Source organism: Streptomyces tatrensis, assembly GCF_049310065.1.
In the GTDB taxonomy this organism is placed as follows: domain Bacteria; phylum Actinomycetota; class Actinomycetes; order Streptomycetales; family Streptomycetaceae; genus Streptomyces.
The window spans coordinates 512,371-569,388 of record NZ_JBMDLB010000007.1 but is presented as its reverse complement, the minus strand read 5'-3'; the positions used below and the strand labels follow the sequence as shown (position 1 = coordinate 569,388).

46 protein-coding genes and 5 pseudogenes (2 of these 51 cut by a window edge) are annotated in these 57,018 nt (G+C 72.3%); 14 read left to right on the top strand and 37 right to left on the bottom strand.

The features are described from left to right. Together ACODT5_RS06270 and ACODT5_RS06265 are read right to left on the bottom strand one after the other, a co-directional pair. Positions 1-1,753: the 5' portion of an ATP-binding cassette domain-containing protein gene (locus ACODT5_RS06270; protein WP_422518188.1), read on the bottom strand. The gene continues 176 nt to the left of window position 1, outside the view; only the first 1,753 of its 1,929 coding nucleotides appear in the window; the start codon lies at positions 1,751-1,753; its stop codon lies beyond the left edge, outside the window. Positions 1,754-2,162: 409 nt separating this feature from the next. After that, positions 2,163-3,425, bottom strand: a complete 1,263-nt coding sequence (locus ACODT5_RS06265; protein WP_422518187.1) for a peptidoglycan-binding protein — start codon at positions 3,423-3,425, stop codon at positions 2,163-2,165. 371 nt (positions 3,426-3,796) lie between these two features. On the opposite strand from ACODT5_RS06265, the gene ACODT5_RS06260 reads away from it, so the two are divergent. Further along, complete coding sequence (locus tag ACODT5_RS06260; RefSeq protein WP_422518186.1) at positions 3,797-4,255, top strand: GNAT family N-acetyltransferase; 459 nt, start codon at positions 3,797-3,799, stop codon at positions 4,253-4,255. 185 nt (positions 4,256-4,440) lie between these two features. Here ACODT5_RS06260 and ACODT5_RS06255 read toward each other — a convergent pair whose 3' ends face one another. The 4 genes from ACODT5_RS06255 to ACODT5_RS06240 all read right to left on the bottom strand — a co-directional run bounded on the left by ACODT5_RS06255 (position 4,441) and on the right by ACODT5_RS06240 (position 11,147). Next, entirely contained in the window at positions 4,441-4,854 is a 414-nt protein-coding gene (locus ACODT5_RS06255; RefSeq protein WP_422518185.1) for a rodlin, read from the bottom strand. Positions 4,855-4,941: 87 nt separating this feature from the next. Continuing rightward, positions 4,942-6,150, bottom strand: a complete 1,209-nt coding sequence (locus ACODT5_RS06250; protein WP_422518184.1) for a phosphotransferase family protein — start codon at positions 6,148-6,150, stop codon at positions 4,942-4,944. A gap of 243 nt (positions 6,151-6,393) precedes the next feature. Next, positions 6,394-8,181: a S8 family serine peptidase gene (locus tag ACODT5_RS06245; RefSeq protein WP_422518183.1), complete on the bottom strand. Its 1,788-nt coding sequence runs from the start codon at positions 8,179-8,181 to the stop codon at positions 6,394-6,396. Between the two features lie 179 nt (positions 8,182-8,360). After that, positions 8,361-11,147 (bottom strand): ATP-binding protein, encoded by a 2,787-nt coding sequence (locus tag ACODT5_RS06240; RefSeq protein ID WP_422518182.1) that lies wholly within the window; start codon positions 11,145-11,147, stop codon positions 8,361-8,363. 124 nt (positions 11,148-11,271) lie between these two features. Between ACODT5_RS06240 and ACODT5_RS06235 the strand changes: the two genes are divergently transcribed. Beyond that, positions 11,272-11,907: a hypothetical protein gene (locus tag ACODT5_RS06235; RefSeq protein ID WP_422518181.1), complete on the top strand. Its 636-nt coding sequence runs from the start codon at positions 11,272-11,274 to the stop codon at positions 11,905-11,907. 69 nt (positions 11,908-11,976) lie between these two features. On the opposite strand, the gene thpD is transcribed toward ACODT5_RS06235, so the two are convergent. The 6 genes from thpD to ACODT5_RS06205 form a co-directional block, all read right to left on the bottom strand. Beyond that, a complete protein-coding gene (gene thpD, locus ACODT5_RS06230) occupies positions 11,977-12,879 on the bottom strand; it encodes an ectoine hydroxylase (protein WP_422518180.1) in 903 nt (300 codons plus the stop codon). Positions 12,880-12,936: 57 nt separating this feature from the next. Next, positions 12,937-13,377, bottom strand: a complete 441-nt coding sequence (locus ACODT5_RS06225; protein ID WP_422518179.1) for an ectoine synthase — start codon at positions 13,375-13,377, stop codon at positions 12,937-12,939. A gap of 35 nt (positions 13,378-13,412) precedes the next feature. Beyond that, positions 13,413-14,681 (bottom strand): diaminobutyrate--2-oxoglutarate transaminase, encoded by a 1,269-nt coding sequence (gene ectB, locus ACODT5_RS06220; RefSeq protein WP_422518178.1) that lies wholly within the window; start codon positions 14,679-14,681, stop codon positions 13,413-13,415. A gap of 137 nt (positions 14,682-14,818) precedes the next feature. Then, positions 14,819-15,388 carry a diaminobutyrate acetyltransferase gene (gene ectA / locus ACODT5_RS06215; RefSeq protein WP_422518177.1) on the bottom strand — a complete coding sequence of 190 codons (570 nt, stop codon included), beginning with the start codon at positions 15,386-15,388 and terminating at the stop codon, positions 14,819-14,821. A 284-nt stretch (positions 15,389-15,672) separates the two neighbouring features. Further along, positions 15,673-17,151 (bottom strand): ABC transporter substrate-binding protein, encoded by a 1,479-nt coding sequence (locus ACODT5_RS06210; RefSeq protein ID WP_422518176.1) that lies wholly within the window; start codon positions 17,149-17,151, stop codon positions 15,673-15,675. A 4-nt stretch (positions 17,152-17,155) separates the two neighbouring features. Continuing rightward, a complete protein-coding gene (locus ACODT5_RS06205; protein WP_422518175.1) occupies positions 17,156-19,156 on the bottom strand; it encodes a hypothetical protein in 2,001 nt (666 codons plus the stop codon). A gap of 244 nt (positions 19,157-19,400) precedes the next feature. On the opposite strand from ACODT5_RS06205, the gene ACODT5_RS06200 reads away from it, so the two are divergent. Further along, positions 19,401-20,033, top strand: a complete 633-nt coding sequence (locus ACODT5_RS06200) for a pyridoxamine 5'-phosphate oxidase family protein (protein WP_422518174.1) — start codon at positions 19,401-19,403, stop codon at positions 20,031-20,033. 49 nt (positions 20,034-20,082) lie between these two features. Here the strand turns inward: ACODT5_RS06200 and ACODT5_RS06195 are convergent, their stop codons facing one another. Then, a complete protein-coding gene (locus ACODT5_RS06195; RefSeq protein ID WP_422518173.1) occupies positions 20,083-21,750 on the bottom strand; it encodes a lipase family protein in 1,668 nt (555 codons plus the stop codon). A 256-nt stretch (positions 21,751-22,006) separates the two neighbouring features. Here ACODT5_RS06195 and ACODT5_RS06190 point away from each other — a divergent pair, with 256 nt between their 5' ends. Further along, complete coding sequence (locus ACODT5_RS06190) at positions 22,007-22,177, top strand: hypothetical protein (protein ID WP_422518172.1); 171 nt, start codon at positions 22,007-22,009, stop codon at positions 22,175-22,177. Positions 22,178-22,253: 76 nt separating this feature from the next. Here ACODT5_RS06190 and ACODT5_RS06185 read toward each other — a convergent pair whose 3' ends face one another. The 3 genes from ACODT5_RS06185 to ACODT5_RS06175 form a co-directional block, all read right to left on the bottom strand. Further along, positions 22,254-22,784: a DoxX family protein gene (locus ACODT5_RS06185; protein WP_422518171.1), complete on the bottom strand. Its 531-nt coding sequence runs from the start codon at positions 22,782-22,784 to the stop codon at positions 22,254-22,256. A gap of 119 nt (positions 22,785-22,903) precedes the next feature. After that, positions 22,904-23,275: a low affinity iron permease family protein gene (locus tag ACODT5_RS06180; protein WP_422518170.1), complete on the bottom strand. Its 372-nt coding sequence runs from the start codon at positions 23,273-23,275 to the stop codon at positions 22,904-22,906. A gap of 123 nt (positions 23,276-23,398) precedes the next feature. Beyond that, positions 23,399-25,012, bottom strand: a complete 1,614-nt coding sequence (locus ACODT5_RS06175; RefSeq protein ID WP_422518169.1) for a phospholipase D family protein — start codon at positions 25,010-25,012, stop codon at positions 23,399-23,401. Between the two features lie 221 nt (positions 25,013-25,233). Between ACODT5_RS06175 and ACODT5_RS06170 the strand changes: the two are divergent. The 4 genes and pseudogenes from ACODT5_RS06170 to ACODT5_RS06155 form a co-directional block, all read left to right on the top strand. After that, positions 25,234-25,912 (top strand): annotated as a pseudogene (locus ACODT5_RS06170) (AI-2E family transporter); the annotation flags it as partial. Positions 25,913-26,089: 177 nt separating this feature from the next. After that, the gene (locus tag ACODT5_RS06165) at positions 26,090-27,199 is read left to right on the top strand and encodes a tyrosine-type recombinase/integrase (RefSeq protein WP_422518168.1); all 1,110 of its coding nucleotides are present in this window, start codon (positions 26,090-26,092) and stop codon (positions 27,197-27,199) included. A 485-nt stretch (positions 27,200-27,684) separates the two neighbouring features. After that, on the top strand, positions 27,685-29,775 hold the full coding sequence (locus ACODT5_RS06160; protein ID WP_422518167.1) for a tyrosine-type recombinase/integrase: 2,091 nt from the start codon (positions 27,685-27,687) through the stop codon (positions 29,773-29,775). Continuing rightward, positions 29,772-29,942 (top strand): annotated as a pseudogene (locus tag ACODT5_RS06155) (DUF6262 family protein); the annotation flags it as partial. The gene ACODT5_RS06160 and the pseudogene ACODT5_RS06155, both read left to right, overlap by 4 nt. A 465-nt stretch (positions 29,943-30,407) precedes the next feature. Here ACODT5_RS06155 and ACODT5_RS06150 read toward each other — a convergent pair. Both ACODT5_RS06150 and ACODT5_RS06145 read right to left on the bottom strand, forming a co-directional pair. Further along, on the bottom strand, positions 30,408-31,097 hold the full coding sequence (locus tag ACODT5_RS06150; RefSeq protein ID WP_422518166.1) for a hypothetical protein: 690 nt from the start codon (positions 31,095-31,097) through the stop codon (positions 30,408-30,410). Positions 31,098-31,141: 44 nt separating this feature from the next. Then, a complete protein-coding gene (locus ACODT5_RS06145) occupies positions 31,142-31,699 on the bottom strand; it encodes a hypothetical protein (RefSeq protein ID WP_422518165.1) in 558 nt (185 codons plus the stop codon). A gap of 214 nt (positions 31,700-31,913) precedes the next feature. Between ACODT5_RS06145 and ACODT5_RS06140 the strand changes: the two are divergent. Continuing rightward, positions 31,914-32,537 (top strand): annotated as a pseudogene (locus ACODT5_RS06140) (AI-2E family transporter); the annotation flags it as partial. Between the two features lie 72 nt (positions 32,538-32,609). On the opposite strand, the gene ACODT5_RS06135 reads toward ACODT5_RS06140, so the two are convergent. Continuing rightward, positions 32,610-32,885 (bottom strand): isoamylase early set domain-containing protein, encoded by a 276-nt coding sequence (locus ACODT5_RS06135; RefSeq protein WP_422518164.1) that lies wholly within the window; start codon positions 32,883-32,885, stop codon positions 32,610-32,612. A gap of 440 nt (positions 32,886-33,325) precedes the next feature. On the opposite strand from ACODT5_RS06135, the gene ACODT5_RS06130 reads away from it, so the two are divergent. The 4 genes from ACODT5_RS06130 (at position 33,326) to ACODT5_RS06115 (ending at position 36,219) form a co-directional block, all read left to right on the top strand. Beyond that, the gene (locus ACODT5_RS06130; RefSeq protein ID WP_422518163.1) at positions 33,326-34,294 is read left to right on the top strand and encodes a D-alanyl-D-alanine carboxypeptidase family protein; all 969 of its coding nucleotides are present in this window, start codon (positions 33,326-33,328) and stop codon (positions 34,292-34,294) included. A 38-nt stretch (positions 34,295-34,332) separates the two neighbouring features. After that, positions 34,333-34,581 (top strand): hypothetical protein, encoded by a 249-nt coding sequence (locus tag ACODT5_RS06125; RefSeq protein WP_422518162.1) that lies wholly within the window; start codon positions 34,333-34,335, stop codon positions 34,579-34,581. A 202-nt stretch (positions 34,582-34,783) separates the two neighbouring features. After that, positions 34,784-35,188 (top strand): ATP-binding protein, encoded by a 405-nt coding sequence (locus ACODT5_RS06120; protein ID WP_422518161.1) that lies wholly within the window; start codon positions 34,784-34,786, stop codon positions 35,186-35,188. Positions 35,189-35,715: 527 nt separating this feature from the next. Beyond that, on the top strand, positions 35,716-36,219 hold the full coding sequence (locus ACODT5_RS06115) for a DUF6328 family protein (protein WP_422518160.1): 504 nt from the start codon (positions 35,716-35,718) through the stop codon (positions 36,217-36,219). A gap of 182 nt (positions 36,220-36,401) precedes the next feature. On the opposite strand, the gene ACODT5_RS06110 is transcribed toward ACODT5_RS06115, so the two are convergent. The 18 genes and pseudogenes from ACODT5_RS06110 to ACODT5_RS06025 form a co-directional block, all read right to left on the bottom strand. Next, positions 36,402-36,920 (bottom strand): DUF5133 domain-containing protein, encoded by a 519-nt coding sequence (locus ACODT5_RS06110; RefSeq protein WP_422518159.1) that lies wholly within the window; start codon positions 36,918-36,920, stop codon positions 36,402-36,404. Positions 36,921-37,169: 249 nt separating this feature from the next. Next, positions 37,170-38,336 (bottom strand): carboxylate-amine ligase, encoded by a 1,167-nt coding sequence (locus tag ACODT5_RS06105; protein ID WP_422518158.1) that lies wholly within the window; start codon positions 38,334-38,336, stop codon positions 37,170-37,172. A 103-nt stretch (positions 38,337-38,439) separates the two neighbouring features. Continuing rightward, positions 38,440-39,288 (bottom strand): class II glutamine amidotransferase, encoded by an 849-nt coding sequence (locus tag ACODT5_RS06100; RefSeq protein WP_422518157.1) that lies wholly within the window; start codon positions 39,286-39,288, stop codon positions 38,440-38,442. A gap of 140 nt (positions 39,289-39,428) precedes the next feature. Further along, entirely contained in the window at positions 39,429-40,493 is a 1,065-nt protein-coding gene (hypE, locus tag ACODT5_RS06095; protein ID WP_422518156.1) for a hydrogenase expression/formation protein HypE, read from the bottom strand. Beyond that, a complete protein-coding gene (gene hypD, locus ACODT5_RS06090; protein ID WP_422518155.1) occupies positions 40,486-41,628 on the bottom strand; it encodes a hydrogenase formation protein HypD in 1,143 nt (380 codons plus the stop codon). Before hypD ends, hypE begins: the two co-directional genes overlap by 8 nt. 34 nt (positions 41,629-41,662) lie before the next feature. After that, a pseudogene (locus ACODT5_RS06085) lies at positions 41,663-41,926 on the bottom strand (HypC/HybG/HupF family hydrogenase formation chaperone); the annotation flags it as partial. Continuing rightward, positions 41,895-44,300, bottom strand: a complete 2,406-nt coding sequence (gene hypF, locus ACODT5_RS06080) for a carbamoyltransferase HypF (RefSeq protein WP_422518154.1) — start codon at positions 44,298-44,300, stop codon at positions 41,895-41,897. The gene hypF and the pseudogene ACODT5_RS06085, both read right to left, overlap by 32 nt. Continuing rightward, a complete protein-coding gene (gene hypB / locus ACODT5_RS06075) occupies positions 44,300-45,178 on the bottom strand; it encodes a hydrogenase nickel incorporation protein HypB (protein WP_422519568.1) in 879 nt (292 codons plus the stop codon). Before hypB ends, hypF begins: the two co-directional genes overlap by 1 nt. A 9-nt stretch (positions 45,179-45,187) precedes the next feature. Then, positions 45,188-45,613, bottom strand: a pseudogene (locus tag ACODT5_RS06070) (hydrogenase maturation nickel metallochaperone HypA/HybF); the annotation flags it as partial. Positions 45,614-45,730: 117 nt separating this feature from the next. Beyond that, positions 45,731-45,835: a DUF6893 family small protein gene (locus ACODT5_RS06065; protein ID WP_422518153.1), complete on the bottom strand. Its 105-nt coding sequence runs from the start codon at positions 45,833-45,835 to the stop codon at positions 45,731-45,733. Next, complete coding sequence (locus tag ACODT5_RS06060) at positions 45,832-46,386, bottom strand: hydrogenase maturation protease (RefSeq protein ID WP_422518152.1); 555 nt, start codon at positions 46,384-46,386, stop codon at positions 45,832-45,834. Before ACODT5_RS06060 ends, ACODT5_RS06065 begins: the two co-directional genes overlap by 4 nt. After that, the gene (locus ACODT5_RS06055; protein ID WP_422518151.1) at positions 46,383-47,795 is read right to left on the bottom strand and encodes a hypothetical protein; all 1,413 of its coding nucleotides are present in this window, start codon (positions 47,793-47,795) and stop codon (positions 46,383-46,385) included. The genes ACODT5_RS06060 and ACODT5_RS06055 overlap by 4 nt, the downstream gene beginning before the upstream one ends. Continuing rightward, positions 47,792-48,484: a DUF6084 family protein gene (locus tag ACODT5_RS06050; protein WP_422518150.1), complete on the bottom strand. Its 693-nt coding sequence runs from the start codon at positions 48,482-48,484 to the stop codon at positions 47,792-47,794. The genes ACODT5_RS06055 and ACODT5_RS06050 overlap by 4 nt, the downstream gene beginning before the upstream one ends. Then, positions 48,481-49,149, bottom strand: coding sequence for a DUF5947 family protein (locus ACODT5_RS06045; RefSeq protein ID WP_422518149.1), 669 nt, complete (start codon positions 49,147-49,149; stop codon positions 48,481-48,483). Before ACODT5_RS06045 ends, ACODT5_RS06050 begins: the two co-directional genes overlap by 4 nt. After that, positions 49,146-49,706, bottom strand: coding sequence for a hypothetical protein (locus ACODT5_RS06040; protein WP_422518148.1), 561 nt, complete (start codon positions 49,704-49,706; stop codon positions 49,146-49,148). Before ACODT5_RS06040 ends, ACODT5_RS06045 begins: the two co-directional genes overlap by 4 nt. Next, on the bottom strand, positions 49,703-51,487 hold the full coding sequence (locus tag ACODT5_RS06035; protein ID WP_422518147.1) for a nickel-dependent hydrogenase large subunit: 1,785 nt from the start codon (positions 51,485-51,487) through the stop codon (positions 49,703-49,705). Before ACODT5_RS06035 ends, ACODT5_RS06040 begins: the two co-directional genes overlap by 4 nt. 80 nt (positions 51,488-51,567) lie before the next feature. Next, positions 51,568-52,587 carry an NADH-quinone oxidoreductase subunit B family protein gene (locus tag ACODT5_RS06030; protein ID WP_422519567.1) on the bottom strand — a complete coding sequence of 340 codons (1,020 nt, stop codon included), beginning with the start codon at positions 52,585-52,587 and terminating at the stop codon, positions 51,568-51,570. A gap of 60 nt (positions 52,588-52,647) precedes the next feature. Beyond that, positions 52,648-54,453 carry a hydrogenase maturation protein gene (locus tag ACODT5_RS06025; protein WP_422518146.1) on the bottom strand — a complete coding sequence of 602 codons (1,806 nt, stop codon included), beginning with the start codon at positions 54,451-54,453 and terminating at the stop codon, positions 52,648-52,650. Positions 54,454-55,482: 1,029 nt separating this feature from the next. On the opposite strand from ACODT5_RS06025, the gene ACODT5_RS06020 reads away from it, so the two are divergent. Beyond that, positions 55,483-57,018: the 5' portion of a SpoIIE family protein phosphatase gene (locus ACODT5_RS06020; RefSeq protein ID WP_422518145.1), read on the top strand. 912 nt of this gene lie beyond the right edge of the window; the window shows 1,536 of its 2,448 coding nt (coding positions 1-1,536); it begins with the start codon at positions 55,483-55,485; its stop codon lies off the right edge, out of view.

The following is a 57,018-nucleotide window of genomic DNA, read 5'->3' as shown; positions in this document are numbered from 1 at the left end:
CCTTGATCCGCTCGAAGACCAGGTGCTCTCCGCGCGGGTCCATCTGAGACGTCGGCTCGTCCAGGATCAGCAACTCGGGCTTGCGGTACAGGGCCCGCGCGCACGCTTCGCGCTGCCACTGCCCGCCGGAGAACTCGACGCCTCCCCAGATGTCGCGCGCCTGGAGGCTGTCCAGACCCATGGGGAGGTCCTCGACGGCTTCGCGCAGGCCGACCGCGTCGACCGCCTCCCACACGGGCCCGTCGTCGTGGGTGCGGGGCTGGCCGAGCGTGATGTTCTCGCGCACCCGCAGCGGCCATTTGGCGAACTCCTGCGGCACCAGGCCGGTGAGGCGCCAGACGGTGCCCGGATCGGTGTCGGCGAGATCGCTTCCGTTCCAGGTGACCTTGCCCTTGTCGCAGAGGTAGATCCCGGTGATCAGCCGCGTCAGGGTCGACTTCCCGGAGCCGTTCGCTCCGACGATCGCGAGGATCTGCCCGCGCTCCAGGGTGAGGGAGACGCCGTCCACCGCGGGTTTGTCCTTGCCCGGGTACTGGTAGACGACCTCGTCGAGCCGGATCCGCTCGACCGGGCCGGTGATCTCGTGTGGTCCGCGCCGGGGAGCACGGGCGGCGGCCTCGTCGAGGAAGGACTGCATGTCGGTGAGGTACAGGCTGGTGTGGAAGACCGCGGCGCCGTTGATGATGACCTGCGACAGGGCGGCGAGCGCGGTCTGGACGGCGATGACGGCCGTGGCGGCGATGGCGGGTTCGATCCGGCCGGTCACGGCGAGCCAGGCGAGCGCTCCCCAGGTCGCGAGGAGGAAGACGCCGCCGGCCAGCGCGGAGAGCAGGGAGATCCGCAGAGTACGGGGCGCGGCCGCCAGGTTCCGCCGGTCACACCGGTCGGACAGGGCCCGGTACCAGTAGACGAGGTAGTCGGTCATCGAGTTGGCGCGGACCTCGTCGCCGTACTGGGAGGCCGTGGCCCACCAGCGCATCATCCCCCGCACGTTGCGGTCGCTGATGTTTGCGTAGTGGATCTCGTAGTCGACGCGGGCGGTCAGGACAGCGCCGATGCCGGCGGGCAGCACGGCGAGGAGCAGCAGTGGCAACAGCATCACGTTCAGCAGGGACAGGACGCTGCCGGCGGTGACCAGGCGGATCAGTGAGGACATGAAGCGCTGGGCGTCGGTGACCATCACGTGGGTGCGGACCACCCCCATCTCGGCCGCCTCCTGCCGGTCGGAGAAGCCGTCCCCCGCGTAGGCCGCGGCCTCGACCCGGCAGACCGCCTCGACCAGGGTGCTGTCGGTCTCCGAGGTCAGCAGGGGGGTGATCCGGCGCTCGGCGTACGTGGCCACGGCACCCGCGACGCGGTTCATCGCGGCGGCGAGCGCGACCACGAGCAGTGCGGGCAGGGCCCCTTGGAGGCGGTCGGCAGCGCTTCCGGCGCCGAGTACGGGCCCCATCGCGCGGGCGGTGGCGGCCAGCAGTACCGCGGCGGACACGCCCGTGACGACCTGGCACCCGATCAGGAGCCGGACGGCCCGCCGGTCGGTCCGCCACGACAGGCGGCCGATCCGGGCCAGGACGGACGGGAGCGTGGCGCACATCTTCCGGAAGGAGACCTCGGCGAGCGGATTGACGGAGTACTGCCCGCTGTACGTGATCTCCGCAGGCGGCGGGGGTGGGGGCGGGGACGGAGGAGGGGAAAGGGGCGGCGGAGGAGGCGGAGCGCCGGTCGGCTTGCCGTGTACTTCGGATGCGCTCATCAGGTCCCCCTGGTCGCCGTTCGGACGCTGTCGTGAGCTCAACGACCGCCCCGGCTTTTCGAACACACGTCTTTCGGTCGGCCCGGGAACCCCGGAACGGCGCGGGCGGGGGATCGTGGGAGCTACACCGATCCGCCTCCCGCAACGGCACTGCCACCAAAGGATGTTGGCCGAATCGCCGAGGTTCCCAAGCGCCGCACGGCGGCGGGTGCGTTGGCGCGCATCACGCCGGGCCCGCTTGTAGAGTGCGGGTTTTCTCGTACGCTGTGGACCCCTGAGGAGCCGGATCGGTACGGACGGTGGGGGCGGTCCCTCTCCCCTTCCCCCGCGCCGTGGGCGTCGCGGGGGAAGGGGAGAGGGAGATCGGAGGAGGAAGGCGGAGGAGGGGCAGGGAGGGGGACGGGCGGGGTCAGCGGCCGGTGGTGGCGAAGAGGCGGCGCCAGGTTTCCGGGCCCGGGTAGCCGTCCGCCTCCGCACCGCGCCAGCCCTGCGCCCGCTGGAAGGCCTCCACATTGCGCCGGTCGCTCTCGGACCAACGGGGGCCGGGCCCCTCGGAGTAGTGCTTTCCGTAGCCGCGCTCCACGAGACGGCGGCCCAGTCGGGCCACGTGCTCGTTGGCCTGACCGGGGCGGAAGTGCTGCGCGCCGGGGAACGCGGCATCGGTGGTCGATCCGCCGCCTGCGGAGGGGATGTTCCGCCCCTTGCCGCCGGTGAGCAGGGCCCAGGTGGCCGGACCCGGGGTCCCGTCGGCCTCGGCGCCGCGCCAGCCCTGCGCCTCCTGGAAGGCCTTGGTGGCGGCCCGGTCCGCGGGGCCCCACACGGGTCCCGGGCCTGAGGTGTAGAAGCGGCCCCCACCGCGCGCCACGAGCATCTCGCCGAGCCGGGTGACGTGGGCGTTGTTCGCCCCGGGGCCGAAGGCGCGTGCCCCGGGGAACGCGCCGGCGTCCTCTCCGCCGCCGCCACCGCCTTCGCGCAGGTCCGTGTAGCGGTAGGCCACGTAGCGCGAGGAGTTGTTCCAGTACGCGTACGGGTTCGTGCGCTTCAGGGTGTGCGGGCGGGTCTGCTCGTAGGCGGTGTAGCGGGACATGGACGCATCGGTCCAGCCGCCGAAGAGCACCACATGGGATCCCGCGCCCGGATCCGACGGGTTGTGGAACAGCAGCATGTCGCCGGGCCGCAGCTCGGACTTGGATATGCGCTGCCCGTACTGGTCCAGGCTGCCGGTCCACTGGTTGGAGCCGAGGCCCCAGGCCATCGACACGAAGCCGGAGCAGTCCGTCCGGTAGCCGTTCCGGTAGGCGTTCATGCTGTACGGGACCCGCGCGTCGACCCACTGCTGAGCCCGGCGCATGATGTCCGCCCGGGTGGTGGAGGCCGCCCCCGGCGCGCTCAGGCGCTTCGTCGAGGCCTGCTCCAGCGGGCCGGCCGGCCCCTGCGGAGTGGACTGCGTGCCGTCGGGGAAGGGGGTGCGGCCGGTCTCGACGGCCTGTGCGGCTGCGGCGATCCCCGGTGTGACGGCCAGGCCGCAGGCTCCGGCGACGGTGGCCACGGCCAGGGCCCGGGCCCGCCTGCGCGGCGTGTGCCGGGCGGCGGTGGAGCGGCGCTCGGAACGGCACCCCGGGCAGGGGCAGTCCGCCGCCGGACGTATCTCGGTGAAGGCGATCAGGGGCATGAGTGGCAAATCCCTCCGTACAGGGGCATAAGCGCCCAAGTCGATCATGCTCCATCACGGGCCGGGAGGGGCTCAAGTGCTTCGGGGCGGTGTCCGGCATGTCGGAAGGGCCGCCGGGCGCCGTGCTTCGCTGTCAGCGCGATGGAGGCCGACACGGCGCGCACGTGCGGCAGGCAGCCCCCGGCGCGGTGGGTCCTGGAACGTGGTGGGTCCTGGAACGCGGTGGGTCCTGGAAATGGACGCCGCGTCCCCGGCTGGGCGCGGGCTTCGACATTCGGGCGATGCCGGGGATCGGGCGGGCAGGGCATGATCCTTGGTCGAAGACCCTTCCCGACGGGTCGAAGACCCTCCCGACGACGAAAGTGCGCATCATGTCGACCACCATCACCGTCCGCGCAGTCCGCGACGCGGACTTCCCGCAGTGGCGCGCCCTGTACCGCGGTTACGCGGACTTCTACCGGGTCGAGCAGACCGAGGAGGCCGCCGCACGCGTGTGGACGTGGGTGAACGACCCCGCTCACGAGGTGAGCGCACTCGTCGCCGAGGACGGGGACGGCCGGCTGATCGGCCTGGCCCACTACCGCCCGTTCGCCCGTCCGCTCTCGGCCACCACCGGCGGGTACCTGGACGACCTGTTCGTCGACCCCGCCCACCGTGGCTCCGGCGCCGCCGATCAGCTGCTCGCGGCGTTGAGGGAGATCGCTGCCGAACGCGGCTGGAGCGTGGTCCGCTGGATCACGGCCGACGACAACCACCGCGCCCGGGCCAAGTACGACCAACTGGCCACTCGTACGATGTGGGTCACCTACGACATGACTCCGGCCGGCTGACCGAAGCGACAGCGCTCGGGATCGGTCGGCCGGGAGATCGGAAGGCCGGGACATCGGAAGGCTGACGGCCCGGACGGCCGACGGCCCGGCCGCGGAGCGCTCGTGCGGCGTCCGCGGCCGGGCCGGCCGGTCTGGGGCGGTGGGTCAGGGGCAGTGGGTCTGGAGCAGTTGGTCCGGGAGGGCCGTCAGCTTCCGGACGACAGGTTGCCCGACAGGACCGGGATGTTGTCCAGGATGTGGGAGAGCGGCTCGTCTCCCTTGGCCTGGGTGGAGTTCTCGGTGCACTGCTGGTTCTGCGGGTTGGCGAGGACGTTGACGTCCTGGACGCCGACGTTCACGAGGATGGCGACGAGCGACTGCGCGTTGGCCTTGACCGGCAGGCCGATGCAGGGCTTGTTCAGCGTGCCCTGGACCGCGGCGAGCTGCGGGCTCATCGGGCCGTGGGTCTTCTGGTTGCCGTACGCCTGGACGGCACCGTTGCCGTTGACGGTGTTGATCCCGTTGTCATTGCCGATGGCCATGGCCGGAGCGGCCATGGCGCCGCCGGCGCCGATCGCGGCGGCAGTGGTGACTGCGGTGACCATCATCTTCTTCAGCATTGCCTGGAAATCCTTCGTTGGAGCGGGGCGGTACCCGTCGGTTGTTCCGCCCTGGCAACGCCTGCGACCGGCACATGTGGCGGTAGTTCACCCGTTTGCAGGCCGGGCGGAGGGCTGGCGGCGGTCGGGCGGAGCCTGTCGCAGGAGGTCTAGGGGGTGTTTCCCGGATCTCCGCGGGAGAAGGAGCGTGCGTGCCAGAGCCCGCGACGCCGCGGAGATCCGGGAAACACCCCCTAGGGCCGACGCCAGGTCGGCGGCGGCCAGGTCGGTGAGGGGCGCCCGCGCCTGCGGGTCGTAGCCGCGGGGGACGCCTTCGACCAGGACGATCAGGGCCAGGTAGGCGCGGTACATCGCGATGCGCAGGCGTTCGTCGGCGGTGAGCGGTCCTGGTCCTGGTCCTGGTCCTGGTCCTGGTCCGGGGCGGTAGCCGGACAGGAAGGCCGGGTCCCGGGTGATGTCGTCGAAGAGCGCGGTGGACGCCAGGTCGGCGAGCGGGTCTCCCCAGAAGGACCGTTCGCCGTCGATGATTCCGCTGATCTCCAGGCGGCTGTCCCGCTCGGCGAGCAGAATGTTGCCCTCCCACAGGTCGAAGTGGACCAGCGAGGGGGCCGTCACTTGGTCGAGGAGCCGGCCCCGCTCCCGGACGAGGCCGAGGACGAGGTCGGGGTCGACGGGCAGCGGGGCGCCGAACCGGCGGGCGTCCGCGCAGACATCGGCGAGCATGCCCTGGAAGGCGCTCCGCCAGCTCGCGCCCGCTCCGGCGCCCGCCGGCGGATTCCCGTACGGATAGCCGAACGAGGAACCCCGTACGCGGTGGAGCCCGCGGACGAGGCGGCCCAGGTCGGTGCGCAGCCTGGCCTGGTCCTCGGCCCCGATCCCGGGGCGGAGCCGGTTCCAGGGTTCGCCCTCCAGGTGCGTCATCAGGAGGTAGTCGGCGCCGATCGCACTCCGGTCGAAGCCGGTCGCCACGACTCCGGGCACCGGCAGGCCGGGCACGGCCGAGGCGCGCCGGTAGAACTCGGCTTCCGTGCGCATCAGTTCGCCCTCGTAGGTCATGAGCGGTGTGCCGGCGGGCGGTGCGACCTTGAGTACGACCGGCCGCTCTCCCGGGACCGGGTCCCCGTCCCGGTCCGGATCCCGGTCCCGCAGTCCGACGGGCCGTGTGGCCAAGGTGAGCAGGTGGACCGAGTTGAACGTGCCGCCGGCCAGCTCCCGGCTGCGCAGGACCCGGGCGCCGGGGCCCTGGGCGTGGGTGACCGCGCGCGCGATCTGTTCGTCGGTCAGGGTCTGCTGCATCGCGGGTGTCCTCCGCTCCGGAGCGTCTGGCGGCTCGGCGGCTCGGCGGCTCGGCGGCTCGGCGGTTCGACAGGCCGACGAAGGCTGAGGGAGAGCGCTCTCCCTCAGTGTGAACCTAACGCGCCTTCTGGACCGGGGTCAAGGAACCGGCACCACCCGACGGGCATGCGCGAGACCCGCCCCTCCCCGGGGAGGGGGAGGAACGGGTCGCCGTGCAGGGTTCGGAAGGGCTGTCGGGAAGGGTCAGGAGACGAAGCAGAGGGACTGGCCGGTGCCGAAGCCGTAGCAGTCGATGCGGCGCGAAGCGGTCGCCGACAGACCGGAGTTGTCGGTCACCGTCAGCTCGGCGGTGTAGCTGCGCTGCCCGGCCGGGTAGCGGTGGGCGATGGTGGCGCCGGTGCCCGTGGCGGAGTCGCCGAACTTCCACTTGTACGAGGCGATCGAGCCGTCGGAGTCCTTGGAGGTTGAGGCGTCGAAGGAGCAGTCCTGGTACCAGCAGGACACCGAGAACGCGGCGGTCGGCGGGGTGCCCGTCGGAGGCTGCGTGGTCCCGGCGGTGACGGGCTTGGTGACGGTGGCGGTGCGGCCGGAGTTGTCGGTGACGGTCAGCTTGACCGAGTAGGTCCCGGCGGCGGAGTACTCGTGGGACGGCTTGACGCCCTCACCCTTCGCACCGTCGCCGAACTCCCAGGCGTACGAGGCGATCGAGCCGTCCGGGTCCTTGGACGCCGAGGCGTCGAAGGCGCAGGAAGCGGCCGACGTCGAGCACTGGGCGGCGAAGTCCGCGACCGGCTCACCGGGCTGGGTGGGAGCGCCGAGCTTCGTCACGTTCAGGAACTTGTTGGGGGAGCCCGAACCGGCCCCGGTCACCACGCCCGACTGGGCGTTGTCCACCAGCGCGTCGCGCACCTGCTGCGGGGTGGCGTCGGGGTGCGCCGAGAGGTAGATCGCCGCCGCTCCCGCCGTGTGCGGGGTGGCCATCGAGGTGCCGCTCATCGTCTGCGTGCCCCCGCCCATCTTGGTGGAGACGATGGAGCCGCCGGGGGCGAACAGGTCCAGGCAGGAACCGTAGTTGGAGAAGCTGGAACGGGCGTCGTTGCTGTCGGTGGAGCCGAGGGTGATGGCCGCGGGCAGGCGCGCCGGGCTGGTGTTGCACGCGTCCTTGCTGTCGTTGCCCGCGGCGACGGCCACCGGTACGCCCGCGTTGATGACCCCGGCCACGGCGTCGTCGAGCGCGCGGTCGGCGCTGCCGCCCAGGGACATGTTCACGACGGCCGGCTTCTTGGCGTTCCTCGCGATCCAGTCCATCCCGGCCGCGATCTGCTCCGTGGAACCGGAACCCTGGCAGTCGAGCACCCGCACCCCGACCAGCTTGACGTTCTTCGCGACGCCGTACGCGCCGCCGCCCACGGTCCCCGCGACGTGCGTGCCGTGTCCGTGGCAGTCGGCCGAGTCCGCGTCGTTGTCGATGAAGTCGTAGCCCGCGGAGGCGCGGGAGCCGAAGTCCGAGTGCTGGCGGTACAGGCCCGTGTCCGCGATGTACGCGGTCACCCCGCTGCCGTCGTTCGGGTAGGCGTAGGAGCTGTCCTTCGCCCCGTCGACGCGGTCGATGCCCCAGGACGGCGGGTTGGGCTGGGTCCTGGAGACGCGGAAGACGGTGTCGGCCTGGACGTAGCGCACGCCCGGCGCGGCGGCGAGGCGCCGGGCCTGCTCCGGGGTCGCCTTCACGGAGAAGCCCTTGAGGGCGGCCGTGTACAGCTGACGGACCGCCCCTCCGTGGCGGTCCGTCAGCGTCTTCGCCTCCCCGGCGGTCTCGGAGGTGGCGGCGGCGCGCAGGGAGGGCGCGCCGTCGAGGACGACGAGGTACCGGCCGCTCACCGTGTCCGCCGCGCCCTCGCCGAGGACCCGGCCTTCCGCGGGTCCGGCGTGGGCCTGGGTGGCGGCGCCGAACAGGCCGAGGACGGTCGCGGTGGCGGCACCGAGACATATGGCCCCGAGCCGGGTGCTTCTTGCCGCACGCTGTGCACGCATCCAACTGCTCCTACTGATCGGGTTCCTGGATGCCCCGGCGTGGGGGCCGGGGCACGGGGATCACCCTCGTGACACCCGGGGGGCACGGCAATCCGTATCCGGGTCCGTAGGAGTACCTATTCGCAGGGGGGAGCAGGGGGAGTACCTATGTGCCGCCGTCACCCGCGGCCCGGCCGCCGCTACGGAGTACGTACCTCCGTGCGGCTGCTGACCTTCAGCTTCCGCAGCACCTTCGCCACGTGCTGCTCCACCGTGCGCGGCGAGAGGAACAGCAGCTCGGCGATCTCCCGGTTGGTCCGGCCCGAGGCCACCAGCCGGGCCACGTCCGCCTCCCGCGGCGACAGCCCCTCGCCGTACCCGCCCCGGCCACGCCGGGCCGCCGCCACGTGCCCGCTCCCGCGCAGCGCACGCCGGCACCGGGCCGCCTCCCGTACGGCCCCGATGCGCTCGAACTCGGCCGCGAGGAGCGCCAGTTCGCTGGCATCCGGTACGCATTCCAGGGCGGCCTCCACGGCCTGGGCCGCGCTGTGCGGCCGGCGCAGCGCCGTGAACTCCGCCGCCGCCCGGCGGTAGTGCGCCGACGCCTCCTGAGGCTGTCCGGCCGACCGGGCCAGAGCCGCCCGGCACAGCGGCAGCGCCGCCAGGGCCAGGGGGTGGTCGCGTCCCGCGATGGCCTCGGCGTACTCGCCGGTCAGCCGCCCCGCGTCGGCGACCCGGCCCGCCCGGACGTACGCGTCCACGCCGGCGGCCGCCAGATCGGCGGCCCAGCCCCAGAGCCCCTTGTGCCGGACGCGCGCGAGCCCCCGGTCGGCCTCGGCGCAGGCCGCGCCCGCCTGACCCCGCGCGAGGTGGATGCGTACGGACGCTGCGCCCGCGGCGGCCAGGACGGGCGAGGCGGCGTTCTCCGGATCGCCCAGGGCCGCCGCCGAGAGGTGCTCCCCGGCCTCCTCCCACTCCCCGTGCGCGGCGCCCAGGAGCCCCAGCACGAGGCGCGCCTCCGACTCGATCCCGGAAGCGCCCTGGGCCGCCTCCCACACCTGCCGGGCCCGCTCGCCGAGCCCCTCCCAGTGCCCCTGGGTCCACTCCAGGCGCAGCACGGTCGCATCGATGATCCCGCGCAGGTACGGGGCCCCGCAGGCGGCGGCGATGCGATCGCCCTCCCGGCGGAACAGCTCGGCCTCCGGCTCCTTGCCCAGCCAGGCCGAGACGTCCGCGAGGTTCCCGCACATCCGCGCCAGCTCCAGGCGCCCCGCCCGGTCCGCGGCGCCCGCGGCGAGCAGGGCCTCCGCCTCGCCGCGGACCACCCCCTCGCCGAGGCTCATCCGCAGCACGAGGTGGTTGCCGCGCACCGCGAGCCGCAGCGCCTCGTCCCCGTGCGAGGCGGCGAGCCGCTCGGCGCGCCCGATCCACTCCTGGTAGACGGGGTACGGATCCCCGCCCCAGGTCGGCATGGCGAGCCCGGCCATGCCCCGGGCGGCGCGGGCCGGCCGTTCGTGGAGCTCGGCCACGGCGCGTGCGGTGTCGAGCCGGCCCTGGAGGTGGTCGCCCGCCTGGTTGTTCAGCAGCAGCCCGAGGTTGAGCCGGATGTCCCCGCGCACCGCGTCGGGCAGCGCTCCGCCGTCGTCGACCACCCGGCGCAGCAGCCGGGCCGTGCGCCGGTGGGTGAGCCCGATCGTGGCCGCGCGGCTGAGCCGCAGGGCGAGGCGGGCGCAGTCCTCGGCAGGCAGCCCGGGATCGTCGAGGAGCCCTTCGAGGAGTTCCACGGCGAGCGCCGTGTCGCCGATCTCCCGGGCGTGCTCGGCGGCGTCCTCCGCGTAGCGGCGCCAGGCCTCCACGGCCCCGGCCTGCCGGGCGTGGAAGGCGAGCCGTACGAGCGGAGGCGCCGGCAGCGAGGCCAGCGCCGTGACGGCACGCAGGTGCAGGCGTCGGCGCTCGGGTCCCAGCAGGGCCTCGTACACTGCCTGTTGGGCCAGTCCATGCCGGAACCCGTACCGGTCCTCGCCCCAGTCGTGGAGCACCCCGGCCCGCAGCGCGGCCTCCACCGCCCCGGCCCCGGCCTCCTCGTCGAGCCCCGCAACGGCGGTGACCAGCGCCTCCTGCGCCGGATCGCGCAGCACCGCGGCCGCGTGGACGACGGCCAGGGCCGGCGCGTCCAGCCCGGCGGTCCGGTCGGCCATCGCCTCCTGGAGCAGGGCGGGCACGGCGGTGGGGGCGCCGGGCCCGCGTACGAACTCCTCGAGCACGAAGGGGATGCCGGCGGTGCGCTCGTGCAACTCGCCCGCCAGCCGGGCGGATACGGGGCCGCCCGTGAGCGCGGCGGCCAGGGTCCGCACCTCGCCCGCGTCGAGGGCCTCGAGCCGCATCAGGAGGGACTCGTGACCGGCAGCGCGCCGATAGGCGCGCCCCAACGGCAACCCGGGCGCGGGCAGGTCCTCCCGACGGTACGTCAGCACGACGGCGAGCCCCGGCGGCGGATCCTCGATCAGGAACCGGATCAGGTCACGGGTGCCGTCGTCGGCCCAGTGGAGGTCCTCGACGACGAGCACGGCCGGACACACGGCGGCCAGCAGCGCTCCCACCGCACGGAAGATCCGGTGCGTGGCGGCTGCCGGGTCGTGCAACGGCTCGCAGGGCGCGGGCAGTCGCTCGGCGAGCTCGGGCAAGTACGGGCGCAGCGCCCCGCACACCGGACTGAGTCCGGCCGGGACGGCGTGGGCGAGGGTGCGCAGCACGTCGAACAGCGGCCCGTACGGGAAGGGTTCGCGCAGCGGCGGACAGCTCCCCGACAGCACCCGCGCCGCGCCGTCGGGCCGCCGCGCGAGCACCTCGCGCACGAGCCGCGTCTTGCCGATCCCGGCCTCGCCCTCGATCAGCACCACGGCGGGCGGCCGGTCCAGCGCGGAACGCATCGCCCGAATCTCCGCATCCCGTCCGACCAGCACCGATGCGCCCATCCCCGCAGTCATGCGGGTGGAGTCTACGCAGCACCGCAGACCCCCGGTAGGGGTCCCGGCAGCTCCGCGCCGCCCGCGACGAACTGTCGACAACATCCGCGCAGGGCTTGGACCGACCGGGCTAAGGTGGCGCCTCATGAGCGACCACACCAGCCGGACCGGATCAACGGCCGTCCCCGTTCCCCTGCGCGTGGCCGGGGGCCTGCTGGCGTGCTCGGTGTTCCTGCTGGGCGGCTGCACGGTCGGTGACGGCCAGTCGGACAAGCCGGTGGCGGCACCGGACGCGTCGGCGTCCGCCTCCGCCACGCCGTCACCCTCGCCCTCGCCGTCGAAGACGTGGAGCACTCCTGCGTTCCCCGGCCCCGGGGCCGACGCGATGATGGCCGAGATCGCCGGACGGTGGGGCATGGAGGTCCACCGGCAGGGCCGCTACGGTCAGGGGCCGTTGGAGGCGAAGCGGGTCCTCCCGGAGGGGTTCACGCTCTGGGTGCGGACGAGCAGGGATGAGGACGGCAGAGCGCGCCGCGTCGAGTGCATGGCCCTGAACTCGACGTCGGAGAAGGTCGCGACCACCCTGGCGGAGTGCGCGGACATCGCCCTGGACGGGAAGACGACCACGCGGCAGAAGGAGTGGATCTCCGCTCAACTCGCCATCGTCGACGCGTCGGACGGCCCGGACGAGTCCATCGACACCCTCACCGACAACGGCTTCGCGATGCGCCTCGTCGCGCGGATCACAGGGAACATCCTGACCATCACCCCCACCGCGTAGCCGCACGCGGCCCGGCCCGCCCGGCCGGGCAGGTGCCGGGCCGGGCAGGCCAGGGAGGCCGTACGAGAGTCAGCGCAGCGGGGTGAAGTCCCGCGAGGCGATGTATCCGGGGCGGCGCACCGGGGCGGCGAAGGGCTTCGACGGGCGGTTCTCGACGCTGTTGAAGACGAGGAACACGTTGCTGCGCGGGTAGGGCGTGATGTTGTCGCCCGAGCCGTGCATCGCGTTGCAGTCGAACCAGGTGGCCGAGCCGGCCTTGCCGGTGAAGACCTTGATGCCACAGGCCGAGGCGAACTTGGTCAGCGCCTCGTCCGACGGGGTGCCCGCATCCTGCATCTGGAGGGACTTCTTGTAGTTGTCCTCCGGCGTCGCACCGGCACAGCCCAGGAAGCTCCGGTGGGAGCCGGGCATGATCATCAGGCCGCCGTTGGTGGTGTAGTTCGGCGTCAGGGCGATGGACACCGACACGGTGCGCATGTTCGGCAGGCCGTCCTCGGCGTGCCAGGTCTCGAAGTCGGAGTGCCAGTAGAAGCCACTGGCCCCGAACCCGGGCTTGACGTTGATCCGGGACTGGTGCACGTACACCTCGGAGCCCAGGATCTGCCGTGCGCGCCCCACGACGCGCGGATCGGCGGCGAGGGCCGCGAACACCTCGCTGATCCGGTGGACTTCGAAGACGGAGCGCACCTCCCGGGACTTCGGCTCCACGATGGACCGCTCGTCCGCCAGCGTCGAGGGGTCGCGGAGCAGCCGGTCCATCTCGGCCCGGTAGACGTCCGTCTCTTCGGGGATGATGAGTTCCTCGACGGACAGGAACCCGTCGCGCTCGTAGCTCTCCAACTCGTGGGCCCATATCGGTCCGGGCGTGCCGGGCTCGGACCAGACGACGGGGTCCGCGCGGCCGGTCAGCACCTCCTCGGAGCCCCGGGTCGGATACAGGTCGGTCACCGTGCGTGTGGATACGGAGGTCATGGCGGTGCCTGCCTCTCCTCTCTGGATCTACTCTGGTCCGTTGTGTTCTTGCCTACGTCAGCCGTGGTCGGGTCGGGGCTCGGACTCGGGTTCGGGTTCGGGTTCGGGTTCGGTGAGCAGCGGGTACACGCCGTTCTCGTCGTGGTCCTCCCGGCCGGTCACGGGCGGGTTGAAGACGCACAGGCAGCGGAACTCGTACTTGACGCGCAGGGTGTGCCGCTCGTGGCCGTCGAGGAGGTACATGGTTCCCGGCGTGATCGTGTACGTCAGGCCCGTCTCGTCGTCCGTGAGCTCGGCCTCGCCCTGCGTGCAGACCACGGCCTCCACGTGGTTCGCGTACCACATGGACGTCTCGGTGCCCGCGTACAGGACGGTCTCGTGCAGGGAGAAGCCGACGCGTTCCCTGGCCAGGACGATGCGCTTGCTCTCCCAGGTGCCGGATGCCGCCTTGACGTGGCGGTCGGTTCCCTCGATGTCCCGGAACGAGCGGACGATCATGGTGGTGCCCTTCGTGGTGTGCGGCGGGGTGCTGGTCAGGCGGTTTCGCGGACGGAGCGGGCGAGGATGTCGAGGCCCTCGTCGAGTTCGTCGCCGGTGACGGTCAGCGGCGGGAGCAGCTTCACGACCTCACCCTCCGGGCCCGAGGTCTCGACGAGGAGACCGTGCTCGAAAGCCCTCCGGGACACCGCTGCCGCGCGCTCCTTGTGGGCGAACTCGATGCCCCAGACCAGCCCGCGGCCCCGGTACGTCGCACCCAGACGGGCGTGTTCGGCGCAGAGCTCGCGCAGCGCGCCCTCGACGCGCGCGCCCTGGACGAGGGTCCGCTCGCGCAGGACGCCGTCGCCCCAGTACGTCTCCAGGGCGGCCGTGGCGGTGACGAAGGCAGGATTGTTGCCGCGGAAGGTGCCGTTGTGCTCGCCCGGCTCCCACAGGTCCAGCTCGGGCTTGAACAGGCACAGGGACATGGGGAGTCCGTAGCCGCTGATGGACTTCGACAGCGTGACGATGTCGGGCGTGATGCCCGCCTCCTCGAAGGAGAAGAACTCCCCGGTCCGGCCGCAGCCCATCTGGATGTCGTCGACGATCAGCAGCATGTCGCGGCGCCGGCACAGGTCGGCGAGGGCGCGGAGCCATTCCGCGCGGGCCACGTTGATGCCGCCCTCGCCCTGGATCGTCTCGACGATGACCGCGGCCGGGTGGTTGAGGCCGGAGCCCTGGTCCTCCAGCAGCCGCTCGAACCAGAGGAAGTCGGGGACCCTGCCGCCGAGGTAGTTGTCGAAGGGCATCGGGGTGCCGTGGACCAGGGGGACGCCCGCGCCGGCCCGTTTGAAGGCGTTCCCCGTGACGGCGAGGGAGCCGAGCGACATGCCGTGGAAGGCGTTGGTGAAGGACACGACCGACTCGCGGCCCTTGACCTTCCGCGCCAGCTTCAGCGCCGCCTCGACGGCGTTGGTCCCGGTGGGCCCCGGGAACATCACCTTGTAGTTCAGTGCGCGGGGTTCCAGGACGTGGGACCGGAAGGTCTCGAGGAAGGCACGCTTGGCGGTCGTCGCCATGTCGAGCCCGTGCGTGATGCCGTCCCGCTCCAGGTAGTCGAGCAGGGCCCGCTTCAGGACGGGGTTGTTGTGGCCGTAGTTCAAGGACCCGGCGCCGGCGAAGAAGTCGAGGTAGCCGGAGCCGTGTTCGTCGTACAGCCGGCTTCCCGTGGCGCGCTCGAAGACGACGGGCCAGGCGCGGCAGTAGCTGCGCACCTCGGACTCCAGGGTCTCGAAGACGGACAGGACCGGCTCGGTCATGGTCAAGGGAACTCTCCAATGAGCGTGGGGTGTTGTGTGCAAGATGTGCGGCGGGAGGGGCTCCGCGCGAAGGGTTCGGCGCGAACGGCCCCGGACCGGGATCAGAGGACCGGTATCAGAGGACCGGGATCAGAGGACCGGGATCAGAAGGGGAGCGGCCCGATGCGGTGCAGGACCTCCGGGGCGTAGCCGCGGTCCGGGAACTCCTCCGGGGCGAACAGCACTTCGCGCGTGAGGGTGGCGCCGTGCCGGGCGGCGTACGAGGCGAAGAGCCGCTCCGACGCGAGGTTGCCGGGGGAGATGGTGGTCTCCAGGAAGCTCAGTCCGTGTTCCGACGCCACACGGGCGGAGAGGCCGTCGAGCAGGGCCCCGGCGATGCCCAGGCCGTGGACGGATTCGTCGACGGCGATCTGCCAGACGAGCAGCGTTCCGGGGCTGTCGGGCCGCAGGTATCCGCTGACGAATCCGACGGGGCGCCCGGACGAGTCGCGGGCCACCGCGGACGTGCCGGCGAAGTCACGGCACCAGAGGAGATAGCTGTAGGCCGAGTTGAGGTCCAGCGTCTTGGAATCGCGGGCGAGGCGCCACAGCTGGCGACCGTCACTGGGGCGTGGGCGGTCGATGCGGGTGGTCGAGATGGTCGATGTGGTCGGATCGGACGGAGCGGACGGCAGGGTCTTCCGGTAATGGGCCAGTTCTGCATGAGCAGTCATGCGGGCCGAAGCTACCGAGGGATGGAGCAGATTGCACGGGCCCAAGGGGTTACGGGAATGGTGCTGCTCGTGATAGGTGGAGATTCCTTCCCGGGAGCGTGAAAGCGCCGGGAATGCGGTGGATGTTTGACGAGATATGCCGACATCTCCACCCCACCCTCGGTTTTATAACGAGCTGATAACGTCTTTGCTCTGTCTCATGTTTTCCACTTGAATGTGATGTCCTCGTCGGCCGGTCGGGGGTTTCGTTCGCAGCTGCGCGGATAGAGGCGCCAGGGGGCCCGTTACTGTCCCTGTGGGGGTTTGCCCTCCGCCGCGGAGACCTCGACGAGCTCCACCTGGCCCTTGGCGTTGAGGCGCAGGATCGGGACGGCCTTGTTGCGCGGGTTGCCGTTGTTCTGGAAGGAGACGAAACCGCTGGCCCCTGCCACCTGCTGGGTGCCGTCCATCTGGTGGAACATCCGGGCCACCGCGTCGCCGGCCACCTCGCCCTGCCAGCGGGCGGCCATCTGGATGCCGTGGGCCGCGGCGAGGACCGCGTCGTGGCCCATCAGGGCCCCGCCGTCCTCACGGGGGTCGTTCGGGAACCACTGGTCCATCAGCCCGCCCGGCTGGAAGTTCTTCGCGGAGGGCGCGGAGACCGCCTGCGGCGCCGCGCGGTACATGTCGGGGTGGGCGAGGCCGGTGTACAACACCTCGATGCCCGTCTCGGCGGCGCGGGTGAGCTGTGCGGGGCTCAGGTTGGTGGTGTCGTCCCCGGTGAACACGGTGAACCGCTGCTCGGTGCAGCTGCGGTTGGCGAGCGCGTCGAGGAACCGGGTCAGGTGCAGGCCGCGGCCGGCGAAATAGACGAGTTGCGGACGCTGCTGGCACAACTGGCCCGGCATGTAGCGCAGCTCGTTCTGCCAGGCGCTGCTGACGGAGGAATCGTAGGTCATCCTCTCGGCGACGAGCTTGTGCGCGCCGCCGTCGTGGAACGCCTTGGTGAAGGCGTCGCCGAGGGTGGAGGAGTAGAGGTCTCCCCCCGCCACGTCCTGGATGACGACGCCGGTGGCCACCCCGCGCCGTTCGAGGTACGCGGCGCCCGCGTACGCCTGGTCCTCGTTGGTGGGGGCGATCCGGACGAAGCCGTTGATGTCCTTGATGTCCGAGGCGGTCATGGTGGCGCCGACCATGGCGATCCCGTTCTCGGAGAAGCGCTTTATGGCCGAGAGGTTCTCGTTGGTGCTGGGGCCGAGTCCGGCCACCGCGACGAGCCGGTCCGGGGAGTCCTTGCGGGCGATCAGCGCGTCGACGGTGTGCTTCCACTGCGTGGACTTGCTTCCCGGATTGGCTATGAGCAGCCGGATCTTGGGCGTGGCGGCCAAGTCGCCCTGGTTGTGCCGGTACTGGGCCAGGTACGCGCCCTGGAGTTCGTGCCGGACGCCCTCGGCGGAGTTGCTGTCCGCGGCGGTGGTGGTGAACGAGGTGAAGTAGGCGACGCTGACGTACGGCTCCTTGTCCGCGTTGGCGAGGACCCTGCGGTTCTCCACCTCGATCTTCGCGCTGACGGCGTCGAGGTGCGGAGCGAAGACGTAGGAGCCGTCGCTCACGCCGACGCACTCGTCGTCCGGCCCCCGTTCCACGACCCCGTCGGCGCACCTGGCCTGCCGCTCCTGGAGCCAGCCCGCGCCCAGCCAGAGCGCCCCCACGAGAGTGATGACCGCGGCGGTGGCCAGCGCGACGCGGCGTACGACGTGCAGGGGCCATTCGAGTCTGGGCACGCGCTCAGCCCTCCCAGCCCGCGGTCTGGGGATCGCGCCAATGCCGGTACCGCTCGGCCTCGTTGAACAGGGCCACGATGTCGTTCCTCCGCAGTTGGGACAGCTGGGTGCAGCCGTCGGCGATCAGGTTCCCCAGCCGCATGGCGGGGTCGGCCAGCGGATCGCTCCACACCCAGCGGGTGGTCACCAGGGTGTGGATCACGGACTCGGTGTCCATCACCCGCCCGGGCCGGCGCGGGACGAGCCCGGAGAGGAGCTCCAGCGGCCCGCCGTCGGAGGGGAGCCGGTTCGGAGCGGAGGTGATCGCGTCGAACTCGGAGATCCACTGCGCGGCCGGTACGGCGGTGAACCGCCGGGTCAGGTGGGCGGTGACCTCCTCGGTACGGCCGCGGGCGAGCTGGTGGTACATCTCCTGCACCGGCTTGCCCTCGCCGCGGTAGTACTCGGCGAGGAGCTCGTGCACGGCGTCCCACGCCTCGGGGCGTGCGGCCAGCTGCCACAGGAGCAGCCGGCGCAGCCACGGATGCAGTACGGGGACCACGGCGACGGGTCCGGTCAGCAGCCAGCGCGCCCGGATGTCGCCGAACAGGGAGTCGTCGGGGCTGAGCAGCCGCGTGGCCACGGAGAAGTCGCGGGCGGCGGAGCATTCGGCCAGGGCCGCGCGCTGGGTCCCGTCGAAATCGCGCAGGAGATGACCGAGGGCGGTGTCGGCGAGGGGGGCGGAGTTCTCCCCGGTGCGCAGGGGCCGGTCGGGCAGGGTGCGCAGCCAGCGGTCCTGCTGGGGGCCCGAGTCCGGGAGCGGCCCGGCCTGGCGCAATACGTCGAGCACCTGGTGGACGGCGCGCGGCAGCCCTCCGGTGAGCCGGTGCACGAAGGGGGTGAGGCGGGTCAGCGGGGCCAGGTCGCTGTTCCCGCCGAGCTGGAGCTCTATCCGGATCCGCACCTCGTCCAGATTGAGGTCGCGCAGGCGCAGCGGGTACCACCAGCTGTCCTCGCTGTCGCGGGGCGGCCGGTGGGCGTGCCAGTCGGCCAGCGAAGCCCGGTCGGGGCCGCGCAGCTGCCAGGGCCAGGAGTCCCCGGTGGCCGAACCCCAGCGGGGCAGCCAGCGGTTCGAGCTGGCGACGACGGTCAGCGGGTCACTGGCGTGCCCGGCCACGACGGTCTGGTCGTGCCGGGAGCGCAGTAACAGGTCCAGGAAGTGGCGGCCGTACTCCGTGTGGGAGTTGTCCAGGAGCAGCAGGTAGGAGCGGGGCATGAAATTGCGGGCGGTGTTGCGCCGGAGGTCCTCCAGGAAGGCCGAGAAGAGGACGAGGTCGAGGCGCTCCTGTTCGTTCTCGTCGCCCTCGTGGCGCCACAGGTTGAGCTCGACGAGGGCTTCCATGGGGTCGGCGCTGCGGGTCATGGGGTGGCGTCCGTACCAGTGGGCCCCGGCCGTGAGCCGGTTGCCCAGCCGGCCGCCGAGCAGGCCGGGCACGGTGCGGCGGCCGCGCCGCAGGGCGTCCTGGAAGAGGGCGAGCGCGGCGCTCGAGGCGCCCTCGGGCATGCCGACCGCGCCCATGCCCACTTCGAAGAAGGCGGCCAGGTAGTCGCCGTGCCGGGCCTCGTTCTCCTCCTGGAACCGGTCGAGCTGGCGCTGCACCGCGCGCCGGCCCTCCGCGAGGCTGCGCATGCGCAGCTCCTGGTCGGAGGCGAGCAGGCCGAGGCTGAGCAGCGGGAAGTGGGAGCGGCCGTAGCGGGGCAGCTTGCGTTCGAGCTGGCGCGCCAGCAGACCGAGGGCGTAGCGCGGCAGCAGGGACTGGGCCCCGCCGAAGTTGACGAACGCGAAGGGGTAGTCGGGCCCGAAGCGCTCCATGAGCGCGCTGTGCGCCTCGCTGGCCCCGCTGCCGGCCGGGCCGAGGAGCATGGTCAGGGGCCGCTCGGCCGCCGGGTCCTCCTTCAGGCACGCGTCGACCAGCGACAGGATGCCGCTGCGGCCCCGCAGGCCCATGCCCGTACCCGGCTCCATGACGTGTCATCCCCCCCCAGGACTGCGCTCCGAGGAGTAGAGCCTGCCATCCGGAGGCGGAGTCAGACAGGGGTTTCCGCTCCTTGATTCCGTTCAGGTCGGCCGGACCGGGCATGAGGGCGGCGGCGGGCCGGTGACGGTAGCCGGTCATCCGGCCGGTGGGACGGCCGTCTGCCGCAGACGTCCGTGGCATAGTCGCGGCACGGGGCGGCGCACCGGCCGTCCGAGAAGACGGGGGCGGGCAGTGGACACAGGGGCGTTCGAGGAGATCGGCACCGAGGGGGAACTGCGCGAGCTGCTCGGCGAACCCACCGCCGTGGCCGTCGAAAAGGAACGGCGGACCCTCCACGACCACCACCGGCAGTGGCTCGCCCACTCACCGCTCTGCCTGATCTCCACCTCCGCCGCCAACGGCACCTGCGACGTATCGCCCAAGGGTGACCCGCCCGGTTTCGCCAAGGTCCTCGACGACACCACCCTCGTGATCCCGGACCGCCCCGGAAACCGCCGGGCCGACGGCTACCGCAACGTCCTCACCAACCCCCACGTCGGTCTGCTCTTCCTCATCCCGGGCCGCGGCGATTCCCTGCGCATCAACGGCCGGGCCCGGCTGCTCCGCGACGCGCCCTTCTTCGACGACCTGACCGTCAAGGGCCACCGACCCGCGCTCGCCCTCCTCGTGGAGGTCGAACAGGTCTACTTCCACTGCTCCCGGGCCTTCGTACGCTCCGCCCTGTGGAAGCCGGAGACCTGGAACCCCGAGGCGGCCCCCTCCAGGGCCAGGATCTCGAAGAGCCTGGAGCGCACGCAGGAGTCCCTGGAATCGCTGGAGCGCTACTACGGGCCCTCGTACGAGGAGAAGAACATGTACATCTGAGGGAGCGGCCCCGCCGGGCCGCGGACGCGGCACATGGCATGGCCGCCGCTCAGAACACGCAGCTCGGGGCCATCGGCGCGCCGGTCCGCCGGGCGTCCATCCAGGCGATGGCATCGTCCAGCGGGCCGTCGCTGATGGTGTGGCCCTGGTCGGCGTAGTACTTGAACTCCACGCTCACGCCCTTGTCGCACAGCTCCCGGGCGAGCGTCTGGTTGAGATTGCTGAGCACGTCGTTGCCGCCCTGAGGCAACAGCACCGGGACCTTGACGGCGACCTCGCCGGTGGCGCTGGCCTTGAGGGCGGCGTTGAGGGGTGCCAGATCGGCGCCGGGCCGGAGGATGTCGGCGGCGGGCGGGAGATCCGAGTCGCCGGCCATGCAGGGTTGTGTCCACATGCGGTGCGCGGCGGCCAGGCCCGCGGGGGTGAGGAGTTCGGCGGGCTTGACCGCCGGGTCGGCGGCCGAGGCCCCGTTGAGGAGCGTCAGCAGGATCCCGGTGTAGGGGGTGGCGGTCTCGTTCTGCGCGGCGAACAGGGCGGGCATCCACTCGAATCCGACCGCCGGCGCGTTGGCGACCACACCCTTGAGGTCGATGTCGGGGGCGTACCCGGCGGCGTGGTGCGCGCTCCACAGTGCTGCGTGCCCGCCTTGGGATCCCCCGTAGAGGAGGGTGGTCGTCCCCGACCCCGGATCGATCCCGCGAGCGGCGCGGAGCATGTCGAGGGTGGCGTAGGCGGCGGACTTGCCGTTGAGGTACGGATGTCTGATCCCGGTCACCCCCAGCCCGATGTAGTCGGGCTGGACGACGACGAATCCGCGCGCCAGGAGCTTCCCGACCGGACTGGCGTCCTGCAGCCCGGCGAAGGCCGGGATGCGGGACGGGGCGCACGCCGAACCGATGCCCATGGTCCCGTGGTTCACCGCGGCGACGGGTCGTCCGCCGGAGGGTGCGGGCCCGTCGGGAACGGTCACCAGCCCGCTCGCGGCCACCGGTTGGCCGTCCGTTCCGGTACTCAGGTACATCACCAGAAAGGTGCGCGACGGCAGCGTCAGCTCCATCTCCGGTGGCGCGTAAGGGCGTTGGCGGATCACCGTGCCCGGTTTGCCCGGGGGCAGCGGGTCCGGCGGGTCGTAGAAGGCATCGCCCTCGGGCACGGGTGCCGACGCGGTCGGTCGCCCAGGGCCCTGGTGCTCGCCGTTGGAGGTGCAGCCCGACAGCGTCAGGGCCGCGGCGATCGCACCGACGGCGGCCCAGCGGATCGCCCGGACCAACCTCTTGGCGCGGCTGTCTAGTTCGCCCTGCGGCCCCGACTGCCCACCCGCCGGGAGGGCGGCCGTCGGCAAGCCTCCGGGGAGGTCGCTCTGCCCGTGCGTCAAGGACGGTCTCCTTTGCGTACGCGGCCGCCGCTCGGCGCCGCCGGATGGAGGCTCTCGTACGGGGTTGCGGCGCTGCTCCTCAGGGGGGAGGCTGGCGATCCTGCCGCGCTCGGCCAGGGCCCTGATCAACAAGCCCTCGCGCGAGCCGAAGTAGCGCAGGACGCCGGCCTGGGACATGCCCACGGGGTCGGCGATCTCCTTGGTCAGCGCGCCCTTCTCGCCGATCATCGCGAAGACCTCCAGCGCCACCGCCAGGATCTCGTCGCGGCGCACGGCCCTTTTCGCGTAACGGCCGCGCGGTGTATGGGAGTTCGCGCGCCGTTCGGCGCGCTCCGGGTCCATCCGCGAAACGCTAGGCCAGTTCACTTTTGACGTCTACGCTTCCCGCAGCTCGACCAGTTCCAGCGCTCGCCCGCACGGATCGGCGAACGGCCGCCCCCGGGTCAGGCGACGACATACGGAGTCCGCGTGCGCAGCCTGCGCACGAGCCTGATCGGCTTGGCCGCCGGCCCCGCCGTCGTGTTCGGCACGACCTCCGCTGCCGCGGACAGTGGCGCCTACGTCTCCCACGGATCCGGCACCTGCTCAACCCACCGGCGTGCACTACACACTGGAGTCGCTGGTCCCGCACGCCGTGCAATCAGGGCCGCTCCGGGGCCTGCTGCTGCCCGCCGTGCAGATGGCGGAGCTCAAGACCACCGACCCCCATCCCGAGTACCCCCGGAACGGGATCGGGCTGGGCGCCACGCAGGCCCATCTCCCCGCCTGAGGGCAGGGCCGGCCCGGCCCTGCCCTGTCCGCCGCGGCCCTGCCACGCCGGCCGCATCTGCCGCGGGCGGGCCGGATCAGTCCTCGTCGCCTCCGGCCTGGGACTCCATCGCGGCGACGCGCCGGTTGACGACCACGGTGGCCGCGACCGCGCTGAGGGCGAACGCCACCACGATGACGGCGGGACGGTCGAGCCGGTGCCGGCTGACGTGGTCGAGGGAGATGCGCCCCGGCCCGGTGACGCCGAGACAGGCCGCGACCGTACCCAGCAGGGCCGGGTACTCGAAGCCGCCTCCCTGGGCGAAGAAGCCGGCGGGAGCGTGGACCGCTACGGCCCCCGCCATGGCGCCGGCCGCGGCGGCGCCCGCCGCAGGCGTGGCGAGACCCAGCGCGAGCAGGGCGCCGCCACCCGCCTCCCCGAGCCCGGCGGCGAGGGCGCTCTGCCTGCCCGGCGTGAAGCCCATGTGCTCCATCGCCCGGGCCGTGCCCTCGATGCCGCCACCGCCGAACCAGCCGAAGAGCTTCTGCGTGCCGTGTGCCATCAGGACGCCGCCTGCCGCGAGGCGCAGGGAAAGCAGTCCGAGGTCCTTGCGGAGGGTGAAGTGCATGGGGTGGCCTTTCGACAGGAGGGATCGGCGGAATGTGTTCCACGCCGTCCGCACCGCCACACCGCATCCGGGCTTCCGGCTCCATCGAGGGGCGACCCCTCGGGTACGCGGTACGCGGACTACTCCTGCTCCTCGATCCCGATGACCTCCTTCAGCTCCTGGTGAGCCCTGCCTCCCGACCCTTCCTGCTGCTCCAGCAGGGCGCGGGCGATGGCGTCCAGCTTGCGCTGGATCGCGTGCTCGGCGCGGCGTTCGGAGTTCTTGAGCAGGGCGAGCAGCAGCAGGGACACCGCGGCCATGGCGTCGCCGGCGAGGTGCTGCCATTCCATCGGCAGGTGCAGGAGGTGCACGATGATGAAGGCCGCCACGAGGAGGACGCACAGGAAGGAGAAGAGGGGTGAACTCGTGAAATTGGATGCGAGTTCCGCCAGCTTCTCGAAGCGGCCGAGCCGCCCCGTTTTACCCTTTTCGGCCGGATGTTCCAACGTCATGCCCGGCGTCTGCCCGGCCACGGCCGGCGCAACCGTCAACCGTCTGTCCGGCGACGATCGACCGATGGCGTTCGTGCCCGTTCTAGACCTGGGCGGGGTGGTCCCTCGCCGCGGAACCCGGAGTCAGAATCCGCCGCGCAGCCGCATGCCGAGGGGGCGGCCGTCGGGGTCGACCAGGGCGTGGTGCAGCGGGGTCGCGAGCAGGCGCCGGACGGTCGGCAGCCGCGGAGCGACGTAGCGGCGCAGGCGGCCCGCAGGACGCGGGCCACGGCGCCCGGCCGCGTGCCAGGCGTCCAGCGCCGCGGCGGCCTCGCGGAACCGGTCGAACGCGATGGACGGATCGCACAGCGCTCGCGCCGACGCCGGATCCCCCTCAGCCGCGTCGAGATGCTCGCGCATCAGCTCCAGCCGCAGCTCCCGGGCGAAGCGGCGGGCCCCGTCTCCGAGCCCGCCCGGGTCGTGCGGGTGCCTCGGATCGGCGGCCCGGTCGAGGACGGCGCAGGTCAGCTCGGAGTCGTGCGTCCACGAACGCAGGTTGACGTTGTCGGATCCCACGGCGGCCCACACGTCGTCGATCACGCACACCTTCGCGTGCACGTAGACGGGGGTCCCGGCATGGTTCTCCAGGCCGTACACCGCGATCCGGTCTCCTCCGGCGCGACGCAGTTCCTCCAGGGCGGTGATCCGCCCGATCAGGTTCATGGGCCCGGTGAGCAGGCCGTCCTGCTCCGGAACGGTGGGGATGACGGCGACGAGCCGCAGCCGCGGGCTGGCGCGCAGGGCCCGGGCGAAGCAGTCCACGACGCGCGGGGACCACAGGTACTGGTCCTCCACGTAGATCAGCGTCCGGGCCCGCGGCAGCGCCTTGAGGTAGCCCCGGGCGATGCTCCGCTCGCCGTCGCGGGCGAAGGGATAGCCGCGCAGCAGACGGTTCGGATACGTACGCAGCACTTGGACGGCGTGCGTGCCGCACGGCGGGGGATCGGGTGCCTGCTGCGGAAGCTCGCCCGCGCTGGTGTCCTCGCGCGCCAGCAGTTCCCGCAGACGCATCAGCGGACTGCGGCTGAGCGGCGCGGGATCCTCCCAGCGCTCGCGGAACACGGCTTCGACGTCGCCGACCACCGGCCCGCTCAGGGCGAGCTGGACGTCGTGCCACGGGGGGTGCGGACCGTACTGCGGAGCCAGGGGCAGCGATTGGCGGTCGCCGCGGTGGTCGGCGTCGTCGTTGCGGTTGTGGCAGAGGTCGATCCCGCCGACGTACGCGACGTCGAGCTCCGGGCGGCCGGTATGCCGCAGCACCACCATCTTCTGGTGGTGCGAACCACCGGGCCGCACGCGCAGGTCGAGCAGGCACTCGCCGCCCGCCGCTTCGAGGTCCTCGCTGAAGGAGCGGTTCTCCTCCTCGCTGAACCGGAAGCCGTCCAGGTGGGAGCGCCACAGCAGGCCCTTGACGACGACACCGCGCTCGGCTGCCGCGCCCAGTACGGACGCGACCTCCGTACCGGGTCCGCGGAGCCGCTCGTCGGGATCGCCGCGCCAGTCCGTGAACAGGAGCAGATCGCCGGAGCGCATCGCCCGGACCCGCGCGAGGAGCTCGGCGAAGTACGTGGCCCCGTGGACGAGCGGCCGGGCCTCGTTGCCCTCGGACCAAGCCGCCCCGCCCGCCCGGCGGTGTTCCAGCCGGGTGGCGTCATTTCCGCGTTCTCCAGGTGCCAGGAGCCAGTCCGAGGTGGGCAAGGCAACGCCTCCACTCACACGCGTACCCGCTTCCCACCCTTCCACTCGGGACGTGGGGCAGCCCCCCCGGAATGGCTGTCACCCGGCCCGAGCCGTACCGCGCGGGCCGATTCGCCCGCCTGCCCGGGTCCCGGGTGCCGGTGGGGCCCGCACGGTCCAGCCTGGAGGGACTTCTCCTACGCGACGACCCGACCCGGAGGAACTCCACCGTGGACCGACCCCTGTCCCGAGTGCACGCATGGCTCGGGCGCGTGAAGAAGGGCGCGGCGGGGCTCGGCGAGCGCCGGGCCCGGCTCCACGCCCAGCGCGAGGCGGAGGCCGCGGGAGCCTGGGAGGAAACGGCTGCGCCGGAGCCGCCGCTCGGGCCCGGCGGGGTGACGCGGGAGCCCGCGTCCGCGGTGCCCTGGGGGGGTACGGGTGGCCGCGGAGGCCGGCTGGCGGTTCCTGGTGCTCGCCGCCACCGTCTGGGTGCTGATGCGGGTCATCGGGGCGGTACGGCTTGTCGCCCTCGCCTTCGTCGTCGCGCTCCTGGTCACCGCGCTGCTCCAGCCGACGGTCGCACGGCTGCACCGGAGCGGCCTGTCACGGGGTGCGGCGACGGCCCTGACGGCGACCTGCGGATTCGTGATGCTCGGACTCGTCGGATGGTTCGTGGTCTGGCAGGTGCTCGACAACCTCGACAACCTCTCGGACCGGGTTCAGGAGGGCATCGGAGAACTCAAACAGTGGCTGATCGACAGCCCGCTGCACGTCACGGAAGAACAGATCAACGCGATCGCCGACAGGCTGAGCGACAGCATCGGCACCAGTACGAGCGAGATCACCTCCACCGGCCTCCAGGGCGTGACCGTCCTGGTCGAGGTGATCACCGGACTGCTGCTGGCCATGTTCGCCACCATTACCGACCCGTCCCGTGGCTGTTCGTGACGTTCGTTTGGACCGTGTCCTGCATCGTGGCGGAGTCGTTGACGGTCGTGTACGTGACGTGCGCGATGGGTCCAAGAAGTCTCTGTGAGCAGGAGGTTGGTGGTCGGTGACCTGCGGGTGCAGGCGGTGGATTGTGGGGATGGGACCCGCGTGTTCACGATCGTCTGGCCCGATGGCGGGGTGCATGGGCAGGCGGATCGGTTCTTGCGGCTGCGTGAGCCGGGGACCGATCGGACGTACGCGTACCTGTTGGTCGATCACTTGAGGTGGCTGGAGCGGGAGTGTCTGCCGGTGGGGTCGGTGACGCTGGTGGACCTGCAGCGGTACATGGGGGCGGTGGGGGCGAAGACGTCAGGCCCGTACGGGCTGCCGTGGCGGGAGGCGAAGCGCCCGTACGCGCAGTCGACGTTGTCGCTGGCGGCTTCCTGTTTGAAGGCCTTCTACCTGCACCAGGCCGCGCTCGGTGTGAATGAGGAGCTCGGCAGGCAGCTGGATCGCACGCGCCTGCCAAGCCGCGCGGACCGCAATAGGGCTCTGCTGGGGCATGTGAAGACGTCGATGCCGAGCAACCCGCTGTCCCCGAGCCGGGTGCGCCGGCGTCATCCGAAGATGGTGCCGGAGGGAGCCAGGGACATGCTGCTGGTCTCGGTGTCGTCTGCTCGTGACCGGATGGTAGTGACCTGGCTGGCCGACGGCGGCTTCCGCATCGGCGAGCTCTGCGGCTTACACCTGGCGGATCTGCATCTGCGGGAAAGCGCGGGCTGTGGCCAGTGCCGCTCGCCGCACGTGCATGTCTGTCATCGACCGGCGAACCGGAACCGGGCGGCCGCGAAGACCAAGCACGAGTGGTACGTGCAGGACGGCGTTGTTCATGGTGGGCTGATCAAACGGGCCAGCCCCGCGATGATCCACACCTATTTCGAGTACATGACCAGCGAGTACCCCCCTCACTGCGGTCACGGGATGCTGGTGGTCCAGCTGCACGGTGATCGTAGTGGTGAGCCGTGGTCGACGGACGCTGCCCGCGGGATGCTGCGGCGTGCCGGGGAACGGGCCGGGCTCGGGCGGATCAAGCCGCACGAGTTCCGTCATTCGTTTGCCACCTCGGTCCTGGACGCCTCGGGCGGCAATCTGGTCATCACCCGGGATGCGGGCGGCTGGGCCTCTGCAACCACCGTGGATGAGACCTACGGCCACGCCGACGTTCATGATCCCGCGTTTGCGCGGGCGTTGAACAAGGTGTGGGGGGAGGCGCCATGAGCGTGCCCGCTGGTGTCTGCGGTGTGGGTGGCCTGGTTCGTCGCGAGGGCCAGGACCGGCTGGAACTGCTCACCGCATTGATCGACTCCCCGGCATTCGACCCGCTGTTCCGCAGCGATGTCATCAACGTGCCGCCCGACCACCCGGCCTACCCCTGGCACTGCGTCGTTCCCGACTGTCGGCGTCCACGCTGGCAGTATCAAGACTTGTGCTCCGGGCACCAACAGCAGTGGGCGGATGCCAGGGCGCACGGGGCGCGCAAGGCCGCGTTCGTCCAGGCGGCCGTCCCGTTGAGAGCGAGCAGACTGTCCCGGGATGAGCATTGTCGTATCTGCCCTGAGCGGCCCCGGGTCGACCACGGTTTGGGGCTGTGTTTTCGTCACCGCAACCGCTGGAAAGTGATCAAAGACCGTCACGGGCACACCTCGGACCTTGAGGCATGGGTAGCGCAGCAGCAGCCGTATCCCGGCTACGGGAACTGTCGGGTGGTTGGGTGCCTGGAGCTGGCGTCTTCTGCGCTGCTGTTGTGTACGGTCCATGGATACCGCTACCAGGCGGCCGGCCGGCCCGGCGGCGCCCGGCTGCCGAAGTCGTACTACCTCCACGAGTCCACAGATGCCCCCACGCCGGTCCGCTACGACGACGAGTCGGTGTTCCTGCGGTGGTGCGGGGAGGCATGGCCGGTGATGCGGGGCGGTCAGATCACCCTGCTCAGTCTTCGTCCGCTGGTGCGGGCCGAGATCAAGTGGGGCCTGCACACACATGCCCAGGGCGGCCACCGGCGGCGCTGGGAGATCACCTGGATCAAGAACCTCGTCGAGATGTGTCATCGTCTGGACTGCCACTCGCTGCTGGATCTGGACCTGGGTGAGTCTTCCAACAACAACGACCGGGCTGTTGTCCGGGAGATCCGCGCCGAGCTGGAGTTGCTCTACAAGACGCCCGCGGACACCCGTGAGGCCGGTTACATCCAGACCCAACACTTCGGCGTCCGCTTCCCCCACCGTTCTGGGCACTTCTCTCTGGCCGATGTGCCCCAGCGGTGGCTGCGCGACCTGCTGTGGGACTACATCGCCGGGGTACTGCGTTCCCCGCAGTGTCCGCGCAGCACGACATTCATGGACAAGACCCGCCGCGGATGCGTGGAACTCGGAGCGTTCCTGCGGGACCACGCGCCCGCCGGCGGACATGACCCCTCGCAGCTGAGCGCCGGGCACATCGAGGACTACGTCGTCGACATCCGCAACCGGGAACGGATGAAGCTGCCCACCCGCACCCTGATGGCCACCAACCGCAGGAACAACGCGATCGTCACCGGGCAAATGCGTACGCTCCTGTTCGCCGGCGCCCGCACCGTCCTGCGGACTGCGCTGGAGACCGGCACCGGTGAGCGGATCGGCCTGTCCCGGGAGTGCATTGTCGCCATGCCTTCCGGTGGGAGGAACGTCGGCCGTACCCGAGGGCCGTTCCCCGATGCCGCCGCCCGCGCGTTGGCCGACGAGAACAACCTGCACCAGCTCGCCGAACGCCATGATCCTGGCGATCAGGGCCTGCGGGACATGTGGGAGGCGATCATCTGCACAGGACGGCGGGCGAGGGAAATCCTCAACCTCACACTGGAGTGCCTCGGCCGCTACAACGGGCTCCCCATGCTCTGGCACGATCAGACCAAGGTCGGCAACTACGACCAGGCCATCCGGACTCCTGACCCCCTCTACGAGCGCCTTCGTGCACGGCAGGACAAGACTCTGGCACTGTTCGCCGACCAGCACGGAGGGCGTGTGCCCACGACCCGTGAACGTGCCGAGTTGGTCTTGTTCCCCTCCATGCTCCACCGTGGTGGCAACGCGACGAAACCGCTGTCCTACAGCTGGTTCCACACCCGCTTCCGGGCCTGGGTCGAGGAGTTGGAACTCAGTCCAGTTGTCCCCCACCAGGCCCGACACACCCTGGCCACCCAACTCCTGCGGCACGGAGCCACCCTCAGTCACATCCGTCGCTACCTCGGGCACGTCTCCGAACGCATGGCGGAGCACTACGTCCACGTGGCCGTGAGCGAGATCGAAGACGTGCTCCAGCACGTCTGGGTCGCCGGCCCCGGAGCCCCCAACCCCGGGGAGCTGCTCTCCCACACCGTCCGCCCCCTCGATGCGGCCCGGGCACAGGCACTGGCCATCGATCTCTCCCGCCGCAGCACACCCGCCGAGGGCGGCTTCTGCACGTTCCAACCCGTCGTCAATGGCGGCGCCTGCCCCTTCAGCCTTGACTGCACGGGGTGCGACAAGTTCGTGGTATCCGGCGCCGACCTACTCTATTGGCGCCGCAAACGCGAGCAGTGGTACGCCATCGCCGAACGCGCCCCGGACGATGCCACCGCCGACTACCTGCACCAGGTCTTCGCGCCCACCGCGCGAGCCATCGACGGACTGGAGAACGCGCTCGCCGGCCTCGGCCTCCTCGACGACGCCCTCGCGCTGGATCTGCGCCGCCCGCAGGACTACTTCCACCGCATGTGGAGCACTGCCTTCCGGACAGCGGACTTGGTCCGCGCCGACGAGGAGGACATCCCGGCATGAATTCCGCGATCCCCGCGTCACGGACTGCGGCGGCAAACCGCGTCCGCCGCGCGCGGACTCAGAGCAAGATCGAGCAGGTCCGCACCGCTATCAGCGTCCTTAAGCGGCAGCGGACCACGATCACCGTCGCCGCCCTGGTCCGCCAGGCAGGCGTCTCCCGCACCTTCCTCTACGAAAACCCCGAAGCCCGAACCCTCGTCACCGCGAACATCAATCGAGACAGCCACGGTGGCAACCGCGGCGTCCCCGCGCCCAGGGACAGCGACGGATCGCGTGACCGAGCACTCAACGCCGAAGCCGCCCTGAAAGACGCGCACGGCGAGATCCGCACCCAGCGGAACAGAATTGCCCAGCTCATGGGCCACATCCGCGACCTGGAAACCCACCAGCCACAGGACTCAGCCCAGCGCATCTCCGCCGAGAACACGGCTCTCAAGGAGCGCCTGAGCCAGCTGGCCCAGGACAACCGGACACTCGAAGACCGCCTCCAAGCCGCCCGCTCCAACACCCGCTGGCTTCGAGCTGTGAGATTCGCCGATCTAGGACGGACTGCCGAGTCAGATCTGGCCGGCGGCCTTCCGGCCGAGCTGGCCGCTGACCTTCGGTCGGCGAGCCCGCGCACTGCACTGGCGTCAAGCCCCTTGGGGCGACGCGGCCTCGTAGTGGTCCAGATACTCATGCATCTCGGCGTCGAGGGACACATCGCCCACGCCATTCACAGCGCGCCAGAGACGGTTCTCAAGCCAGAAGCGGTAGGCGAAGTACTCGAAGGAGGGAGCACACCAAAGGATCTCGGCCTTCTGAGCGGCAAGATCGTTCAGATCGCTCTCCGGCTCGGAGCCCTCCGAGTCCCGCGCTTCGTACTCGTACTCGTAGTCAAGGTAGGAGTTGACCACGAAGACCTCGCCAGACGGGCGCAAGTAGAGGTACCAAAGAACGCAGTCCTGCTGGTCACGGAAGAAACGGACGAGGAACGCACCCGGCTCAACGGGGCTCGGCAGTGGCTCGGAGAGGCTGCTCCAGCAACCAGTCACCGACACCGAGTCCAAGGACTCTCGCAGGTTCGACGAGACGTGGAAGGTGACGAAGTCCTTCGGCAACGTTAGTCCTTCGGCAGCCAGCCTCTCCTCCAGCTGCCGCACCTTCGCCGCCCGCTCGGCGACGACTTCGCCTGGATCGCCCAGCCACTGGAACACGCCTGTGAGCTGCTTCTTGTCCAGAGGCGGCAGGGTGTCGTAGGGATACCTCTCATACGTATGGCGGCAGGGGCGATGGTCGCCGAGATCTGTCGCACACCAGGCGGCATCAAAGTCGACACCCATCGCCAGCAGCTCCGTTCGTAAAAGGACATGCGATCGACAGCATGTCACCCGGGTCCGACACCACTGCGTGGCAGAGCCGACGCGGCCCGCTTGGTCTTCGCGTGCACACGGTCGCGAAGCTCGGCCTGGTAAAAGATGGCTTTGTCGCCGCCGAGCCCGAAGGACTCACAAATGTCCGCCACTGTTTCGGCGTCTTCCGCAGTACCCGTGAGCCCGATCTGGACAAGCCTCCAGAACCCCTCCTGCACGTGGTGCCTGCACGCCTCGACCAGACCCTCACTTCCCGCGGTCGGTCCGTAGTCGCCGGAACCCGCAGCCACGAAGGACAACGTCTGCAGCAGCACGTCTCGGGCCAGTGTCGAGAGATCGCTGGCCAGCGCGGCCATGATCACGCCGACCGCTGGCGGAGTGCACTCGAAGATGATCGTGCTTTCCTCGACATGACCATCAAGGGTGTATCCGATCATGTCCTGGGGTGTCTCAGCAGTGACGATCGCCTCGATCAGAAGCGGCACATGCTCCGCAGAGTCACCGCAGCCGCACTCCAACGACGCCCAATCGACGCGTCGCAGTTCTGCGCGTACCAGTTCACCGCCCTCCACCGCGGACCCCCTCAAGGCATGCCCGGCTCCCGGGCTCCGGCGCTAGCGATCAAGCATGAGCCAACCATCGGTCCCCCCGCCATCGTGTGCGTCACGAAATATCTGCCACAGCCATTTTCACGGATCCTCATCACGGGCACGTCGCGAACATGTACTCAACTCATTGCCACAGCTCAGAGCTCATCTAGTCACCTTGACGATCGGTAAACCCCACCTCTTCCTGCTGTACGACGGCAAGCGCATCTGGCAGTGGACCCTGCGGCTCGTCCCCGCGGCGGCCCGCCCGGGTGTCGCCGGCGCGGGCCCGCCCGCCTGGCGGACCCTCACCGCCTACGTGCGCGGCACCATGATCGACGCGGTCTTCATCGGCGTGGGCATCTACTTCCTGGGCGTGCCGCTCGCCGTCCCGATCGGCGTGGTGATCTTCCTGTCCTCCTTCGTGCCCCTCGTGGGAGCCGTCGTCTCCGGCGCCCTGGCGGTCGTGGTCGCCCTCGTCACGGATGGGGTCTTCACCGCCCTGATGGCGCTGATGGTCGTCCTCGTGGTGCAGCAGATCGAAGGACACGTGCTCCAGCCGTTCATCCTGGGCAGGGCCGTACGGGTCCACCCGCTGGCCGTGGTCCTGGCCGTCGCCACGGGCGGCACCATCGCGGGAATCGGCGGGGCCGTCGTCGCGGTCCCGCTCGTCGCCGTGGGCAACACGGTGGTCACCCACCTCCGGGCCCACCCCGCCCGCGCCGTCACGAGCGCGGGGCCCCCGGCGCCCGCGTCCGGCGCCCCGCCGGAGGACCGGCCGGCGGGGGCGGGGTCGGGGCCTGAAGACGGCCCCGACCGCTGAACAGGTGTGGGCGCGCCGCGCGCGCGGACGGACAGACAGACGGACGGACGGACCACCCGGCACCAGGTGAGGTCAGGTGCGCAGGCGGCTGTTGCCTTCCTCGTGCCCGTCGGCGGCCGGCTCGTCGAACCAGTAGTCGCCGGCCGCGAGGTAGCGGAAACTGTGGGTGGCTTTGGCGGGGAGGGCCACGGTCACGGCGCGCGTTCCGTCGGTCCGGGGTGCGAGGACGTGCGTGCCGGGAAGCCAGTCGTTGAACGTACCGACGACGCTCACAGGCCCTGGCGGGACGTCCCCGGGGAGTACGAAGGTGACATCGGTCGTGTGCTTCCGGCGCTTGCGCTCCAGCACGGACTGCTCCTTTTCGTAGGGCGGGCGGGCGGTGCCTGCCGATCGGGGTCAGCATGACGACCACCGCCCGTTCCGGCCCACGACTCGCCGTACGGGCGTCCGGATCACCCGTCCGGAGCGGACCCGGTCGCCATGGCGTCCGGTTCCGGCAGGTTTGCCGGACGGACATTCGGACAGACGCGAGGATCCGGTGTGTCGCGCCGCCGCCCGGATCCGGCGGGCCGCGACGTTCCGGGCCGAAGGCCATGCCGCCGAGTCCGGCAACCAGAGCCGCGGAACCGATACACGGTGGAGCACCCGCCGATGGACAGCGGCCGGGGTTCCGATGGGTTGAGCGGCCATGCTCCGGTGTGTGCCCTCGGCCGCCGGGCGGCCCGGGCCCGGACCGTTCCGGGCGCGGCGGGGCACCTGCCCCCACTGGAACCCGACCCGGGAGTGTCATGTCTGTCCACGCGTTCCTCCCACGGTCCGCCGAGCTACCCGGGCGGGGTCGGCTCGCGGCTGCCCGGGCCGGTGACGCCGCCTTCGCCGCCGCCCGTCGCGCGGTGTCGACAGAGGCGCTGCCCTGGCCGCACGAGGGTCAGGCGAGCATGGAGGTGGAGGGGGTCGGCAGCCTCGGCACGGTCGGCGAGCAGGTCCCGGTCCCGATCGCGAGCCTGACCAAGGTGATGACCGCCTACGTGGTCCTGCGCGAGCACCCGCTCGGCCCCGGGGACCCCGGGCCCGTGGTGCGTGTCGACCGGGCCGCCGCCCGCGAGGCAGGCTCCACGATCGAATCCGTGGTGCCCGTCGAGGAAGGACAGGAGTTCCCCCTGCGGCAGCTGCTCGCCTACATGCTGATCCCCTCGGGCAACAATATCGCCAGGCTCCTCGCCCGCCGGATCGCCGGCTGCGAAGCGGCCTTCGTGCGCCGGATGAACGAGGCCGCCGCGGACCTCGGCATGGCCCGTACGGCCTTCACCGGCTCCTGCGGCATGGACACCGGGAACACCAGCACGGCCGCCGACCTGCTCGTCCTCGCCCGTACGGTCATGCGGGACGAGGTGTTCCGGACCATCGTCGCCACCCCCTCGGTCCGCCTCCCGGGCGGCCGGGGCGAGGCGTGCACCACCAACCGGCTGCTCGGCCGGCACGGCGTCATCGGACTGAAGACGGGCACCAGCACCCCGGCCGGGGGCAACGTCCTGTGGGCCGCCTACAAGGACGTCGGCGGCACGCGCAGGCTGGTCCTCGGCGCCGTCCTCGCGCAGCGACGCGACTGTTCCCCGGTGCGCGCCCGCGCGGCGGTCTGGGCCCACAGCCGCCGACTCGTCGAAGCCGTCCAACGCGCCCCGCTCGACGCACTCGCACGGCCCCGGCCGTCCGCGCCGGCGGTGGTCGCACTGTCTGGTCGCGGTCCAGCGGGGTAGGTGAGCAGCAGGGGGCGGAGGCGACGGAGGAGACAGCCATGGGCAAGCACGGACAGGATGCCGCCAGAGAAGACGCCGCCGGGCGTGACGCCGCAGGCAGTGATCCCGCACGCGAGGGACAGGCACGTCCCCACCACCCCCAGGGCGGTCGGCCCGAGCTGCTGCCCGACGAGGGCGCCATGGTCGACGAACACGGGCGCCCGCCCGGAGTTCCGTCCCGGACGGGTACCGGATCCAGCTCGCCACCGTCCGACCCGGAGCGCGTCGAGCGGGCCGCCGCCGGATAGACCGGCCCGGGCGCGCCCCGGCCCGCACCACCTGCTCGACTTCGTGCCCGCGGCCTGGACATCGCCCGGCCGCCGAACGCGGTGAAACCGCGCGGAGCGGGTACGCGCACCGATGTGGACACCATTCATTCCCGGGCGATCGTCACCGTTGAATCCGGCGGTCCGGCCCGGGGAATCGAAACCGGAGGCCGCGGGAACGGGGATGACTCTCCATCTGAGACAGCACAGCGATCTTGACGGCACGGCCGCGGCCGCAACCGCCCGCGACCTCACCCGGCACTTCTTCGCCGACGCCTCGCGCGGCGGCCGCTCCGTGGCCCCCGAGGTCATGGACACGACGTTGCTGCTCGTCAGCGAACTCGTCACCAATGCGATCCGCCACACGGCGGACGGCTGCGTCCTGGACCTCGCACTGGAACCCGACGAGATCGCGATCGACGTCACCGACTACAGCGATGCGGAGCCGCGGCTGAGGGCCCCCGATCTGGAGGGGGGCGGCGGATGGGGCTGGGCCCTGGTCCACCGGCTCGGCAGCCATGTACACATCCGGCACCGGCCGGGCGGCAAGACCATCCACACGGGTGTGCGGCTGATTCCGCAGGAATGATCACCACGGGGGCCGGGTCGGCCGGTGTGCGCGCGCCGCCTCTCCGGGTAGGCGCCGGACGCGATCGAGGGGGTGTACGTACGTCCCCGGGCCGAGGGAGAGAGAACCGTGAAACGGACGTATCAGGGCCGGTGGCAGACGGCCCGCTCCGAGGAGACGGCGCGGAGGGATTGGGGTGGGCTGGAGCGGGCAGGCGCCCGGGTGAACACACCCGTCCGAGCCGAGTCGGAGTCATCATGACGAACTCGACCACCAGACCGCACACACCCAGGCCCGTCCCGATGCCGCTTCCGGATCCGGAGCCGATGCCCGAACCCCCGCCGGCGCCCCCGACCCGGTAGCCGGGCGGCCTTCCAGACCGCCGACGCCGCCCGGGCTCCAGCCCCTCCCGCCGAGCCCGAGCCGGCGCCGGCCCCACTCCGTGCCGAGGTTTCGCGACCGGCTCGTTCGCACGCCCGCGCGCCGCGGAACATGATGCCGGGCCCGGGGGCGGACGATGCCGGGGGAGACCTTTGAGGGAGCGCCCGATGGCGAACGGGACGGACCAGACTGGGCGGGACGAGTCCCCGGAGGAACGCGCGGACCGGCAGTGGCAAGAACTCGTCCAAGAGATCAGGGTCGCCCAGACGGGCGTCCAGATCCTGTTCGGCTTCCTGCTGACGGTGGCCTTCGCCCCCGTGTTCTCGGGGCTCCCGCAGACCGAGAAGACGATCTACGTCGTGACGGTGGTCCTGGGATCCCTGGCGACCGGCGCCCTGATCGGCCCCGTGGCCTTCCACCGTCTCGTCTCGGGGCGCAGGATCAAGCCCGAGGCCGTCGCGTGGGCCGCGCGCCTGACCTTCACCGGACTCCTGCTGCTCCTGGCCACGAGCACCTCCGCCCTGCTCCTCGTCCTCAGGGTCGCGACCGGCAACGCCCTCGCGACATGGCTCGTCGTCGGAGTGTTCGCCTGGTACGTGCTGTGCTGGTTCGTGCTGCCCCTGTGGGCACGGGTCCGGTACACCGCCGGCAACGACCCCGAGGACTCCTAGGTCGTCTCTTTCGGATCTTGCCGGGCCCGCGCCGCCCGGCACCGCACCTCGCCGCACTGCCGCGGCACCCGGGTACGTCCAGTACGCGGGAGCCCCGGCAGCGCGCCGAGGCACGGCACCGGACGACGCGGACCTGACCGGCAAGATCCGAAAGAGACGACCTAGGCCCCCGAGCGGGGCCGCTAGGCCGTGGCGGCCAGCTGTTCCTCCGCCGCGGTGATGGCTTCGAGGGCGGTGGGCCTGCCCATCAGCACGCACAGGGTGTACGCGGTGTCGTCCATGGCCCGCAGGGCCGCGGGGTCCTGGGGTGAGGCGGCGAGCCGGGCCTGGCAGCCGCGCAGCCGGGTCAGCACCTCCTCGGTCCGGGCGGGGTTCGGCGCGACCCCGGCAGTGCGGGGGCCGGCCGCCGTTCCACGGGTCCGGGCGGCTTCCACGGCACGGCGCAGAGCGCGTTCGAGGCGGGCGGGCAGGGCGGTCCCGCACGAGGTGGCCGTGATCGCGGCAGCCAGGTCCGCGACGGGTACGTCGGCCAGGTCCGCGGCCGTCGCGAGGACGCGCAGCGCGTCGCGGGCCGAGCAGGGGGTGGTGGCCATGAGCATCCCGACGGCCCAGTTGCCCGTCGGCGCCGGCAGCGGGTGCCCGTGCGTCCGGGCGGCGGGGGCCTGTCGGGTCGGTGGAGTGGGTTCTCCGGGTGTCGGCACGGGGTTCCTCCGGTCCGGTTCGGTGGGGACGGTGCGGTGGCCCGCGTAGGGACGCTATGCCCGCCGTCCGGGCACGGGCCGCACGGCGCGCTGGTTCGGGGCCCGAACAACTGCCATGACCCGTGCGGCCGACCGGCCCGGACGGCTCGGCGCCCCCGGCCGGTCCGGGGAACCGCCCGCGTCAGGTCCGCCCGTGCCAGCGGCCAGGGCCTCAGCCCGCGGCCAGGGCCTCAGGCCACGGCCAGGGCCTCAGCCCGCGGCCAGGGCCTCGACGAGGCTGTCCACGACCCGGCTGAGCCGTCCGTGGCCCCCGTGCGCGGCGCGCTGCCGGGCCGCGCCCGTGCCTTCGGTCCTGACCTCCTCGAGCAGGGCGTCGACGAGCTCCGAGTCGCCCGACGCCGCGAGTCCGGGGGCGGCCCGCTCCCGTAGCCGGTCGATCAGGGTCCACGCGGGCACCGGGACGCCGTCGACCGGGTCCAGGCCGTCGCCGTGGAGGCCGTGGGCGGCCGCGAGCAGGTGGGCTTCGCGGAGCCGCGCCGTATGCGGTTCGGGGGCCGGGGACCCCGAGGCCGCCTCCGCGCGCAGGGTGGCGGCCAGGCCGCGTACGAGGACGGCCAGGAGGACGACCGTGCCGATCCGGGCGTTCACGTCGGCCACGCGGATCTCCAGCGTGGGCACGTGCTCGGACGGACGGGCGTACCAGTAGATCATCCGCCGGTCGAGCACAGTGCCGCTGCGCACGAGGTCATCGGCGCAGCGCTCGTACGCGGCTTCGTCGAGGACGGGGGCCGGCCCGACGGTCGGCCAGCGGGCGTACTCCACGGCCCGCCGGCTGGCGTAGCCGGAGTCCCTGCCCCGGTCGAAGGGGGAGTTGGCCGCGAGGGCCTGGAGCACGGGCAGCCAGGGGCGCATCCGGTTGGCGAGGTCGAGGGCCTGGGCCCGGCAGTCGACCCCGATGTGGACGTGGCAGCCGCAGATCGCCTGGTCGTAGTCGCCGAGGACCGAGGCGAAGTGGGACTCCATCCTGTGGTAGCGCTCGTCGGGCGTGACCGTCAGCGGATGCTCGGGCGGTACGACGGGAAGCCCCGCGGCCACCAGCAGGCAGTCCTCGGCGGCCGCGGCGCGGATCACCTCGGCCCGGATCCGGGACAGCTCCGACCGGAGCGCCGCGGCGTCCGTGGTGGGGCTGGTGCAGACCTCCACCTGGGCGGTGAAGAACTCCGGCTGGACCAGCGGCCCGAGCGTGCGCGCGGCGGCTTCTATGACGCGGGGGCCGCGCCCCACCGGGGCCCGGCTGCCGCGGTCGACGAGCAGGAACTCCTCCTCCACTCCCATCGTCAGGACCGGGACCCGTCCGGGAAGGCACGCGTCTCCTTCCCGTCCGGAGGCCGAGGGCGTGGACACGGTCAGTGACATCGGAACCCCTTCCGTGGATCCGAAGCGGCTGATGAACGGCGCCTACCCCTCGGATCGCCGCCCACGCGGGGAGGCCGCCGGAGAACCGGCTCCGGCGCGGCCGTCAGCCGAACGACGGGACGAAGGGCAGGTAGTCCTGGTCCGGGACGGACGGGATCACCGTGTAGCTGGCCTCGGGAAGTTCGTTCCACACACCGGGCAGGTCCCCCAGCGGCTCGGAGACCACGATGCGCGACTCGTCTGAGATCTCGCGGAGGTACTCCACCTCGGGGTGGAGGCGGCGGACGGTCTCGGCGCGGCTGCTGTAGAAGAGCGACCGGGAGGCGCCCTGGCTGGAGTACCGGAAGGCCCAGAGCCGCTCGCCGTCGCTGATGGCCAGGGTCATCTGGAGCGGTTCCGCGACGCCGTGCTCCTTCCCGAGCCGCTCCACGAGCCCGGCCATCCTGGCCACCGCTCCGGGGACGTCCTGGTCGAGCCCGAAGGTCACCGCCAGGTAGAACATCACCTCGGAGTCGGTGGAGCCCTCGATGGACGAGAAGAGGGCCGGGTCCACGGCCAGGCAGAGGTCGCGCTGCAGCCGCTGGAAGTCCGCGATGGCCCCGTTGTGCATCCACAGCCACCGGCCGTGACGGAAGGGGTGGCAGTTGGTCTGCTGGACGGCCGAGCCCGTCGAGGCGCGCACGTGCGCGAAGAACAGGTGCGAGCGTACGTGGGCCGCGAGCTCGCGCAGATTTCGGTTGTTCCAGGCCGGTGCGATGTCCCGGAAGACGGCCGGCGTGCCGTCCCCTTTTCCGGCGTGTCCGCTGTACCAGCCGAGCCCGAAGCCGTCGCCGTTCGTCGCCTCGACCCCCATCCGGGCGTGGAGGCTCTGGTTGATGAGCGAGTGCTCCGGACGGTAGAGCACGGCGTCGAGCAGCATGGGCGAACCCGAGTAGGCGAGCCACCGGCACATGCGCAACCTTCCCTTTCGCGGCCTCATTCCGAGCCTAACCCCGCGGGCGTCCGCGGTCCTGGGCCCACCGTCCGGTCCGCCGCGTGACGGGCCCGGGAAGGCGCCCGTCACAGCCGGGCGCCACCGTGGCGGGGGCCGGGTCAGCAGATCCGCGGCAGCTGCTCCCCGAGCGGCAGGTCCACCACGCGGGTGCCGCCCAGCCGGGTGCGGGCCACGACCATGCCCGGGTGGGCCTCCACGGCCTCGCCGATCACGGTCGCCCCGCGCCCCAGCGGATGCGCCCGCATCGCGTCGAGCACGGCCTCGGCGTGCTCGCGCGGTACGAAGGCCACGAGCTTGCCCTCGTTGGCCACGTAGAACGGGTCCAGGCCGAGGATCGAGCAGGCGTTCGCGACGGCCGGGGGCACGGGCACCCGGGCCTCGTGGACCAGCACGCCGGTGCCGGAGGCCGTGGCGATCTCGTTGAGCGCGGCGGCCAGACCGCCCCGGGTGGGGTCGCGCAGGACGTGCAGGTCGGGGGTGACCGCGAGCATGCTCCGTACGAGACCTCTCAGCGGCGCGCAGTCGCTCTCCACGTCGACCCCGAACTCGAGGCCTTCGCGGACGCTCATGATGGCCACGCCGTGCAGCCCGATGTCACCGCTGACGATCACCACGTCGCCGGGCACGACCCGCTGCGGGCGCAGGTCCACCCCCGCCGGGATGAGGCCGATGCCCGCGGTGTTGATGTAGACGCCGTCCCCGTGGCCGCTCTCCACGACCTTGGTGTCCCCGGTGACCACCTCCACGCCCGCGGCGCGCGCCGCTTCGCCCATCGCGCGGGCGACCCGCGAGACGACGGACATCTCGACGCCCTCCTCCAGGATGAACCCGCAGGAGAGGTAGGCCGGTTCGGCCCCCGACATGGCCAGGTCGTTGACCGTGCCGTTGACCGCGAGGTCGCCGATGCAGCCGCCCGGGAAGAACAGCGGGCGCACGACGTAGGAATCCGTGGAGAAGGCCAGCCGTACACCCCCGAGGGAGAGCGCGGCGGAGTCCCCGAGCTGGGCGAGGGCGGGGCCGCCGAACTCCGGGAGGAAGAGGTGCTCGACGAGTTCGGCGGACAGCGCGCCGCCCCCGCCGTGGCCCATCACCACCCGCGGATGGTCGCGCAGCGGCGCCGGGCAGGTCCAGCCGGTGATGTCCAGGGGTGCGGTCTCAGCCAACGGGGCTCGCCTCCAGCGGCGTCGTCGGGGCGGCCGGCGCGGCCTGGAGGTCGAGCCGGCGGTAGAGGTAGTACGCGGCGCAGGCGCCCTCGCTGGAGACCATCGTCGCGCCGAGCGGGTTGCGCGGCGTGCACAGCGTGCCGAAGGCCTCGCACTCGTGCGGTTTGATGAGCCCCTGGAGCACTTCGCCGCTGCGGCACTCGGCGGGCTCCCGCGTGGTGATCCCGGTGACCGAGAAGCGGTGCTCGGCGTCGAACTCCCGGTAGTGCTCGGACAGGCGCCAGCCGCTGTCCGGGATGACCCCGATCCCGCGCCAGGCCCGGTCCGTGACCTCGAAGACGTCCTCCAGCATGGCCAGGGCGGCCGGGTTGCCCTTCGGGCGGACGGCGCGCTCGTAGGCGTTCTCCACGGTGTGCTCGCCCCGTTCGAGCTGGAGCACGGTCCGCCGTACGCCTTCGAGGATGTCCAGCGGCTCGAAGCCCGTCACCACGATGGGCACTTGATACCGCGCCGCGAGCTCCGGGTACTCCGCCATCCCCATCACGCTGCACACGTGCCCGGCGGCGAGGAAGCCCTGCACCCGGCAACTGGGGGAGCGCATGATGGCCTCGATGGCCGGGGGAACGCGTACGTGGGAGACCAGCAGGCTGAAGTTGGGGATGCCGAGCCGCTTCGCCTGATGGACCGTCATCGCGTTCGGCGGGGCCGTGGTCTCGAAGCCGATGCCGAAGAACACCACCTCCCGGTCCGGGTTCTGCCGGGCGATGGTCAGGGCGTCGAGCGGAGAGTAGACCACCCGTACGTCACCGCCCTCGCTGCGGACCCGGAACAGGTCCCGGCCGGTCCCAGGCACCCGGAGCATGTCCCCGAAGGAGCAGAAGATCACGCCCGGCCGGGAGGCGATCTCCAGCGCCTTGTCGATGACCTCCAGCGGGGTGACGCAGACGGGACAGCCCGGTCCGTGAATCAACTCCACTTGATCCGGGAGGAGTTGGTCGATCCCGTGCCGGATGATGGTGTGGGTCTGGCCGCCGCACACCTCCATCAGGGCCCAGGGCCGGGTCACCGTGGCGTGGATCTCGTCCAGCAGCCGCCGCGCGAGGGCGGGATCCTGGAACTCGTCGATGTACTTCACCGGGGCCCTCCCTCGCTGCCATCGCCACCGTCGGCGTCGGCGCAAGTTCCCAGGAGTCGCCGAACTCCTCCTGGAGCATGCCGAGTTCCGCGAACAGCGCGAGGGTCTGCTGGGCGGACTCCTCGTCCAGGCGCTGCAGTGCGAAGCCCACGTGGACGATGGCGTACTCGCCGACCTGGAGGTCCGGCAGGTACTCCAGGCACACCTCCTTCTGCACGCCGCCGAAGTCGACCGTGGCCATGCGGGTGCCGTCCTTGTCCGCAACGTCAAGCACTTTGCCGGGTACCGCCAAGCACATGGGCCTCTCCTCGCTGTGGGGGGTCGGTGACGCCGCGGGCGGCCGCCACCATGAGCTGACCGAGTGCCAGCCCGCCGTCGTTCGGCGGGACTTGGCGGTGCCGCAGTACGGTGAAGCCGCGCTCGCGCAGCGCGCGGGCGCAGGCCGAGGACAAGAGGGTGTTCGCGAAGACCCCGCCGGTCAGGGCCACCGTGTCCAGCCCGTGCCGCTCGCGCGCCAGGACGCACAGATCGGCGACGAGCCCGGTGGCGGCGGCGTGGAAGCGGGCCGCGATCACGGACGGAGCCACCCCCGCCCGCAGATCGGCCACCACCGACACCAGCAGGGGCGCCGGATCCGCGGTGACGGGACCCTCGTCGCCGGGAGTCGGGGAGTTCAGGGCGAAGCCGTACGGGCGGGGGCCGGGATCCGCGGCCCGGAATCCCGCCTGTTCCGTGGCCCGCAGCGCGGCGGACTCCAGCTCCATGGCGGCCTGGGCCTCGTACCCGGAGCGCTGGCAGATGCCCGCCAGCGAGGACACGGCGTCGAAGAGGCGTCCCATGCTGGAGGTCGGAACGCAGTTCAGGCCGAGCTCCAACTGCCGCGACAGGACCCGGAATTCCTCCTCCGGACAGCTGCTCGCACACGGCAGGTCCGGATCCCAGGGGATGCCCGCGGCCCGCAGGTGCGACAGGGCCATGCGGTACGGCCGGTGCACCGCGGCGTCGCCACCCGGCAGCGGCACGTACGCGAGGTGGGCGAAGCGGGTGTACCCGGCGTAGTCGGCGAGGAGCACCTCGCCGCCCCACACCGCGCCGTCGTCGCCGTAGCCGGCGCCGTCGAACGCGACGCCGATCACCCGGCGGCCGCCGTCCAGTCCGTGTTCGGCCAGCGCGGACGCGATGTGCGCGTGATGGTGCTGTACGCGCACCAGCGGCCGGCCCCCCGCGTTGCGGACCGCCCACCGGCCCGACCGGTACCCGGGGTGGCGGTCGGTGGCCAGCAGGACGGGCGACACCCCGGTGACGGACTCCAACTGCCCCTCGGCCCGCTCGAAGGCGATCTGGGTGGCCAGGTCGTCCATGTCGCCGATGTGCGCGGACAGCCAGGCCCGGCGGCCCTCCCCGAGGCAGAGGGCGTTCTTCAGGTCGCCCCCCGTCGCCAGGGTGGCGGGAACCGGAAACGGCAGCGGCAGCGGGGCGTAGCCGCGCGAGCGCCGGACCAGCAGCGCGGCACCGTCGCAGACCCGCACCACGGAGTCGTCGCACGGCACGTGGATGGGCCGGTCGTGCGTGAGCCAGCCGTCGGCGAGCCCGGCCAGCCGCTCCAGGGCCTCGTCCTCCTCGGTGACGATGGGCTCACCCGCGAGGTTCCCGCTGGTCATGACGAGCAGTCCGGGCCCCGGGGGGTCGCCGGGAAGCCCGAACAGCAGCTGGTGGAGCGGGGTGTACGGGAGCATCACGCCGAGGTCGGGGCTGCGCGGCGCGACCTCCTCGGCCGGTCCGGGGACGCCGGCCCGCCTGCGGAGCAGCACGATGGGCCGGACGCCGCCCGTGAGCAGGGCACGCTCCTCGGGGCCGATGTGTGCCAGCCGCTCGGCCTCGGCGAGGTCGCGTGCCATCACGGCGAACGGCTTGTCACCGCGGGACTTGCGCCGACGCAGCTCCGCCACGGCCTCCGGGCGGGTGGCGTCGCAGGCCAGGTGGTAGCCGCCGAGCCCCTTGACCGCCAGGATCGCGCCCCGGGCCAGCATGCGGCGTGCCCCGGCGACCGGATCCGTACCGGTGAGCTCGTACGGGTCCCGCCCGCCGCCGGCGACCAGCAGCCGCAGCCGGGGACCGCAGGCCGGGCAGGCGACGGGCTGGGCGTGAAAGCGGCGATCGGCCGGATCGGCGTACTCGCGGGCGCAGTCGGGGCACATCGGGAAGCCGGCCATGGTGGTGTGCGCGCGGTCGTAGGGCAGCCCGGTGACGATCGTGAAGCGGGGACCGCAGTGCGTGCACGTGATGAAGGGGTGGCGGTGGCGGCGGTCCCCGGGATCCGCCAGTTCCGCGAGGCAGGCCGCGCACGTGGCCGTGTCCGGGGAGACCAGGGTCCGGGACGGGCCGCCGCTCCGGGAGGCGATGATCGCGAACCCGGCGCCGCCGACCACCGGCACCTCGCAGTGGTCCACGGCGTCCACCACGGCGAGCGGCGGTGCGTCCGCCGCGAGGCGCTCGCAGAACGCGGACACGGCGGCCGCCGCTCCCTCGACCTCGGTCACCACGCCCTCCGGGGTGTTGGTGACGTGGCCGGCCAGGCCGAGCCCGGTGGCGCGGGCGTAGACGTACGGCCGGAAGCCGACGCCCTGCACCACGCCCTGGACGGTGACCCGGCGGCGCTGCACGGACTCCATCAGAGGGACTGCCCGTGTGCTCGCGCTGCCGCGGGAGTGCCGGCCGGCACCGGTGCGTGCGTGTGCCTCTGGCCGTGGTCATGGCCGTGGTCATGGCCGTGCCCGTGATCGTGCCCGTGTCCGTCGCCGTGCCCGTTGTCGTGGCTGTGGCTGTGGCTGTCGCCCGTACCGGCGCTCTGCACCCCGGTACACGCACGGGCCATCACCGGGGTGTGCGCCGCGGCTCCCGCTCCGACCGCCTGCGCACGGTCCAGCAGGAGGCCGAGGCCCTCGCCGGTGCGGGCCGAGGTGAGGACGACCTCGACCCCCGGGTTGACCTGCTGGACGTTCGCGCGGAAGGCCGCCTCGTCGAACTCGACGGCCTGCGCGATGTCCGTCTTGGTGACGACGACGAGCTGGGCCAGCCCGAAGGCCGTCGGGTACTTCAGCGGCTTGTCCTCGCCCTCGGTCACGGACGCGAGGACCACGCGCAGCGATTCCCCGAGGTCGTAGGAGGCCGGGCAGACCAGATTGCCGACGTTCTCGACGAAGAGCAGCCGGGTCTCCTCGGGCAGCCAGCCGTGCAGGTGGCGGCTCAGCATCGCGGCCTCCAGATGACACAGCCCGTCGGTGAGCACCTGCTTGACCGGTGCGCCCGAACGGGCCAGCCGTACCGCGTCGTTCTCGGTGGCCAGGTCCGCGGTCAGGGCGGCCACGGCCACCCCGCGTTCCCCCGCCAGCAGCAGTTCCCGCTCCAGCAGGGCGGTCTTGCCACTGCCCGGACTGGACAGCATGTTGACCACCGTCGTGCCGCGGGCGGTGAGTTCGGCGCGCAGGGCCTGCGCGGCCCCGTCGTTCTTGGCGAGTACCGCCTGTTGCAGGTCGACCACTCGGCACATGGGCCAGGCCTCCTCGGAGATCGGTGCGCGGCAGGGGGCCACAGCGGCCGCGGTGGCCACGGCAGCCGCGGTGTCCTCGGTGGGCCGGGCGTCCTCCCAAGTCACCGTGAGGATGCGCAGCTCGCGCCCGGACGGCAGCTCGACCTCCGTGGCCCTTCCGCACGCGGGGCAGCACAGGTCGGGGGGCATCCCCACGGCCCAGTCGCCCGTGCAGGCGCCGCAGCGCGCGCGGGCCGGCACGGACCGGACGACGAGCTCGGCCCCCTCGAGGACCGTTCCGGCGCAGGCCAGTTCGAAGCAGAAGCCGAGTGCGTCCGGGACCACCCCGGCCAACTCGCCGACCTGGAGCTCCACTCGGCTCACGGCGCAGGCGGCCTCCGGGGCCGCCTCTTCCACCTGGCCCACGACGGCCATGGCGATCGACATCTCGTGCATGGGATGGGGTCTCCGTCCTGCCGGGGCTCATTAGACCGGCAGGACCCGGGCGCCGTGGCCGGGCACGCCGCAGGCCCGTACGCCCCGTACTCCATTCGGAGGCCGGGGCGTACGCGTTCACATGCGGCGGATGCGCAAGTAGCGCCTGATGTCGGGCAGGACCTGCTTGAGGACGGCGAGCAGGGCCAGGGCGGTGGCCCCGCCGACGACGGCCTTCTTCATGGGGTGCTCCTCAGTTCTCGGCGGTTCCGGTCGTCCGTCCCGGGGGCGTACGGCTCCTCCTGCCCGAGCAGGTCCAGGAGCGCGCGCACGGCCCGCGGCACGGCGTCGGCCACGGGTGCGCTCAGCCCGATGCCCTCCTCGAGGCAGGCGGGTTCGCAGCCGAGGACGAGCACGCGCCGGGGCGCCTCGGCGCCCGTTCCGGCGCACAGGGTGTCCAGCAGGGCGAGGACGGTGGCGGGCGACATGTCGTGGCCGTCGAGGGCGGCCCCGCCCGGGGGAGCGCCCACGTCCTCCTCGCCGACCTCGATCAGGTACAGGGTGCCGGGCGCCCCGCCGCGCGCGGTGGCGTCGACGAGGACGACCGTGTCGTAGCCGTCCAGCAGCTGGTAGGCGAGGTGGACCCCGCGGACTCCGAAGTCCACCGCCTCCACACCCTGCGGCAGCGGGTGCGCAGACAGGGCCCGCAGGGTCTCCACGCCGAAGCCGTCGTCGCCGAGGAAGACGTTGCCGATGCCCGCGATCAGGGTGCGCCCGCCCACGCCGGCCCTCACGTCCGCTCCTCGGGGGTGACCTCGTCCGGCTGGAAGTACAGGAACCGGCCCTGCTCCCGGCGGATGTCGGCGCCCGGGTCGCCCTCCACGGTGACGGCGAGGTGCACCCCTCCGTCGACATCGTGCAGGACTGCCTCCACCTGGGCGGTGCGGCCCTGGAGGAACAGGTCCTGGGCGTCGGTCCGCCGCAGCCCCGGGCGCAGCACCACGCGGCTCCCGACGCCCACCCGGACGCCGTCGACCGTCACGTGCTCGGGTACGGGCGCGGCGGAGTCCGCCCCGGCCGGGTCCCACCAGGGCGTCCCGGGCCGGAACAGCGCGTCCGCGTCCGGTGCGGCGGCCTCGCCGGTGATGTCGCGCAGGCCCCGTACGGCCCCGTGCAGCCGCTCCAGCACCTCGGGCGGCATCGAATCGGCCAGCTCGATCACGGCGGCCGCCCGGGGGTCCGTCCCGCGGGCCTCCCGCTTCTCCTGGTCGGTGAGGGCCGCGGTGCGCAGGGCCAGGATCTCGTCGATCTCGGTGGCGTCGTACATGGCCCCGGCGCTCTCGGGGGCGATGGCCGGGTGGTCCTCCAGGATGATCGGGGAGGACAGGACCACGTCCGTGCGGCCGGGCTCGCCCGCCAGTACCGGCCAGGTGTTCCGGTTCTCGCAGCTCGCGACCGCCCCCTTGGCCCACTCGGGCGGGTCGGTCATCGACAGGAAGGAGCCGGAGCCCAGCGCCAGCAGGAGGTGGGCGGCGACGAGGGAGCGGGGCAGCGCCTCCTCCCGGGTCGCGGACGGATCCGCCGGGGCCCACGGGCTGGTGTTCTCCACCACGGCGGTGAGCTTCGACACCCGGTAGGGGCCTTCGAGTTCGTCCGCGCGCAGGCGCAGCAGGCCCTCGATCCGTTCCGTACGCCGCACCAGGCGGCCGACCGTGCGGCCTTCGGCGTCGAGGACCGGTTCGACCTCCTCGCGGGCGGGCCGGTCGAAGGGGAAGACTACATCGGCGCCCGACAGTTCGGCCACGGCGACGGACACCTCGACCCGTTCCTCGGTCCCCTCGTCCCAGGGGACCAGTACCCGGTCGGCCAGCTGGAGTTCGGCGACCTCCTCGAACGAGCCGTCGGCGCCGGCCCGTTGGACCGTGCGCCGCTGCGCGTGCAGGAAGCGCAGCTCCACGGAGAGCGTCGCCGCGCCCCGGGGCTCCAGCAGGATCTCGGTCCGCTGGAAGGAGTGCTCCCCGTGGGCGGGGGCCCAGGCGGGCGGCACGAGCACGCCGAACTGCCAGCGCATCCGGTTCTTCGCCGCGGAGGCCCGGTACGGGTAGAGGACGTACCCCTCGAAGAGGACGGCGTCGGCCACCTGCCGGGCCGTGGCGAAGCGCGAGTCCGGTGCGCCGGTGAGGGTGCGGGCGGTGGTGGTCACGGCGCGGTCCTCTCGATGACGAGCGGCGGCGGCGCCCCCAGCCGGACCGGAGCGGGCGCCGGCCCGGCCGCGGCGTCCAGGAGGGTGCGCACGGTGGCCTCCCAGGAGGGGAGCGCGTGCCGCGAGCGGAAGGCGAGCAGGTCGGCCATCGTGTCGGAGGGCAGCCGCAGCCAGCCGCACCCGGGGAAGTGCTGCTCGACCATCTCCCGCCATACGGCCACGGGCATCCGGTACGCGGCCTCGCGGTCCCAGGGCACCGGCTCCACGTGGAAGCCGCCCGCCCCGGTGAAGGCGGTCCCCGAGAACAGCATCAGCATCGGGACCTCACCGCCCTGGAGCGCGGCGAAGTAGCGGGTCGCCGCGATGTCCATGTCGTAACTGCACGGCACCACGAGGTCGACCTCGGTCTCCCCGGTGAAGCTCGGGACCATCACCGAGACCTGCGCGAACTGCACCGGCTGGAGGGTGGAACCCCAGCGCGAGGGGTCGCCGAAGAGGTCGGCGAGCCCGTCGGCCTCGACCGGGCCGTAGCGGCGCTTGGCCGGCTCCACGCGGAGCTGGCAGCGCAGGGCGACGGCGTGCACACGCACCCCGGGCGAGGCGGTCAGCCGCAGCCGGAACACCAGGGTGGGTCCGGCGGCGTACGGATCGGCGCGCACCCCGGTGCAGGCGAAGGCGAAGTCCGTCACGGCCGCCGCCCCGCTTCCACCGGATTCACCGGATCCACTGGATCGGGGGCGAGCACCCGGGCCCGCCGTTCCACCCGTTCGAAGAACACGCGCAGGGCCTCCCGGGCCTCCGCGCCCCCGTCGAAGCCCTGCCAGAGCATCCGCATCCGGCCCACCAGCTCGTAGCAGATGTCGATGGGGACCAGGTGGCAGGTGGTGTCCCCGGCCGAGCGGTGCAGCAGCAGGGCCTCCACGTCGGGTTCCAGCAGGCCTGCCAGCCGCGCGGCGCCGAGCACGCGCTGCCAGGTCTCGGCGTCGAGCTCGCTCTCGGTGGCTCCGGCGGGGCTCGGGTAGAGCGCGACCAGGCGGTCGAGGGCGGCGTTGCGGAAGAGGAAGGCCACCCCGACGGGGATCTGGAGGGCCTCCCAGGCGCCCAGCGGATGCGCCGGGTCGGTGAGGTAGCGGTCCGGTACGGCGCGGAACCGGCCGGTGGCCGCCCCCGGCCGGTCGAAGAGCAGCGCGCAGGCGGTGCAGGCGCAGACCAGGGCCCGCCGCTCGGTCTCCACCAGGTGCCGGTGGGCGTCCTCGGCGACCGCCACCCCGCACAGTTCGCAGGTCTCGGGGCGCGGCGGGCGCGCGCCGGCGAACCTGCGCAGGCCGCGCGCGGCCGGGGCGGGCGCGCTCACCGGACCCGTGCCGGGGTCTGCGGGCGGGCGCCGATCTGCAGGAGGGCCGGGGCGGGGGCCGCCTGCTCCACCTCCACGGAGGTCACTTCGGGCGCGAAGGCCGCCAGGGCGTCCGCCACGCCCCGCGGGACCGGGGAGGAGTCGGCCTCCGAACCGCCGCAGCCGCAGCCGCCGGCGGCGGGAACGCCCAGCCGCAGGACGCCCGAGGCCGCGTCGAAGCCGAGCAGCTCCGCCGGCTCCGGGGCGGAGCGCAGCGCCCGCCCGATCCGGACGAGCACGTCCTCGGGGTTGAGGTCGTGCAGGGCCAGCAGGCTCGCGACGAGCTCGTCGTCGAGCAGCGGAGCCAGGCCGTGGTCGCCGAGCCGCTGCGTGATCCGGGCGAGCCCCGCCCCGTAGAACTCCATGAGCCCGCGGACCAGTTCCTCGGCGGCGGCGCAGGCCGCCCGGTCGCCCGTGGCGGCGAGCCGGTCGAGGACCTCGTCCACCCGCTGCCCGGCCTGCCGCGCGTCCAGCGCGACGTTCGCGGCGCCCGCGGCGCCCGCGCGTGCGGCGCTCATCCGCCCAGTCCGCTCAGGCCGGTGGGCACGTGCATGTTCTTGACGGTCTTGCCGCCGCCGACGTACATGTGCACCCCGCACGGCAGGCACGGGTCGAAGCTGCGGACCGCCCGCATGATGTCGATCCCCTTGAAGTTCTCCGGGGTGTTCTCCTCGAAGATGGGCGTGTTCTGCACGGCGTCCTCGTACGGTCCCGGTGTGCCGAAGGTGTCGCGGGTGCTGGCGTTCCACGGAGTCGGCGGGTACGGGTGGTAGTTGGCGATCTTCCCGTCGCGGATGACCATGTGGTGCGACAGGACGCCCCGTACGGCCTCGGTGAAGCCGACGCCGACCGCCTGGTCCGGCACCTCGAACTTCTCCCAGGTCTGGGTGCGTCCGGCGCGGACCTCCGCCAGCCCCTTCTCGGCGCAGTGCAGCGCGATGGCGGCCGCGTACGCCTGGAAGTAGGTACGGGCCCGGTTGCGCTCCAGGGCGTTGCTCCACTTGGGGATCCGCCACTCGAAGGTCGTCTCGGGCTTGGTCATCGTCTTCGGCAGGTTGATGACCACGCTGTGCCCGGTGGCCTTGACGTAGCCGACGTCCACCAGCCCGGACAGCGCCGTGGACCAGAGCCGGGCGATGGGGCCGCCGCCGGTGTCGAGCGCCAGGTGGTCCTTGCCGTCGAACCAGCGGGGCGACATCACCCAGCTGTACTTGTCGTCGAAGTTCCGCTTCTGCGGGGCCGGGATGGTGTGCTGGTTCCACGGATGGCGCGGGTCGACCGGGTTGCCGAGCGGGTCGTGCGTGACGAACTGCTCCTGCCCCTGCCAGTCGTCGTAGTACGAGCTGCCCAGGAGAATGCGGATGCCCAGGTTGATCTCGGTGAGGTCGTTGGTGACCAGTTTGCCGTCCACCACCACGCCCGGGGTGACGAACATCTTCCGTCCCCAGTCGGTCATGTTGGCGTACGTGAAGTCGCAGTACTCGGGGTCGTTGAGGGCGCCCCAGCAGCCCAACAGGACGCGCCGGCGGCCCACTTCCTCGTACCCGGGCAGGGCCTCGTAGAAGAAGTCGAACAGGTCGTCGTGCAGGGGCACCACCTTCTTCATGAACTCCACGTACCGCATCAGGCGGCTCATGTAGTCGGTGAAGAGCTGGACCGAGGCGATGGTGCCGACGCCGCCCGGGTAGAGGGTGGAGGGGTGCACGTGGCGGCCCTCCATCAGACAGAACATCTCCCGGGTGTACCGGCTGACTTGGAGGGCCTCGCGGTAGAACTCGCCCTCGATGGGGTTGAGCGAGCGCATGATGTCCGCGATGGTGCGGTAGCCGTGCTCGCCCGCGTGCGGGGCGGCGGTCCGCTCGGCCAGCTCCAGGACCCCGGGGTTGGTCTCGCGGACCATCTTCTCGCAGTAGTCGACCCCGACCAGGTTCTCCTGGAAGATGTTGTGGTCGAACATGTACTCCGCGGACTCGCCGAGGTTGATGATCCATTCGGCGAGGTGCGGGGGCTTCACCCCGTAGGCCATGTTCTGCGCGTAGACGGAACACGTGGCGTGGTTGTCGCCGCAGATCCCGCAGATGCGGCTGGTGATGAAGTGCGCGTCACGGGGGTCCTTGCCGCGCATGAAGACGCTGTAGCCACGGAAGACCGACGAGGTGCTGTAGCACTCGGCGACCCGCTTCTGCTTGAAGTCGATCTTCGTGTGGATGCCGAGACTGCCCACGATCCGGGTGATCGGATCCCATGCCATCTCGACCAGGCCGCTGCCGTCGCCGGCTGCCTTCGTCTTCGGTTCCATCGTCTCTGCCGTGACCCTTCATCAGCGCGGGTGGAGGAGGTGTGCGGGGTGGGGCGGGCGGGTGGTCGTCGGGGCCGGCTTCACCAGGGCGGGCGGTAGCCCGTCGTGAGCTTCTCGCCGGTGTGGCGCCACTTGGGCTCCTGGTCGACGGTGTGCAGGGTGATCGCCCGGAGCCTTCGGATCAGGGCGCCGTACGCGCCGCTGGCCTTGGTGGAGACCGTGGCGCCCGGCGGCTTGTCCATGAACGGCATGAGCTTGTCGGGGAAGCCCGGCATCGTGCAGGCGATGCAGATGCCGCCCACGTTCGGACAGCCGCCGATGCCGTTCATCCAGCCGCGCTTGGGCACGTTGCACTTGACCACCGGACCCCAACAGCCGATCTTCACCAGGCACTTGGGGGAGTCGTAGGTCTCCGCGAACTGGCCCTGCTCGTAGTACCCGGCCCGGTCGCACCCCTCGTGCACCGTGTTGCCGAACAGCCACGTGGGCCGCAGCTTGTCGTCGAGCGGGATCATCGGGGCCGAGCCGGCCGCCTGGTAGAGGAGGTAGGTCAGGGTCTCGGAGAAGTTGTCCGGCTGGATCGGACAGCCCGGCACGCACACGATGGGGATCCCGGCGTGCGACTTCCAGTCCCAGCCCAGGTAGTCGGGCAGGCCCATCGCACCCGTCGGGTTGCCCTCCATCGCGTGGATGCCGCCGTACGTGGCGCAGGTGCCGATGGCCACCACGGCGAGCGCCTTGGGCGCCAGCCGGTCGATCCACTCGCTGGTGGTGATGGGCTGGCCGGTCGCCGGATCGTCGCCGAACCCGCACCAGTAGCCCTCGGCCTTGATCTTCTCGTTGGGGATGGAGCCCTCGACCACCAGCACGAAGGGATCGATCTCGCCCCGCTCGCCCTTGAAGAACCACTCGATGAACGTGTCCGCGCCCCCGACGGGACCGCACTCGAAGTCGATCAGCGGCCAGTGCACGGCGATCCGGGGCAGCCCGGGCAGCGTCCCGGTCACGATCTCCTCGATGCTCGGCTGCATCGCGGCGGTCAGGGACACGGAGTCCCCGTCACAGCTCAGGCCCGCGTTGATCCAGAGGATGTGGATCAGCGGGTCGTCCGCGGCCGGGGGCCCGTCACCGCGAGGGGCTCATCGGCCCCACCTTTCTTGCTAGTAGCACCCGCCGGGGACCGGTGCCGCGTCATGTACACCCGGTCCGGTGACGGAGACCGGCGGCGAGCCCGGTCGCGCGGACGGCGGAGCACCGAGCCGGGCCGGTACCGCCCGCGCGAGGTGCGGCGGGGTCGCGTCCGGGCGCACCTTGCCCACGAAGGCCCGGCGCAGCGCGTGGTACGGGGCCTGCGGGTCGAAGAAGGTCTGCCGCATCCGCTCCAGCTCGGCCGCCCGGTAGGAGGCCAGCGGGCGCCGCTCCTCGTCCAGCTCCCGGCGCGCCTTCTTCACGGCGATCCGGGAGCCGGTGGCGGGGTGGCCGGCGAGCCGGGCGGCGAGGGCCGCGGCCCGGTCCGCGAACTCCGCGGGCGGGCAGGCGATCGTCCGGTCGACCAGGCCCAGCCGACGGGCCGCAGCGGTGCTCAGCGGCAGGGCCTGCCCGGTCAGGTGCTCCGCGCCCGCGGAGCCGATCCGGCGCGGCAGGGTATACGTCCAGAACTCCGATCCGTACAGGCCCATCAGCCGGTAGTGCGGATTGAGGACCACACCGGAGCGGCACCACACCTCGTCTGCGGCGAGGGCCAGCATGGCCCCTCCGGCGGCCGCGTTGCCGCCCAGCGCGGAGATCACGAGCCGGTCGGTGGTGGTCAGGACGGCCTCCACCAGGTCGTCCATGGCGTTGATGTTGGCCCAGGACTCCTCGGCGGGATCCGCGGCGGCCTCGATGACGCCCAGGTGGATCCCGTTGGAGAAGAAGTCCCGTCCACCGCCGAGCACGAGCACCGAGGTCGGCCGGGCACGGGCCGCACGGTAGGCGTCCAGCAGGCGCCGGCAGTGGGCGGTGCTCATCGCGCCGCCGGGGAAGGCGAACGACAGGAACCCGGCCCCGCCCTCCTCGTGGTAGCCGATGTCCGACCAGGTAAGGGGCCGGGGCCCCCGGCCGGCTTCCGCCGGGGCGGGCAGCTCGGGCAGCTCGGGCAGCTCGGGAAGCAGGTCCCCGAGCGCGAGGGTGGCGGGGAGCTTGGGCGCGGCCGGCTGCCCCGGGGAGCGGTGGGCGCGCAGCTCCGGGATCCACACGGATCCGTCTGCGGTGGCCCGGCAGATGGCTCCCGCCCTGGTGGCCAGCAGTTCGCCGGGACGGCCGCGCAGCCGGTCCTCCGGGTGGCCGCCGTGCAGGTACCAGACGCCGCCGAGCAGCTCGTCCCGTACACCGGGCCGGGAGTCCGCCGCGCGCAACGTGCGCAGCACCCGCTCGGTACCGTCCCGCAGCCAGTCGATCCGGCGGTGCTCCTGGCGCAGCAGGGGGCGGGCCAGGCCCCCGGTCTGCGGCTCGGGGACGTACGTACCGCCGGCGTAGCGGTCCACGGCGAGCAGGACGGCCTCCAGGGCGGCGTCGGCCACCTCGCCCCGGTACCAGAGGCTCTTCGACCCGCCCGGGTCCGGGCCGGGGCACTCCACCGAGGCCCACACGTCGCCGGCGTCCATCTCCGCGTTGGCCTGCAGGACGGTGACGCCCCACCGCGGGACCCCGTCCAGCACCGCCCGGTCGAGCGAGGAGGGACCCCGGTCCCCGACCGGACCGGGATGCACGATCAGGCAGGTGTGGGCGGACCAGACCTCCTCCGGCACGGCCGAGGTCAGCATCGGCGCGACGATCAGCTCGGGGCGGTGGCGCCGGACGGACGCCGCCAGGTCGGCGGTGGGGAGCGCCAGCTCCACGGCGACGCTGTGGCCGCGGTCGCGCAGCTCGGCGTGGACCCGCTGGGTGAGACTGGTGAAGGCGCTCGCGACGAGCAGGACGTGCACGGGGACTCCCTGCGACGGACCGGTGCCACGGCACGGGGTCACCCGGCCGGATCGGCTGTGCGGGGCCGGCGCGTGACCGGCCGCCAGAGATGTTTCGGCACGCCCGCGGGCGAGCGCGCGCGCCCCGCTGCCCTTGTCACCCGTACGCGCCTGCGCACAGGGCCGCTCGGCGGCAGCGGACGCGGGGCCGCCCCGAACCGCGGCCTGGGCAGGAACCGGTCGCCGCGCCCCGACCGGCGGCGGCCCGGGCGCTGCCCCGGGGTCCCCGCCCGGCGATGGCGTCCTGGGCCGCACCCGCGGCTCCGGCCCGGACGGATGCTGCGGGCGCTGACTCGGCGCCCGGCCCGGGCAGAGGCCCGAGCGGTGGCCGGACCGGCCTGGCGTTCGCGTGAGCGGTGTCCGGACCGGCCTGGGCGTTCGCATGAGCGGTCTGGTGCCCCATCGGGACCGGTCGCGCGGGCAGTGGCTCGGCGCCCGGTCTGGGTGCTGGCGTGGGGGCCGCCGGTTTTCGCCCGGCGAGGACCTGAGCGGTGTCCGGACCGGCCTGGGCGTTCGCATGAGCGGTCCGGTGCTCCTTCCGGACCGATGGTGTGGGCGGTGGCTCGGCGGTCGGTTCGGGCGGTGGCGCGGATGGCGTGCCGGCTCTGCTTCCGGCCCGAGCGGCGGCGTGGGTGCCGGTCCACGTGGCCCGGTACGGGGTGGGGTGGCGGCCCGGTCCCGCGCGGGGTGGGCGTCCGGGTTCCGGGACCTGCTGCGGCACGGGTGCTGGAGTCCGTGCGCAGGGTGCGTACCGTCCGTCCTTGACGACGGAGTGCGACCCCCGTCGCAGCCATGAGGCCGAGGCCGCACCCCGCACCGGGCGCCTACCCAGCCGGGCGCGGCCGACGCAGGACGGTGCGCGTTCCACCGGTTTGCGCGGTCCGGAGCGGGGCAGCCGCCCGCGCGCGGGGCTGCCGCGGCCCGCGGGGCCCCCGCCGGGTTCCGGCGAGAGCCAGGGCGGGCGGGGAGCGGGCGTGCCATGCTCAAGGGGTGAAGGGCGATGCCGCACCCGTGGGTGAGGGCGCCGCACCCGAGGTGGTGGCGCTCGCCAGGGTCGTGGCCAGACTCCGATCGGAAGTCGTCGACCTGGAAGGCGTCGCCGCGACCACGGCCGTGCTCGAGCGGGCCAAGGGCGTACTCATGGCCCAGGCGGGGGTCTCCGCCGACGCGGCGTACGAGTTGCTCCTCGAACGGGCCGGCCGGCGCGGCCGTTCCGTCCTGGAGGAGTGCTGGATCACGCTGGGCCAGGTCCGTGTGCGCCGGTCCCCGGGGACCGTGCGGATCTCCCTGCCCACGGCCTCGACCACCGGCCCGGGGAACGAGCCGAGCACCTCGGTGTTCAGCCGCCGCCATCTCGCCGGACACCACGACGGTGACGGCGAGCTGACCGGCCTGCTGGCGCGGGTCGCAGACGGCCTGGCCGCGGCACACGGCGGCGACGACATCGCGGAGCTGCTGCTGAGCGTGCTCGGCGGGGCCACCGACGTGGACGCGGTGATGATCTACACCGAGGCCGCCGCCGGGAGCCTGGATCTGACCGGAAGCGCCGGAATCGACGAGGCGCTGGCCGACCAGTGGCGCCACATCCCCCCGCTGAGCGGGGTCGCCGCGCTCGAAGCGATCGCAGGCCGCCGCGCCCTCTGGCTGGAGGACCCCGAGCAGGACGCCCGGCGTTACCTGCTGATCGGGGACCCGCCGGAGCGCTGGCCCGCGCGCGCCTGGGTCCCTTTGCCCGGCGACGGGCCTCCCAGGGCGGCGATCGGCTTCCTGCGCACACGGCCGGGCCCCTTCGCCGCCGCCACCCGGGCGCTGCTGCGCCAGGCCACCCGGCTGTGCGCGGTGCCCCTCGGGGCGCGGGAACGAGTCGGCGACCCGGAGGCTGTGGAAGCGGCCGGCGGCGACCGTGCGGCGACGGTCCAGCTGATCCTGGACACCATGGCCGGACCCGCGACCCTGCTCACCCCCCTGCGCTCGGAGACGGGTGACGTGGAGGACTACCGCATCGACGCGGCGGCGCCCGAGTCCGTGGACGTGGCCGGCCGGCGCGGCAAGGAGCTGGTGGGCCGCCGGATCCTGGAGACGTACCCCACCGTGGCGGGCACCGCCCTCTGGGAGGGATACCTCAAGACGCTCACCACCGGGACCGGCTACGAGGGGGAACCCTTCACCTACGAGGAAGTGGTCGCCGGCGTCCCCCGGCAGTCCGTCTACTCGGTCCGGGCGTCCCGGCTCGGAGACCACCTGATGGTCTCCTGGGTCTGCCACGACACCAGCGAGCGCGAGACCCGGCGACTGGCCGACATGCAGCGCCTCGGCAACCTCGGCTGGGCGGGCTGGAACCTGGTCACCGACACCGTCACCTGGTCCGAGCAGGTCTACGCGATCTTCGACCGCGATCCGGACCGGGGGCCGATGTCGCTGGAGGAACTGCCGGGCCACGTCGTCCCCGACGACCTTCAGCAGCTGGGTGCCGCCGTCGAGCGGCTGCTCAGCGAGGGCGAGGCCATCGACCAGCCGTTCCGGATC

What these genes read in the sequence shown, in the direction of transcription:
- ACODT5_RS06105 (WP_422518158.1), bottom strand. Translation starts at nt 38,336, where the DNA reads ATGTCACTGACCGTGTCCACGCCCTCGGCCTCCGGACGGGAAGGAGAC.
- thpD (WP_422518180.1), bottom strand. Translation starts at nt 12,879, where the DNA reads ATGACCTCCGTATCCACACGCACGGTGACCGACCTGTATCCGACCCGG.
- ACODT5_RS06250 (WP_422518184.1), bottom strand. Translation starts at nt 6,150, where the DNA reads ATGCAGCAGACCCTGACCGACGAACAGATCGCGCGCGCGGTCACCCAC.
- hypB (WP_422519568.1), bottom strand. Translation starts at nt 45,178, where the DNA reads ATGTGCCGAGTGGTCGACCTGCAACAGGCGGTACTCGCCAAGAACGAC.
- ACODT5_RS06255 (WP_422518185.1), bottom strand. Translation starts at nt 4,854, where the DNA reads ATGCTGAAGAAGATGATGGTCACCGCAGTCACCACTGCCGCCGCGATC.
- ACODT5_RS06205 (WP_422518175.1), bottom strand. Translation starts at nt 19,156, where the DNA reads ATGGAGCCGGGTACGGGCATGGGCCTGCGGGGCCGCAGCGGCATCCTG.
- ACODT5_RS06100 (WP_422518157.1), bottom strand. Translation starts at nt 39,288, where the DNA reads ATGTGCCGGTGGCTCGCCTACTCGGGTTCGCCCATGCTGCTCGACGCC.
- ACODT5_RS06115 (WP_422518160.1), top strand. Translation starts at nt 35,716, where the DNA reads ATGGCGAACGGGACGGACCAGACTGGGCGGGACGAGTCCCCGGAGGAA.
- ACODT5_RS06150 (WP_422518166.1), bottom strand. Translation starts at nt 31,097, where the DNA reads ATGGGTGTCGACTTTGATGCCGCCTGGTGTGCGACAGATCTCGGCGAC.
- ACODT5_RS06265 (WP_422518187.1), bottom strand. Translation starts at nt 3,425, where the DNA reads ATGCCCCTGATCGCCTTCACCGAGATACGTCCGGCGGCGGACTGCCCC.
- ACODT5_RS06185 (WP_422518171.1), bottom strand. Translation starts at nt 22,784, where the DNA reads ATGCACTTCACCCTCCGCAAGGACCTCGGACTGCTTTCCCTGCGCCTC.
- ACODT5_RS06120 (WP_422518161.1), top strand. Translation starts at nt 34,784, where the DNA reads ATGACTCTCCATCTGAGACAGCACAGCGATCTTGACGGCACGGCCGCG.
- ectA (WP_422518177.1), bottom strand. Translation starts at nt 15,388, where the DNA reads ATGACTGCTCATGCAGAACTGGCCCATTACCGGAAGACCCTGCCGTCC.
- ACODT5_RS06040 (WP_422518148.1), bottom strand. Translation starts at nt 49,706, where the DNA reads ATGAGCGCCGCACGCGCGGGCGCCGCGGGCGCCGCGAACGTCGCGCTG.
- ACODT5_RS06180 (WP_422518170.1), bottom strand. Translation starts at nt 23,275, where the DNA reads ATGACGTTGGAACATCCGGCCGAAAAGGGTAAAACGGGGCGGCTCGGC.
- hypF (WP_422518154.1), bottom strand. Translation starts at nt 44,300, where the DNA reads ATGGAGTCCGTGCAGCGCCGCCGGGTCACCGTCCAGGGCGTGGTGCAG.
- ACODT5_RS06125 (WP_422518162.1), top strand. Translation starts at nt 34,333, where the DNA reads ATGGGCAAGCACGGACAGGATGCCGCCAGAGAAGACGCCGCCGGGCGT.
- ACODT5_RS06065 (WP_422518153.1), bottom strand. Translation starts at nt 45,835, where the DNA reads ATGAAGAAGGCCGTCGTCGGCGGGGCCACCGCCCTGGCCCTGCTCGCC.
- ACODT5_RS06225 (WP_422518179.1), bottom strand. Translation starts at nt 13,377, where the DNA reads ATGATCGTCCGCTCGTTCCGGGACATCGAGGGAACCGACCGCCACGTC.
- ACODT5_RS06240 (WP_422518182.1), bottom strand. Translation starts at nt 11,147, where the DNA reads ATGACTGCGGGGATGGGCGCATCGGTGCTGGTCGGACGGGATGCGGAG.
- ACODT5_RS06195 (WP_422518173.1), bottom strand. Translation starts at nt 21,750, where the DNA reads ATGGACCCGGAGCGCGCCGAACGGCGCGCGAACTCCCATACACCGCGC.
- ACODT5_RS06035 (WP_422518147.1), bottom strand. Translation starts at nt 51,487, where the DNA reads ATGGAACCGAAGACGAAGGCAGCCGGCGACGGCAGCGGCCTGGTCGAG.
- ACODT5_RS06245 (WP_422518183.1), bottom strand. Translation starts at nt 8,181, where the DNA reads ATGCGTGCACAGCGTGCGGCAAGAAGCACCCGGCTCGGGGCCATATGT.
- ACODT5_RS06260 (WP_422518186.1), top strand. Translation starts at nt 3,797, where the DNA reads ATGTCGACCACCATCACCGTCCGCGCAGTCCGCGACGCGGACTTCCCG.
- ACODT5_RS06130 (WP_422518163.1), top strand. Translation starts at nt 33,326, where the DNA reads ATGTCTGTCCACGCGTTCCTCCCACGGTCCGCCGAGCTACCCGGGCGG.
- ACODT5_RS06235 (WP_422518181.1), top strand. Translation starts at nt 11,272, where the DNA reads ATGAGCGACCACACCAGCCGGACCGGATCAACGGCCGTCCCCGTTCCC.